Raw genomic sequence first — 56130 nt, 5'->3', positions numbered from 1 at the left:
CGCCGCCACCTGCGCAAGCTGCTGGAAGTGGATTTCTTCGACCTGCCGGTGCTGTCCTACCAGGAACTCGCGCCGGACCTGCGCATCGTCCAGGCGGGGCAGATCAATGCTTGAACACGAGAACGCGAGCGCGCCTTCCGGAGACTCGAGCCACATGAATGCTCCGCATGCGAACCCAGCCGGACCAGCCGCGCCCAAGGTGCTGCGCATCGTCGCCGGGCTGCACGCCGGCGCGAGCCGCAGCCTGGGCGAGCAGGAAATGCTGGTCGTCGGCAGCGGCGACGATTGCGACATCGTGCTCGCCGATACCGGCGTGGCCGCACACCACGCGCTGATCACCCTGGTCGGCGGCAGCTTCACCCTGCGCGCACTCGACGCGCCGGTCCGGATCGAAGGCAAACCCCTGCACCCGGGGGATCCGGCTGAAATCCGCCCAATGCAGCGCATCGATCTGGGCGAAGCCGCGATCGCCTTTGGCGGCAACGACGAAGCCGCGTGGGATGCGCTGTTCCCCGCCATCGCCGATCCCGCACGTAAGCAACGCGCACGCCCGTTCCTGCGCCGGCTGCCGATGATCGCAGCGGTCGCGGTGCTGGCGCTGGCGGCGGTGGCGGTCATCGCGTCCCTGCTTCCGCGCAGCAACGATCAGGTCGACGTGCAGGCGTATCTGCAGGCGCTGATTCCGCAGTACCAGATCTCGCAGGCCAGGGTCGGAAGCGACGTCAACGGTGTCCCGGTGCTGTCGGGCACCGTCGACAGCGACGCGGCGCGCAGCCGGGTCCAGCAGCAGCTGCGCGACGCGGGCATCAACGCCAGCCTCGCGCTGCGCACTGGCGAAGACTTGGCGCGCGACGTGCGCGAGGTGTTCCGCATGGCGGGCATCGCCGTCGGCACGCGTTACATCGGCGAGAACACCGTGCAGATCGAAGGCACGGTCGACCAGGCGCAGTTCGAGAAAGTGCTCGCATCGCGCGCGCTGGCCGACGTCGGCGTCAAGGTGGTGCCCGGCGAACAGCTGGCCGCCGCCTCGCCCGATGGCAAGGCCGACGATGAAAAGGCCGCGGTCGCAGCGCTCCCGCCGGTTGACATCGTCGCGGTCGTGCGCGGACGCGAACCATACGTGGTCGATGCCAACGGCGAGCAGTATCCCGATGGCACGGTGATCCCGGGCCACGGCAAGCTGATTGGCATCGGCAGCAAGATCTATGTGGAAGGCCCGGGCGGCGAGATCAAGCAGATCCGGCCGATCACGGCTGCCGAACTGGCCGCGCGCGCGGCGGCTTCGGATTTCAGCAATGTCGTCGGCAGTCCGGATGCGACATCGAACATGAATACGGACGCGCCGCAACAGGCGGTTAACAGATCGCAGGAGAAGATCCCTGCACCGGTCTCGAGCAAGCAGTAGTACGCCGCTTCAGCATGAGCGGTTTCATTCGCAACTTTCTTGTAGTAAGCAACGAGTAAGACTAGCGGTAAGACGGACGCGGTAAGGTGCCAACACGGCGGCGGTAGCCGCCTCACTAATCCAGGAAAGGAGTAGGGGTCATGAGCAATGTCAACAACGACGGCGTGCTGAGCTACATCGGTGCGGTGGGCGCCGGTAGCACCATGAATTCGGGTTCGTCGCGCTCGGGATCGTCCTCGGGCAGCAGCAACAGCTGGTTCGAAGCCATGTCGCGCGCCTGGGGTTCGCGTCTCGACGCACAGGCCTCGCGCATCACCGAGTTGTCCGATGCGATCGGATCGAGCGGCAACGACCAGCCTTCCAACATGGTCGCGCTCACCGCCGAAAGCCTGCGCATGCAGTTCCTGTCGCAGAACGCAGCCACCTCGCAGAACTCCGTCGCCCAGGCGCTCGAATCCCTGAGCAAGCGCCAGTAAGGACAGGAACCGGGTGCCTGCCTCGCGCCGCTGTCGTGGCGCGTCGCAGGCCAGGGTGACCCACGCCGGCGCAGCCGCGCTGGTACAAGGAGTTAGGTCATGATCGAAGCCATTACCGCCGCGGGGCTCGAACCCGCGCAGGCAGCCACCACCTCGTCCGCGGCCAGTTCGCCGCAGGCCTCGCACAACGACATCCGCGATTTCGCTGCTGCGATGGAGCGCAATGGCGCGGTGCAGGCCAATGCGCCAACCGAAGCCGGGGCGATCCAGGCTGCGCAGAAGCCGTCGGAAGGAATGCGCAATGTGCTCGCCGCGTTCGACCGCCTCAATGGCGGCGCCGACGGGATCCGCGCGCTGGCCGACAAGCTGGCCGCGAACCCGGCCGATGCATCGCCGAGTCAGATCATCCAGATGACCATGCAGTGCCATCAGTTCATGTTCCAGTGCGAACTGACCTCGAACGTGGCCAACCGCACGTCCGATGGCATCCAGCAGCTGTTCCGTCAGCAATCCTGACGGCGGCCGCGGCATTGATGGGATCAGGGGAGAAGTTCGCATGCGAGGGTTGAAGGATCGACGCGCGGCAACACCAACGTGGTGGCGCGCAGCGCTGTCCGGTGCGCTGGTGTGCTTGTTGTTGGCCGCCTGCGGCCGCACCGCGCTGTACAGCAATCTGGACGAGCAGCAGGCCAACGAACTGATGGCGGCCCTGCTCGGCGCCGGCATCGGTGCGGAGAAGAGCCAGACCTCGCTGCAGTCCGGCACCGGCTGGGAGATTCGAGTCGGCCAGGGCGACTTCCCCAGGGCCATGCAGGTGCTCGCCGCGCACCGCCTGCCGCGCGAACGCTACGTGTCGATGTGCGAAACCTTCAAGAAGGAAGGTTTCGCTTCGTCGGCGATCGAGGAACGCGCGCGCTACCAGTGCAGCCTGCAACAGGAAATCGCGCGCACCCTGTCGGGAATCCCGGGCGTCGCCGAAGCGCGCGTGCATATCGCGTTGCCGGAACGCGACCCGCTGGGTAACGAAACCAACGATTCCTCGGCGGCGGTCACCATCTACGAGCAGCCCGGCGCCAATGTGCGCGACCGCGAGACCGACATCAAGGTCACGGTCAAGGACAGCGTCGAAGGCCTGGACGACCCCAACAAGGTCACGGTGAAGTTCTACACGCTCGGCGGTCCGCAGGCCTCGCGTGCGCCGGCGGATGCGCGCATGTCCGTCGCCGGCTTCAGTCCGCTGGCGATCGGCATCGCCGCCGGGGTGGTCGCGGTGCTCACGCTGGTACTCGCCCTGTTCGGACGGATGCGTTCGCGCACGGCGGCTGCCGCCGCGCAAGCCGCCAGCGGACGGGTCTGGAACGGATAGGGTCGCCTTGCGGTGTCGTTGCCGACTGTTCTTGCCGAGATCGACCCCGGCTGGTTTGGCGCGGGCACCGATGACGCCGTCGACCCGGGACTGATTGCGCGTGCGCGTGCAAGCGCACTGGGTGAACGGATATTGGGTCGCTGGCTGGCGTCGGGTCCTGGGGCGGCCTTGCTGGCCCCCACCCCACAACGCGAGATCGGCCGGGTGTCGGTGCGTTGGCCGCGCGGGCGCCTGGGTCCGTTCCTGCGCGACCTGGGGGTGCTGGCGATGGCGCCGGTGATCCGCGCCGAAGTCGGGCGCGATGCGGTGCGCCGCCTCAAGCAGGCGCTGGGCAACAGCTATCTGCTGGCGCTGGACCGCACGGTGTGGGATGGCCGTGCTCCGCTCGACGCCGTCACGGCCATGGGCGGACGATTGAAGACCGCGCTCTCCGGCGATGCGGCGGGTCACGCGCTGTTGTACGCGCTGTTCGACCGGCAGGGCCGCAGCGAGCTGTGGGCCTGGGCGCAGGACAACGATCGCGCCCTGGGCGAGTGGGCTGCCCTGCTGCACCCGCGCGAGGACCGGCTTGCCGTGGTCCTGCCGCCTGCGCAGGTGCAGATGCTGCACGACCACCATCTCAAGCGCGAAGCCAGCGCGTGAAATCTCCCGACACAGGCAGCCGCATGCCCGAGCCCAGCGCCCCCGCTGTCCCGCCTGCATCCGCTTCCGCCCGTAACATGGGCGGAGTCGCGGTGTTCGAACGTCGTCAGTTCGAACGCGCCGCCGCCGGCAAGATCATCCGCGCGCGCGAATGGGAACGGCTCGGCCAGCTGGACGCGCTGCTCGCGCGTGCAAATGCGCTCTACACCGAAGCCGGGGCCGAGATCGCGCAGGCGCGCGAACGCGGCCACGCCGCCGGATTCGCCGAAGGCTTCGCCCGGGCGCAGCAGCAGATGGCCGAACAGCTGGCTGCACTCAACGAACGGCGCGCGCGGGTACTGGGCGAGGCCAGCGGGCGCATCAGCGAGCTGGCCTGCGCCATCGTCGCGCGGATCGCGCCTGGGTTCGACGCGCAGACGGTGGTGCCGCCGCTGGTGATGCAGGCGGTGGAGGCCGCGCAGGCCGAGCAGTTCCTGCTGATCCGCGTGCATCCTTCGGTACGCGACGAAGTGGGCGCGGGCCTGTCCGCCGTGCGCCAGGCGCACCCGGGCGTGGGCGTGATCGAGCTGGTCGACGATGAAAGCCTCGATCCGCTGAGCTGCGTGGTGATGTCCGAAGCGGGCGAAGTCCGCGCCGGCGTCGCCCAGCAGATCGAAGCGATCCGCCAGGCGTTGGCCGCCGCCAGTTCGAGCACGGCTCCGGTCGCGCGCGCATGAGCAAGCCAACGGCGCTTCCCGACGTGGACCTGTCGCTGCCCGCCGATGCAGCGCCCGATCCGCTGCTGGCCGCGCTGGGCAGGGTCCGCAGGATCGAGCGCATCGGCAAGGTGGTCGAGGCCTACGGCACCCTGATCCGCGCGACCGGGCTGAAGGCCGCGATCGGCGAGTTGTGCGAGCTGCGCAATCCCGCCGACAGCGGCGATCCGCATTTCCGGCTGGCGGCCGAAGTCGTGGGTGTGTCGCGCCAGCATGCCGTGCTCACCCCGCTGGGCGCGCTCGACGGGGTTTCGCCCGCGACCGAGGTGTACGCCACCGGCCGCCAGGCGACGGTGCGCGCCGGCGATGGCCTGCTCGGCCGCGTCCTGGATGCGCATGGCGAGCCGATCGACGGCAAGGGGCCGATCGCGGTGCCCGGCGGCCCGCCCGTGGAGGACATGCCGATCTATGCGGCCTCGCCCCACCCGCTGTCGCGCAACCTGATCGATGCGCCCTTCGCCACCGGCGTGCGCGCCATCGACACGGTGATGACCGCCGGCGTCGGCCAGCGCATCGGCATCTTCGCGGTGGCCGGCGGTGGCAAGAGCACCCTGCTGGGGATGCTCGCGCGCGGCGCCTCGGCCGACGTCAACGTGATCGCCCTGGTCGGAGAGCGCGGACGTGAGGTCAACGAATTCATCCGCGACAACCTGGGCGAAAAGGGCATGGCGAAGTCGGTGATCGTGGTCGCCACTTCCGATCGCCCTGCGCTCGAGCGCAGCCGCGCGGCCTGGGTCGCCACCGCCATCGCCGAACATTTCCGCGACCGCGGCAAGCGGGTCATGCTGCTGGTCGATTCGGTGACCCGCTTCGCGCGCGCGTTGCGCGACGTGGGCCTGGCGGTCGGCGAGCCGCCGGCGCGGCGCGGTTTCCCTCCTTCGGTCTTCACCGCGCTGCCGCGGCTGTTCGAGCGCGCCGGCAACAACGACAAGGGCTCGATCACCGCGTTCTACACCGTGCTGATGGAAGGCGAGGAGGGCGATGATCCGATCGTCGAGGAAGTACGCTCGATCCTCGACGGCCACATCGTGCTGTCGCGCAAGCTCGCCGCGGCCTACCACTACCCCGCCATCGATGTGCTCACGTCCTTGAGCCGCACCATGCCGCGCGTGGTCGAGGAGCCGCAGCTGCGCGCCGCCGGTCAGCTGCGCAAATACCTGGCCAAGCATCAGGACATCGAATTGTTGCTGCAGTTGGGCGAGTACAAGAAGGGCAGCGATCCCGAAGCGGACATCGCGATCCAGAAAATCGAGCCCATCCGCAAGCTGCTGCAGCAACCCTCTGGCGACATCGCCGACTTCGGCGAGTCCGTCGCCGCCTTACGCAAGCTCTTCGCATGAGCCTGCGCAAGCGCTTTCCGCTGGAAACCCTGGTCCGGCTGCGCGAGCACCGCACCGAGTCCGCGCGCCTGGTGCTGATGGAGAAACAGCGCCAGACCCAGGCGTGCCGCGACCAGTGCACCCGGATCGACGGCGAGATCCAGACCCTGCAGCGCGACCGCGCCCACCAGCGCGCGCAGCTGCTCGCGCCGCCGCCACCGGGCATGGCATGGCCGGCTGCGCTGGAACAGCGCGAGCGTCATGTCGACCATCTGGCCGAACTCGCCGTGGCGGCGCAGGAACGATTGAAACAGGCGCAATTCGCGCTGCGACAGGCCGAACAGGCCCAGGACGAGGCGCGCACCGCCTACTTCCGTGCCCGCGCCCGGCAAGAGGCGCTGGAGCAGCGGCGCGAGGTCTGGCGCAGGGAACAGCGCGGTTACGAAGCCCGTCGCGAGGAAGCCGCCGCCGAGGACCTGCTGATCGGTAGGCGCCCATCCCTCATCCATTCGTAATGTTTCGCAGGCCATGATCGGCCGCGGCAGGAAGCCGTCGAAGGAGCAGTCCCATGAGCATCCAGCGCACCCAGTCAACCCAGGCCGAAAACGCCATGCGCGAAGTCGACAAGCCGCGCGATCAGGTGCGCGAGCAGGTGCGCGAGCAACCCAAGACCGAGCTGGTCGACCGCTTCCAGACCCTGATGCAGAACCGCGCCGAGGGTAGGGAGCCACGCGTGCAAACAGGACTCGAGAGCGGCGAAGCGGCGCAACCCGACGCGCAGGCCGATACCAGCCAGGTCACGACCGACCAGGCCGTGCTGCGCAAGGGCGAGCATGAGGACGGGGGCCAGCAACAGGCCGGGGGAGACAGCCTGCAGCCCGCGGAACTCGCCGCGCTCTACCAGGCCCAGGTCATGGCCCGGGAAGTTACTGTTGCCCTGCCACCCGCCGCCCCGCAGGCCCATGCCAACCCGCAGGCGTTGGCCGACATGCTCGAACGCCATGTCCGCCAGCTCGCCGTCAGCCCCAACGGGGTCGATCACGAGCGCGGTCAGGTCCTGCTGCGCCTGAACGACAACACCCTGCCCGGCACAGATCTGCTGCTCAGCCGCACCGACCGCGGCTGGCTGCTGCGCGCCGACGTCCGTTCCCGCGGCAGCTTCGACGCCATCCAGCAGGCCGCGCCGCAGCTGGCAGAGCGGTTCGCCTCGCGCAACCTCGGCACCCTGGAAATCGACCCGCATTTCCATGGATGAGGCGTCCGGCGCGCGCAATGGACATCACATGCAAACCCTAGGGCGCGCCCTAGTGTTGCGCGCGCAGAGCGCCACCTACACTCGTTTGCAACGATGCGCCGGTGCCAGGCCATCGGCCCACACAGGGGAATAACGGCCACTCATGTCCACGCGCCGCACACCGCTACGCAAGCGACCTTCGGACCAGGCTGCTATCGCCGCCCAGCCACCAGCGGCTGCGGCTCCGTCCGGGGCGGATGAGGCCGAGGGCGCGATTGAGCGAGAAGTGCGGGCCAAGCTGCTCGGCATGTTCGAGGACGCGCTGCGCGAAGAATCGGACATGGATCGCGATGGCGTCGAGTTCCTGCTGGGCCATTTCCGCGAAGCGGTCGAACAGGCATCGCTGGCGCCGACGCTGGACCAACCCAAGCCCGACCGTGCCGAATGGATCCGCACGCTCGATGCCTTGATTGGCCAGAACGTGCTCAGCGAGGACGAACGCAATGCACTGGTCAGGCAGCTGGATGCGGCGATCGATCCGCTGCAGCAGCCCGACGCGCAGGTCGCGATGGAGTTCGCCCGGCGCGTGCAGCGCGATGGCGAAACCAAGGCCCTGGAGTGGCTGCGCGAACAGCGCGCGGCCTCGGCTGCGGATGCGGTTGATCCGGCCAAGTCCAAGGCGCCGTTGCTGCCAGGGCGCGAGTCGATTACCCGTTCACGCTCGCGCAGGTTGCGCGGCCCTCCACAGTAATCCTGAAGTCCCGGAAACAAGCGCTTTTCAAACGGAACGACAGAGCATTCACTACGGAGAACAGCCATGAGCGAGATCAATTGGAACCAGGTCATTTCCGACATCCAGCTGCGCGATGCGCGCGAGAACAGCGGTACCGAGGATGCACGCGCGGCCAAGCGCGGCGCGGGCTGGCTGGAAGCCTTCGCGATTGCGATGGGCAAGCTGATCGAGAAGCAGGGTAATGCGCTGATGCGCACGGCGGAGAGCATCGGCGACAAGCCGTCCGCCGCGGATTCGACCAAGCTGACGGTCGAGAGCCAGATGTATTCGATGTTCATCCAGGCAGTCAGCACTGCACTGAAGTCGATGGGCGAGGGTCAGACCGCGATGGCCCGCAAGAGCGGCTGACCGTGCAGGAAGGGCGCTCCGCCTGTGCGCGGGGCGCCATGCTGCAAGCAAGCACAGACGACCCCGGAACCGGGGTCGTCTTTTTGTGGCCCTTGAGCTCGTTATTCGATACGGCGATAGCGGTTGCGCAACTCGGCTACCCGACTCCGCAACCAGGTATCGGCCTGGATCTGACCGTCACGCACGACACGCTGGCGGTATTCGAGCTGGAGATCGGCCATCAAGCGGTCGAAGTCCTGCTGCGAGATCGTGCCGGATTCGACCGGCTTGCGGTCCTGCCGCGTGCGCTCGTCCCCCTCCCGCTGCTCGCCGCGATGGCGCATGACATTGGCCTGGTGGTAGGCGCCGACGGCATCGACCATCGGTGCTTCCTGCGAATTGGCAGCCGGCAGCCACGCCGCGAGGAGCAGGTATACGATCAGTCGCGGCAGGCGCATGGTCGGCGAAGCCATCACGACGTCACCGATCGTTTGGCCAGGTAGCGTCCCAGCCACCACGATGCGACTACCGCCACAGCACCTACGAGCAGGGCATAGGCGCCTACGGCTGGCGCGCCGGCGTCGTCGAACAGCCTCCCCCGGCTGGGGATCATCGCGATGATTGCGATGGCGAGCGCTCCGTAGGCCACAACGGTCAAGGTCCAGAACACCCATTGCAACGACATGGCGTCGGGTCGACTTTCCGCGCGGCGCTTGCGGGCGCCGGGAACCAAAGCGAGCAGCCAGCTCAACGGCTGCTCCGCGCCACGCTTGGCGCCGCGATGGTGCCGACGCAGAAAGCCGGCCAGCGTGTGACCAGCGGGCGCCAGCAGCGCATCCCCACGCACCTGCGACGCATTTTCGGCACCGGAAGCGACGGGAACGACGTTCTGGCCGGGTTGCGCACCGACCGCAGGGATCAGCGGGTTGGCGACCATGGTCAAGCCGGCGAGCTGCGGCATGACCTGGTTGGCCGCCAGTTCCGGGCGCGCCTGCGCAGGCTGCACGGCTTGCGATGGAAGCGACTGTTGCGGCGTGAACCCGCGCGGGTCCGCCGCAGCGAGCGCAGGACGCGCATCCTGCACGCGGTGGCTACCGACGGTCGCCTCCGCCGCGCGCGGGTTGAGCTGCTGCTGGGGGGCCTGTTCACCCATCTGCCGGTTTCCCGCCTGCTGCGATGCAAACTGCGCGGTCGCCTGCTGGATGGAGAAGCCCGCCGCATGTGCGGCGCCCTGGGGCGCGGCTTGTGCCATCGCATGCTGCGCGGTGAGGCCGCCATGGGCCGCAAGACTGGTGGTCTGCTGGGATGTCGGCCCATCGCTGCGCGACTGTATGGGGTTGTTGGAGGCGTACTGCGAGCCATCCTGACGCAGCGCGCCTTGAACTTCGCCGCCGCGCTGCAGGGGGCTGCCGGGCACCGGATTGGATTGCGTTCGCTCCGCGCGATGGGCGTCGCCATGGCTCTCGCGCGGCATGGCAACGCCCTGGGTCGTGTCGGCACGAAGGGTTTCCCCGCCCGTGGTCCGAGGCATGGCGTTCGTGCTGTTGGCCGGCTCCACGCGCGCGCCTTCGCCGCTGAAGACACGTTGGATCATCGGACTATGGGTGCTGTCGGCGGGCGCCAGGTTTTGCACGTTGCGCGCCGCGGGCTCCAGGCTCGGGCCAACGCCGTGGCCATAAGCATGGCCCGGTGGGATGCCGCCGTGCCCGACGGCGTTGCCCATCGATGCGTTGCCGGACTGTCCGTAGGTGCTCAGCGGCGCGGAGCTGTCGGTCGTCGCGGCTCCGGGTCCAGGCGACGCGGACATCGTGGCGCTGCTGCGATCGAGGGCCGGGGAATTGGGGGTAGCGGTCGCCCATTGTTCCACGCGGGCCTGCACATCGGACGGCTGGTTGCGGACGATGTCGTTCATTACCGACTGCGGGATGTTCGACAGGTCCACATCGACCTGTTGCAGGGCTTCGCCCAGCGTGACACGCGGGTCGTTCTTCATCAGGTCGAATGCGGATTCCAGCCGCTGCGCGTCGAGCTGGCTTTGCCAGCCTCCTTTGTGGGGTCCGTTTTCCAGCAGCTTCCCGATCGGCGAATTGTGCGGTCCGAAGCCCATCGTCAACTCCTGTTGTGTGCTTGCTTCGCGGCGCCGGACAGGCGCCTGCCTACCCACCACGATGCTGCCGCGGCGAGTGCGCCGATGATCAGGGCATAGGCACCGTAGCCGGGTCTGCCGGCGCCGTCGCTCAACCCGCCCCCGCTGGGGATCATGGCGACGATCGCCACCGCGAGCGCGCCGTACGCGATGACGGTCAGGATCCAGAACAGCCACTGGAAGGAAGTGCTGCTGTCTTCGCCTTCGGCGCGACGTCTGCGCCGGCCAGGCAGCAGGGCCAGCAATGCATCGGCAGGATGCTGGCGGGGCAGGCCTGCGCCACGCTTGCCGGTATCGCGTCGGAGACTGCCGGCCAGGGTATGGCCAGCGGGGGCAAGCTGGTTTTCCCGTGCCTGGGCGCCGTCGGCACCGCGCGCCAGCGGGGCCTGCGCATTCGGTGCGACGACGGTGCCTTGTGGCGCCGACAGGATGGTTGCTCCCGCAGCTTGCGGAAGGACCTGGGCAGGAAGCGCGTCGGCGCGGCCCTGCGGAGCCAGGATGGCCTGCTGCGGGAGGGCCTGGAGCATCGGTCCCTGCGGGCGTTCGGGATTCAGGACGGGACCGGCTGCATCCATGCGCACCGCGGCCGAAGCCTCGCCGACGCGCGCGCCCTGAAGCACCTGGCCGTCGAACTGCGCCCTGTCGCCGGCGACTGGCACCGCACCCGGTTGCGCGGCGATCGTGCCGCTGGCCCGGACGACAGCAGAGGGAACCGTCGCATCGCCCCTGGCCAAGGCCTGCGCAGCGCTTGCCTGTTCGCCGCGCAGCGCCGCATTGCCCTGCGGCATGGCGGTGCTGTCGGCCCGAAGTCCTGCCGGGTCGGCACCGGGGCCAGGACCATCGGCCTTGGTCCGGTCCACGCCGAACTGGTCCAGGACCTCGCGCAGGGCGGGCGGCAGACCTTCGGTCGTTCCGGCCAGCTGGCGCTGATGACCGGGCGACAGGTCTGCGATTTGTTCGGCCAGACGGCCCGGGTAGAGATCCGAGGCAGACAGGTCGCCGGCATCGATGGCGTCCTGCACCGCCTGTTCGAAACTCACCCCAGGAAGCATGCGATCCAGGATCGCTTCCAGAGCGGAGCCGTCGACACGTCCGAGCGCAAGCCCATGGCCCTGCGCGGTCGGCGGCAGGCTGCTGTTGCTGATGGGATCGGCCATGGCCGCGCTCCGGACGCACCTGATCGAAGCCTAGTGCCGTCCGGACTCGTTCGCATCTGGGGCGTGCCCTAGGGGGCGCGTGCCGCAGGCAAAAAAAGGAGGCCGTCAGGCCTCCTTCAAGAGTCCGGCTCGCGCCGGATGGACAGTGCACACATGGTGCGGTTGTGGCATGGCTCCGGCGAGGCCGGACGCCAACAGGCTAGCGAAGACCAGAACTTAAAGCAATACGCGAAATGAGCGCATTTAAGTGATTGATTTTTGGAGTCGCTGGAAACCTGTAAACCGAAACTTTGTGGCGGTTTAGAGGGAGTTGGCAGGTTTTGCCTGCAATTTCGCTGCTAGTTGGCGAGATTCAGCGCTTCCCGCTTGGCCTGCCGCCGGGCTGCACGCGGCTGGGTCCAGTCGTTGTTGAAGATCGCAGGCTCCCACGAGCCGTAGGTGGGGTTGGGCAGCATCCACCAGCGTTCTCCGAACCAGTCGCGATATTCGTCCAGGAGTTGCTGGCGGCCGGCCGGGGTATTGGCCAGGATCTCGGCGAAATCGCCCAGCTGATCGCCGAACTGCATCAGCACCCGGTAATGTTGGCCGGCCAGGCGTCGGCGGCAGTTCTTTTCGCTGCCGTTCTGCTCGCAACCGGGCACGACCGTTCCCAGCCCCAAGAACACGCTGTCGTCCTTCACCGGCAGGCCCGCGGTGCGCAGGTTTTCCAAGGTTGCTGCCTGCAGGTGCTCGGCGCGGTTGGAGAGATAGAGCAGGGTAATGCCCTGTGCGGTCGCAGCCTTGGCGAAGTCGACCACCCCGGGGACCGGCTTGGCCTTCTTCTCGGCGACCCAGCGGTCCCAGCTGACTTCGTTGTACTCGCGGCCTTCGCGCACCAGGCGCGCCTGGTAGGGAGAGTTGTCGAGCACGGTTTCATCCACATCCAGGATCACCGCAGGCGGCAGGCCGCTCGCGGGATTGCCGCGCTCGCCCGGCACCAGCGCGTCCCAGTGCGGCTCGGCCAGGGCCACATCGAGCTTGTCGGCGGCGGCGCGATACAGGGTCTGGGTCACGGCCCGGTATTCGGCCGAACCCTGGACCCAGAGCACGGCGTTGAGGTTGTCGTCGGGCGCGGCGGCGTCGGCGGTGGTCGCGGCGCCGGTGGGAACTGCCACGGCTGGTGCCGGCGCGGGATCGCTGCGCCTGCAACCGACCGATGCCAACGTCAATGCCGCGACCAACAGCAACGGCGTGGATGCCAACCGACGCATCATGCGCTCCCGACTTGAAGTGGCGGCGAGTGTATCGGACGCTAATCGGCCGCCGATGACAGGATCGCTTCCAATGCATACCGATGCACACAGTCCGGCGGAGCTGCCGCAGCTGAGCGCGCAGCAGGCGCGCGTGCTGGGCTGCCTGATCGAGAAGGAAGCCACCACGCCCGAGGCCTATCCGCTCACGGTCAACGCGGCGCAGGCGGCCGCGAACCAGAAAACCGCGCGCGAACCGCTGATGGCGCTCGATCCGGGCGAAGTGCAGCACGCGCTGCGCCGGCTCGAGGAGCTCGGCCTGGCGAAACAGACCTTCTCCTCGCGCGCCGATCGTTATGCACAACTGGCGATGCCGGCGCTCGGACTCACCCGGCAGCAGACCGCCCTGCTCGGACTGCTGCTGTTGCGCGGACCGCAGACGGCGCACGAACTGCTCGCGCGCAGCGAGCGCATGGCCCCGTTCGAGAGTGTCGAGGATGTGCGGCATCACCTCGGCCGCCTGGCCCAGCGCGAGCCCGCGCTGGTCGTGCAGCTCGCGCGCGCCAGTGGCCAGCGCGAGGAACGCTATATGCATCTGCTGTGCGGGCCGGTGGCGGCCGATGCCCATGGATCGCGCGCGGTCCATCCCGTCGCCACCGCGGCTGCAGAGCAGACGCAATCGCTCGCGCAACGCGTGCAGGCGCTCGAGCAGGAAGTCGCAGCGCTGCGCGACCGGCTTGCCCGGCTGGAAGAATCGTCGGGCGAGACTTAAGGTCTCCGCGCCGCTATGCGTCGAGCAGTGCCTTGATCGCCGCGAAACCGGCGCTCGCACGCTCCTGCCTGCGTTCGGCGTCGGCCGCCGGATCGGCGCCGTCGCGCTGCAATTCCGCAGCCGGAAGTTCATCCAGGAACCGGGACGGTTTCAGCCGCAGCTTGTTGCCCCAGCGGTTGGCTTCGCGCGCATAGGACAGCCACAGCTGTTCCTTGGCGCGGGTCATGCCGACGTAGAGCAGGCGGCGCTCCTCGTCGAGTCGTCCCTCGTCGACGCTGGCCTCGTGCGGCAGGGTGTTGTCGTCCATGCCGACGATGAACACGAAGCGGAATTCCAGACCCTTGGCCGCATGCAGGCTCATCAGCCGCACCTGGTTGCCGGCATCGCCCTTGTCGGCATGCGAGAGCAGGGCGAGCGAGGCGGCGAGCTCGCCCGGGCCGGCGCCACGGGCACGGTTGTCGTGCGCATGTTCGAACCAGTCGGCCAGCTCGTCGAGGTTACCGCGGCGCAGTGCGAACAGCGCATCGCTCTTGCATTCGGCGCGCAGCGCGGCCACCAGCCCGCTGCGCTCGTTGAGCTGGCGCACGAGTTCGGCCGCTGGCAGGCGCGACGCGTCGCTGCGCAGGCCGCGCACGATGTCGATGAACCCACTCAGCCCGTTCGCCGCGCGCGGCGGCAGCTGCTTGAGCACGCCCATCGATTCGGCGGCGCGCGACAGCGGCAGATGCAGACCCTGGGCGATCTCGGCGAGCCTGGCCAGGGTGGTCGCCCCCACTTCGCGGCGCGGAGATTGCACCGCGCGCAGGAAGGCGGTGTCGTCCTCCGGATTGGCGAGCAGGCGCAGCCAGGCCAGCGCATCCTTCACCTCGCCGCGGTCGAGGAAGGCGGTGCCGCCGCTGAGGTGGTAGGGCACGCGCAGCAGCTGCAGCGCCTTCTCCAGCGCGCGGCTCTGATGGTTGCCGCGGAACAGCACGCAGAAATCGCTCCACGGCGCGGCATGCTTCTGCTGCAGGAAATGGATCTCGGACGCGACTTTCTCAGCTTCGTGGGTCGCTTCGTTGCATTCCCACACCCGGATGCGCGCGCCGTCGGCGTTGGCGCTCCACAGCTGCTTGGGATGTTCGTGCGGGTTGTGCGCGATCAGGGCATTGGCCGCGCGCAGCACCCGGTTGCTGCAGCGGTAGTTCTGTTCGAGCTTGACGACCTTCAGCGCCGGATAGTCCCGCGCAAGCTGCGACAGGTTTTCCGGATTGGCGCCGCGCCAGGCGTAGATGCTCTGGTCGTCGTCGCCCACGCAGGTGAAGTTGCCCGCCGGTCCGGCGATCGCCCTGAGCATCCGGTACTGCGCGTCGTTGGTGTCCTGGCACTCGTCCACCAGCAGGTAGCCGATGCGCTCGCGCCAGGCCAGTGCGCAATCGGCGTCGCGCTCGAGCAGTTCGACGGGCAGGCGGATCAGGTCGTCGAAATCCACCGCATTGAACGCCGCCAGCCGTGCCTGGTAACGGGCGTACAGCGCCGCGGCCTCGCGCTCGCGCGCCGAACGCGCGGCTTCCTGCGCCTGCTCCAGGCCCAGGCAGGCGTTCTTCGCGCGCGAAATCAGCCCCTGCGCGGCCTGGACCGCATCGGGCTTGGCGCCGGGCATCAGATCCTTGAGCTGGGCGAGCGTGTCGTCGGCGTCGAAGATCGAGAAGCCGCGCCGCAACCCGACCTGGGCGTGTTCGATCTGCAGGAACTTCAGCCCCAGCGCGTGGAAGGTGCAGATCGTCAGGCCTTCGGCCGCGTCGCCGCGGATCCGGCGCGCGACGCGCTCGCGCATTTCCTTGGCGGCCTTGTTGGTGAAGGTGATCGCGGCGATGCGCCTGGCCGGATAGCGTCCCGACCGGATCAGATGCGCGATCTTCTCCACGATCACCCGGGTCTTGCCGCTGCCCGCGCCGGCCAGCACCAGGACGGGGCCATCGATCTGGACAAGTGCGGCGGATTGCTGGGGGTTGAGGCCGTGCATGCGGACTTCCGGAGCGAGGCGCAAGTTTACAGACGTGTCCGGAGTAGTCGGTGGTACTTGCTCGGCTTCATCGGTCGATCGCGCCGCGCACGCTTGTTGCAGCGCGTTGGGTCAGGGCCCACCCTATGGGCCATGGCCAAGCTCTACTTCTACTACTCGGCGATGAACGCGGGGAAGACCACGACCCTGCTGCAGTCCGCGCACAACTATCGCGAGCGCGGGATGCGGGTGATGATCCTGACCCCGCGGCTGGATCATCGCGACGGCGCGGGTACGGTCGCATCGCGCATCGGGCTCAGCGCCGAAGGCCTGGCGTTCGACCAAGGCGACGATCTGCTCGAGCAGGTGCGCCGCGATGTCGACGCGCACGGACCGTTGCATTGCGTCCTCGTGGACGAAGCCCAGTTCCTGACCCGGGCGCAGGTGTGGCAGCTGACCGAAGTGGTGGACGCGCTGCGCATCCCGGTGCTTTGTTACGGCCTGCGCACCGACTTCCGCGGCGAGCTGTTCGAGGGCAGCCAGTGCCTGCTGGCCTGGGCCGACGAACTGGTCGAGATCAAGACCATCTGCCATAGCGGCAGCAAGGCCACCATGACCGTGCGCGTGGACGAACGCGGCTATGCCGTGCAGGACGGACCGCAGGTCGAGATCGGAGGCAACGAGCGCTACGTGTCGGTGTCGCGCGCGGAGTTCAAGAAGATCGTGCGCGGGGACGGGCGGATCGAACCGCTGCAGGGTTCGCTTCCGCTCACCTGATGCGCGCGATGCCGGGCGGCCCGGCCGAACAGGCGGCATGGATCGCGGCGACTTCGCGGCCCAGCTCGCCTCCTTCCGGTTGCGCGCGCGCCAGTTCGGATTGCAGTGCCTGCAAACTGGCGGCTGCCTCGTTCGCCGCCTCTGGTTGCCGGCAACGCGCCTGTGCGGCGTAGGCGCGTGCGCGCCAGCGCAGCTTGGCCGTTTCGGCATCGGTGCCGGGCACACGAGTGATCGCGTCGATGGCACGCAGCGCGGCCGGGTTCACGGAGCTGCCGGCCAGCGCGCGGAACCGGGCCAGCGAGAGCGCCGCCCGATGGGTATGCGGATGGTGTTCGCCATAGCCGGCACGGGTGAGCCTGCTCGCCGAACGCAAACTGGCTTCCGCGGCAGCCGCTTGTCCAAGCGCCGCCTGCACTTCCCCGATCAGGCGGTCGGTATCGCCCACCAGCGGATGATCCGCACTCACCTGTGCGACGCGCAGGCTGCGCGCTTCAACGAGCAGGGGCAGGGCTTCGCGATCGGCACCCGACTCGTGCAGCACCATGGCCTTGTTGAACAACAGCCCAGCCAGATTGTTCGGCGCTGGCGCCTCGCGCAGGATCGCAAGGCCATGGTCGAACAGGGACAGGGCCTCGCGGGTGCGCCCTTGCTCCCAGGCGATGATCGCCAGGCTGTTGTCGTCGCGGGCGACGTCGGTGTGGTGGGCGCCCAGTCGGGCGATGAGCCAATGCCGCGACTGCCGGAATTCCATCTGCGCCGCTCCGAAGCGTCCTTGATCCACGAACAGCGCCGCGAGCTGACGGCGCGCATCCACGGTCGCGCGATGCTGACCGCCATGCAGGTCCATGGCCAGGGCGAGAGCGCCGCGGCAATGGCGCTCGGCCTGACCCAGACGGCCTTCGCTGCGCTCGAGCGCGCAGATAGTGCGTTCCAGTTCGATCGACAGCGGGTGGCGCGTGCCCACGCGTGCGCGCAGATCGCCCAGCGCTTGGCGGTACTCGGCGAGCGCCTGTCCGGCATTGCCGGCATCGGCATGCAGGCTGGCCAGGTCGGCCAGGTTCTCGACCATGCCGACATCGCTATCGGGCAGCGAGCGTCGCAGTTCGAGCGATCGCTGGAACAGCAGTCGCGCAGTCGCAGCACCTCCCGTGGCGCGCTGGCAGCGGCCCAGCTGCGAATAGAACTCCGCGGCCTGGAGCGTGGCCTGGCGCTCGTAGCGGCGGGCGAATTCGCTATGCGTCTGCATCGTGGCGATGCAGTCCTGCGGATCGCCCTGCAGGCGGCGGATACGACCGAGATCCGCGGTGGAGGACAGCACCAGCGCAGGCGGTGGATCGCGCAGGCTGGCGATCAGCGCGGCCTGGCGGCGCAGCAGTGCATCGGCCTGGCGATAGTCGCTCAGCCCTACCCGCAGCTGGGCGATGACGCCGTACAGCTCGGCCCGGGTCTCGGGCTGACGGGCGAGTTCGCGATCGACGCGCTCCAGGCCGGTGTCGAGCAGGCGCGGCAGATCGAGCTGGCCGTTGGCCGAGGCGTTGCCGGCCTGCTCGATCAGGCCGACGACGAAGGCCTGCATGGCCTGGGCGCGCGTGGCCTCGCGGACGGCGTTCTGCGCCTGCCAGGCCACGATGCCCAGCGCGGCCCCCAGCACGATTGCGATGAGGGCGCCGGTCCCCAACGCCCAGCGATGGCGGGCGACATACTTGCGGATCCGATAGCCGATGCCCTGCGGGCGCGCCTGCACCGGCTTGCCGTCGCGAAAGCGCTGCACGTCGAGTGCCAGCGCCTCGGCCGAGGCATAACGCTGCTCGGGGCGCTTGGCCAGCGCCTTGAGCGCGATGTTGTCCAGGTCGCCTGCAACCATGCGCGCCCGCCGCCGCAGGTTCTGCGCGTTCTCGCGGTCGGGTTCCGCCTCCGCGGTGCGCATCAAGGACAGCGAGGCGCGCTGCGGATCGGCGTGCAGGATCGCCTCCTCCCATTCCGCATCGCTCTGGCGCTTGAGGCGGTAGGGACGCGCATCGGCCAGCAGTTCGAACAGCACCATGCCCAGCGCGTAGACGTCGGTCATGGTGGTGACCGGTTCGCCGCGCAGCTGCTCGGGCGCGGCGTAGTGCAGGGTGAACGTGCGCACGCCGGTACGGGTGTGGTCGGGCAGGGCCTCGGGGCTGTCGAGCAGTTTGGCGATGCCGAAGTCGAGCAGGCGCACCTCGCCCAGCGGCGTCACCAGGATGTTGGAAGGCTTGAGATCGCGGTGCACGATCAGGTTGGCGTGCGCATGGCTCAGCGCACGGCAGATTTGCTGGAACAGCCGCAGCCGCGCGTCGATCGTGATCTCGTGCGCGCGGCACCAGTCGGTGATCGGCTCGCCTTCGACGTATTCCAGTGCGAGATACGGCTGCCCGTCGCCGCTGATGCCGGCATCGAGCAGGCGCGCGATGTGCGGGTGTTCCAGCCGCGCCAGGATCTGGCGCTCGCGGGTGAAGCGCAGGCGCAGGTTGGGATCGGCCAGGCCGGGGCGCAGCAGTTTCAGCGCGACCCGGCGCTGGTACAGCCCGTCGTTGCGCTGCGCCAGCCAGACCTGGCCCATGCCGCCCTCGCCGAGCATGCGCTCGAGGCGATACGGGCCGATGATGCTGCCCGTGCCCAGCCCCGGCATCGGCGCCATCACCGGCTCGCTCAGGAAGTCTTCGCTGTCTTCCTCCAGCCTGAGCAGTTCTTCCAGGTCGTCGGCGAGCTGCGGATCATTTTCGCGCAGCGAAGCCAGGCTTTCGGCGCGCACGGGCGCTTCCTGCTCGAGCAGCGCATCGAGCAGCGGAGAGAGGCGGCGCCAGCGTTCGGCTTCCATGGTTATGCCGGGCCTGGCCGGGCGTTGAATCGGACCATGGCGATGGCAACGCGGAAAGCGGCATGGCGCGGCACGGCGGCGCGCGGAGCCATGTGCGCGTGCTCAGCGTTCCTGCAGCGAGGCGAGCAGGAACATCCGTGCCTTCTGCCAGTCGCGGCGGATGCTGCGCTCGGAGCGTTTGAGCAGGGCCGCGATCTCGAGCTCGGACAGGCCGGCGAAGTAGCGCAGCTCGACCACGTGGGCCAGGCGTTCGTCGACCTCGGACAGCCGCGTGAGCGCCGTGTCCAGCCCCAGCATTTCCTCGTCCAGGCGCAGTCCGCCTTCCACTTCCTCCGGCAGTTCGGTCACCCGGTGCAGGTCGCCGCCGCGCTTTTGCGCCAGGCGCTGGCGCGCGTAGTCGACCACCACGCTGCGCATGGCCGAAGCCGCATAGGCGAAGAAGTGGGCGCGATCCTCGAACTGCGCCTCGCGCCGGCCGACCAGCTTGAGGTAGGCCTCGTGCACGAGCGCGGTCGCATCGAGCGTGTGTCCCTGCTGCCCGGCCAGCTGCCGCCGCGCCATCGCGTGCAGCTCCTGGTAGAGCGTGGACAGAACTTTGCCCATGGCGTCGGCATCGCCCTCGTGGGCAGCGTCCAACCATTGGGTGATGTCGGCGGTATCGGCCATCGCCCTTCCCCGAGACGAACGATGACTATACCGCGAACGCCCTGGACGACGCGGCGCGGCCAGCGCTCAGCGCTGGCAGTTGGGGCACCAGCTGGTGGTGCGCTGGCCAATCGAGGCCTGGCGCAGGGCGCGGCCGCAGCGCGGACATGGCTCCCCGCCGCGGCCGTAGGCGGCCAGTTCCTGTTCGAAATAGCCGGGCGCGCCGTCCGGGGCGAGGAAGTCGCGCAGGGTGGTTCCGCCGCGGGCGATTGCGTGCGCCAGGATGCGCTTCACGGCCTCGGCCAGCGCGGCATAGCGCTCACGGGAGACGCGTCCGGCGGCGCGCAGCGGCGATATGCCGGCAGCGAACAGGGCTTCGGCCGCGTAGATGTTGCCCACCCCGACCACGATCCGTTGATCCATCAGGAAGGTCTTGACCGGAGCCTTGCGTCCGCGGCTGCGTGCGAACAGGTAATCCCCATCGAAAGCTGCCCCATCGAAAGCCGCGCCATCGAAGCCCTCAGACAGCGGCTCAGGGCCCAGCCCCAGCAGCAGCGGGTGCACATCGCCCGGCGCCTGCCATAACAGGCAACCAAAGCGGCGCGGATCGTTGAAGCGCAGCACCCGCCCGGGTCGCGCCCCGCGCCCGGCGAGCGCGATATCCACGTGGTCGTGTTCGCGCACCGGAGTCGCCGCCGGAAGAACCCGCAGGCTGCCGGACATGCCCAGGTGCAGTAGGGCGCTGCCGGCGGCGGTGTCCAGCAGCAGGTACTTGGCCCGGCGACGGACCGCCTCGATCCGCTGCCCGGGCAGCAGTTCGGCGATCTCGGCCGGGATCGGCCAGCGCAGGTCCGGCCGGCGCAGGGTGACCGCAGCGATCCGGCGGCCCTCGAGGTGGGGGGCCAGGCCGCGGCGGGTCGTCTCGACTTCGGGAAGCTCGGGCATCGGCCGATCTTGGGGTGGGCGGGCACGGAAACCAACACCTGCGGTGTCCGCCGACGGACGGCGAATGGGTGCGCGCGAGCATTGCGGCAGCCCGAATGCGGCCGGCGGGGCTGGTCGGAGCGCAGCGCCTCCCCAGGCCGGGATGGCGACCTGAACACCGTACGCGGGCGACGGGTGACGTGGGGCGCCGCAGGCCCCATCATGCTCCAGGGCGCGACCGATCCTGGGCGCATCTTGTTTGCTGGCGAGTGCCAGTTGGAGTTTCATAATGCCCGTTTCCCTGCTCGACTTCCTCGCCGGCGGCCTGCTGCAGACCGGCTTCTGGGGCCTGGCGCTGTATCTGCTGGTTGCAACCCAGCTGACGATCTTCTCCGTGACTTTGTACCTGCACCGCAGCCAGGCGCACCGCGGCGTCGATTTCCATCCGGTCCTGGCGCATTTCTTCCGATTCTGGACCTGGCTGACCACGTCCATGATCACCAAGGAGTGGGCGGCGATCCATCGCAAGCACCACGCCAAGTGCGAGACCGAAGAAGATCCGCACAGCCCGATGTACAAGGGCATCAAGACCGTGTTCTGGCGCGGCGTCGAGCTGTACCGCGAAGCCCGCAGCGATCGCGCGTCAATCGAGCAGTACGGCAAGGGCTGCCCGGACGACTGGATCGAACGCAAGCTCTACACCCCGCACGCCACCCTGGGTCCGACCCTACTGCTGTTCGTCAGCTTCGCCCTGTTCGGCTTCGCCGGCGTGGCCGTGTGGGCGATCCAGATGGCGTGGATTCCGTTCTGGGCGGCGGGCGTGGTCAACGGCCTTGGCCACTGGTGGGGCTATCGCAACTTCGAGACCACCGACACCGCGACCAACCTCACGCCCTGGGGGGTGTGGATCGGCGGCGAGGAACTGCACAACAACCACCATGCATTCCCGTCGTCGGCGAAGTTCGCGCTGCGCAAGTGGGAGTTCGACATCGGCTGGGCCGCGATCAAGGGGCTGGAGACGCTGGGGCTGGCCAAGGTGCTGCGGGTCGCGCCTTCGCTGGACGTGCGGCCCAACATCAATGTGCCCGATGCCGACACCATGAAGGCGTTGCTGGCACACCGCTTCCAGGCGATGACAGATTATCAGCGCAACGTGCTCACGCCCGCCCTGCGCGAGGAAGCCGCCGCTGCGGGCGCCAAACTGCGGGCGCTGCTGCCGCGGCCGCTGCGCAAGGGCATTGTCGACGATGGCCGCTGGCTCAACCCCGAGGCGCGCGAGCAGTTGCAGACCTGGGTCGCACAGCGTCCGCGCATCCGCACGCTGGTCGAGTATCGCGCGCGCCTGAGCGAGGTGCTCGAAGCGCGCAGCAACGACGCCGCCGAGCGGCTGCGCCAGCTGCAGGCCTGGTGCCACGAAGCCGAAGCAAGCGGCATCCGCGTGCTGCAGGAGTATTCGGCGCGGCTCAAGGGCTATTCGCTGCAGTCCGCGCGCGCCTGAACCTGCATCGTTGCGAGATCGACCCCACCCGCCGGAGCGATCCGGCGGGTTTTTCGTTTTGGGCGCGTGCGCAGCGTGTGCGGTCGATCGATTCATGCCCCACGTGAGAACCCGTTTGGCCTAGAATCCGGCGCATGCGTTTCCAGCTGTTCTTCCTGGTCCTGGCGGGGCTCCCTTTGGTCCTGCATGCGCAACTACGCGGCACCGGCGAGTATCTCGCGCGAATGGATGCCAATCGCGACGCCCGCGTCTCGCCGGGTGAATACCAGGACTGGCTGAGCTATGCCTTCGATGCCATGGACCGCAACCGCGACGCGGTGCTGACGGCCGATGAACTTCCCGGTCGCAAGGGCAAGCCGATCACGCGCGCGCAACACCGCGAGCGCCTGGCGGCGACCTTCAAGAAGCAGGACAGCAATCAAGACGGCTTCCTCAGCGCGAAGGAGCTTGCCGCGCCACCGCGCTAACGGCAAAGCGCGCAAGATTGGCCTGGGGGCCACTGCGCGGGAGCGGAGCGCCCACAAATCCCTCGCCGCGTGAGTCCTTACGCGATCCTTACGCGCCGGCCTGCACAATGCCCGGATGCCGGATGCACTCGTTCCCCGTGCAGCCCCGCCCGCACTGGACCCGCGGACGATGGCGCTGTTTCTTGACGTCGATGGTGCGCTGATCGATTTCGCCGACGCGCCGGATCTTGTGGCGGTCGACGCCGCGCTCGTGGCCCGGTTGCAGTCGCTGCAACGCGGTTTTGAGGGCGCGCTGGCGCTCGTCAGCGGCCGCAGGATCGAAACCCTGGATGCGCTGTTCGCGCCGTTGCAGCTGCCCTGCGCCGGACTGCATGGCCTGCAGCGCCGCCATGGCGATGTGGTCGAACAGGCGCCCAGCGCCTCGGTCGAGGCGCTGGCGCGCGTGCGCGAGGCTGGCCTGCAGATCGCGGCGAAATACGACGGCGCGATCGTCGAGGACAAGGGTGTGGCGCTGGCCTTCCACTGGCGTGCCGATCCGCTGGCCGCGGCCGATTTCGAGGCCCTTGCCGCCACGGCGGCGATGGAATTGAGCGGATATCACCTGCAGCACGGCGACCACGTCGTCGAACTGCGGCCGCAGGGCGCGGACAAGGGCACGACCATCGAGGCGTTCCTGCGCGAGCCGCCGTTCGCCGGGCGCACACCGGTGTTCGCCGGCGACGACCTGACCGACGAGCACGGATTCGAAGTAGTGAACCTGCGCAGCGGGATCAGCGTGCTGGTCGGCTCGCGGGAGCCCAGCGTGGCGCGCTATGCGCTGCACGATGTCGCAGCCGTGCACGCATGGCTGGGTGTACACAAGGAACCGATCGCGTGAGGGAAGCGGGTCTGGAAGCCAGCCTCGATCTGGGCCTGGTCGGCAACGGCAGCTTCGCGGCACTGATCGACGCGCGCGGGCGCGTGGTCTGGGCCTGCGTGCCGGCCTTCGACGGCGAGCCGGTGTTCTGCAGCCTGCTGTCGCCGCAGGCAGAAGGCGGCGACTACGCAGTGGAACTGGAGGATTTCTCCCACGCCGAACAGCATTACGTCAGCAATACCGCGATCCTGCGCACGGTGCTGCACGATGCACGTGGCGGTGCGGTGGAGGTCACCGACTTCGCACCGCGCTGGCACCAGTACGGGCGGTTCTACCGGCCGGTGATGCTGGCGCGCAGGATCCGGCCCCTGGCCGGCACGCCGCGGGTGCGCATCGTCCTGCGTCCATTGTGCGACTACGGCGCGCGCGCGCCGCAGCGCAAGTGGGGCAGCAACCACGTGCGCTACGAGGTGCCGGGCCATCCCCTGCGCTTCACCAGCGACGTGCCGGTGCGGCTGCTGCGTGAGGCGCAACCGTTCGTGCTCGATCGGGACATGCACTGCGTGCTGGGCGCGGACGAACCGCTGCGCCGCGGCGTGGCCGATTTCGTGCGCCAGGCCGAAGAGCGTACCCACGCCTACTGGCGCGAATGGACGCGCTACCTGTCGATCCCGCTGGACTGGCAGGAAGCGGTCATCCGTAGTGCGATCACCCTCAAGTTGTGCCAGTACGAGGATACCGGCGCGATCGTCGCCGCGATGACCACCTCCATCCCCGAAGCGCCGCACAGCTCGCGCAACTGGGACTACCGCTATTGCTGGTTGCGCGACGCGACCTTCGTGGTGCGCGCGCTCAACCGGCTGGGCGCCACGCGCAGCATGGAGGATTACCTGGGCTATATCTTCAACCTGGCGGTGGGCGAGGACGGTGCCCTGCAGCCGCTGTACGGAATCGCTTACGAGACCGAACTGACCGAGGACGAGCTGGAATCGCTCGCCGGCTATCGCGGCATGGGCCCGGTCCGGCGCGGCAACCTGGCCTGGGTGCAGAAGCAGCACGACGTCTACGGCAGCGTGGTCCTGGCCTCGTCGCAGCTGTTCTTCGATCTGCGGCTCGAGCACCCGGGCGACGAGGCCACTTTCCGCCGGCTGGAACCGCTAGGCGAGCGCGCCTACGCGCTGTACGACCAGCCCGACGCCGGCCTGTGGGAATTCCGCGGCCGCGAGGAAGTGCATACCTATTCGAGCGTGATGTGCTGGGCCGCCTGCGACCGGCTGGCGAAGATCGCGACGCAGCTCGGCTTGCACGAGCGCACGCGCTTCTGGCGCGAACGCGCCGATGCCATGCATGCGCGCATCGCGGCGCACGCCTGGGACGAGGCGGCGGGGCATTTCGTCGAATCCTGGGACAGCCGCCGGCTGGATGCCAGCCTGCTGCTGCTGGCCGATGTCGGGTTCGTGCAGGCGGACGATCCCCGCTTCGTGGCCACGGTCGAGGCGATCGGACGCGAGCTCAAGCGCGGCGATGCGCTGTTCCGCTATGTCGAGGCCGACGATTTCGGCTTGCCGGAGACCAGCTTCACCATCTGCACGTTCTGGTACATCGATGCGCTGGCGGCGATCGGCAGGATCGACGAGGCGCGCGCACTGTTCGAGCGCATCCTCGCGCGGCGCAATCCACTCGGTCTGCTGTCGGAAGATCTGGCGTTCGAAACCGACGGCGAAGCCTGGGGCAACTTCCCGCAGACCTATTCGCACGTCGGGCTGATCATTGCCGCGATGCGGCTGTCGCGGCCATGGCGGGAGGCCGGATGAACGCGGCATCGCGCCTGGTCGTGGTGTCCAACCGCGTCGCCCTGCCCGACGAGGAGCGGCCCGGAGGACTGGCGGTGGCGCTGCGTGCGGCGCTGGCCGAACGCGGCGGGCTGTGGTTCGGCTGGAGCGGGCATCGTGCGCCGGCGCCGGCGGGGGAGGTGCACGCGCAGCGCGCCGGCCGCATCACCTATGCGACCACGGACCTGACTCGGGCCGAATATGACGGCTATTACGCCGGCTTTTCCAACCGGACGCTATGGCCGCTGCTGCACTTCCGGCTGGACCTGGTGGAATACAGCCGCGAGAACCTGGACGCCTACCTGCGCGTCAATGCGCGTTTCGCCGATGCGCTGATGCCCAGGCTGCGGGACGGCGACACCGTATGGGTGCACGACTACCACCTGCTGCCGCTCGGCGCGCTGCTGCGCGAACGCGGGTTCGGCGGCCGCATCGGCTTCTTCCTGCATGTGCCGATGCCCTCGTCCGATCTGCTCGCCGCACTGCCCGGGCACGAGGCGCTGTTCGGCAACCTGTCGGCCTACGATCTGGTGGGGCTGCAGACGCGCCGCGACGTCGAGCGTCTGCAGGATTACATGCGCCTGTATCGCGGCGCGGACGTGCGCAACGAGCAGGGCCAGGTCCTGATGGCCGATGGCCACCGCTTCCGCGTGGGCGCGTTTCCGATCAGCATCGACACCGCTGCGATCGAGGCGCAGGCGGCCGACGCCATGCGCCGGGCCACGGTGCGGCGTCTGCGCGCCAGCCTGAGCGTGCGCAAGCTCGCCATCGGCGTGGACCGGCTCGACTATTCCAAGGGATTGACGCGCAGGTTCCGGGCGTTCGAACGTTATCTGGAAACCCATCGCGTACACACCGGCAAGGTCACCTTCCTTCAGATCGCGCCGCCCTCGCGCACGGACGTTGCCGTTTATCAGCGGCTGCGCAGCACACTCGAGGGGCTTGCGGGCAGCATCAACGGTCGCCAGGCCGATCCGGACTGGACTCCGGTGCGTTACGTCAACCGCAACTTCAGCCACGACGTGCTGACCGGCTTCTACCGGGTGGCCGATATCGGCCTGGTCACGCCACTGCGCGACGGGATGAACCTGGTGGCGAAGGAATACGTCGCCTCCCAGGCCGCCGAGGATCCGGGCGTGCTGGTGCTGTCGCGCTTCGCAGGCGCGGCGTACGAGCTGCACGAGGCGCTGCTGGTCAATCCCTACGATATCGACGGCGTGGCCGAGGCGATCGCGCAGGCGGCGACGATGTCCCTGGCCGAGCGGCGCGAACGCCATGCCGCGATGCTGGCGACCCTGCGCCGGCACGACATCAACGCGTGGCGACGCGGGTTCCTCGAGGTACTGGGCGGGGCTTAGGGCAGCGGCCCATCGCCAGAACGAAGACGCCGGCCAGCGGCCGGCGTCTTTTCCGCTAAGCGGCCGCGGCTACTTCGTGATATCCACGTCCTTGGTCTCGCGCAGGAACAGCGTGCCGATCACGAAGGTCATCACCGCGATCACGATCGGATACCACAGGCCGTAGTAGATGTTGCCGGTCGCCGCGACCAGGGCGAACGCGATGGTCGGCAGGAAGCCGCCGAACCAGCCGTTGCCGATGTGGTAGGGCAGCGACATCGAGGTGTAGCGGATGCGGGTCGGGAACAGCTCCACCAGCCAGGCCGCGATCGGGCCGTACACCATGGTCACGTAGATCACGAGCACCCACAGGATCAGCAGCACCATCGGCTTGTTGATCCGCGCCGGGTCGGCCTTCTCCGGGTAACCGCCCGCGGTGAGCGCGGTCTTGAGCTCGGCGCCGAAGGCATCGGCCTTGGCCTTGCCCTCGTCCTTGGCCAGGCCTGCACCTTCGTAGCCCGCCACTTCGGTAGTGCCGACCGCGATCTTGGCGACGGTGCCGGCCGGTGCGGCCTGGATCGTGTACGGAATACCGGCCTTGGCCAGCGCCGCGGTCGCGATGTCGCAGGAGTTGGTGAAGACCTTCTTGCCGACCGGATCGAACTGGAACGAACAGGTGTCCGGGTCGGCATGCACCACCGCAGGTGCGCTCGCGCTGGCTTCGGCGACCGCCGGATTGGCGTAATGGGTCAGCGCCTTGAACAGCGGGAAGTAGGTCAGCGCGGCGATCAGGCAGCCGGCCATGATGATGCCCTTGCGCCCGATCTTGTCCGACAGCCAGCCGAAGAAGACGAAGAACGGCGTGCCGAGCACCAGCGCGGCGGCGATCAGCAACCAGGTCGTGGTGGCATCGACCTTCAGCGACTGGGTCAGGAAGTACATCGCATAGAACTGGCCCGCGTACCAGACCACGGCCTGGCCGGCGGTGGCGCCGAGCAGGGCGAGCAGCACGATGCGGCCGTTCTTGGTGAAGAAGCTCTCGGTGATCGGCGCCTTCGAGCCCTTGCCCTCGGCCTTCATCTGCTGGAACAGCGGCGATTCGTTGAGCTGCAGGCGGATCCACACCGAAACGCCCAGCAGCACGATCGACAGCAGGAACGGAATGCGCCAGCCCCAGGCCTCGAAGGCCTCCGTACCCAGCCAGGTACGCACGCCCAGGATCACCAGCAGCGACAGGAACAGGCCCAGCGTCGCAGTAGTCTGGATGAAGCTGGTGTACAGGCCGCGCTTGCCGTGCGGTGCGTGCTCGGCGACATAGGTCGCTGCGCCGCCGTACTCGCCGCCGAGCGCCAGGCCCTGCAGCAACCGCAACGCGATCAGGATCGCCGGCGCGGCGAAGCCGATGCTGGCATAGTTGGGCAGCACGCCGACCAGGAACGTCGACGCGCCCATGATCACGATCGTGACCAGGAAGGTGTACTTGCGCCCGATCATGTCGCCCAGGCGGCCGAAGAACACCGCGCCGAACGGACGCACCGCGAAGCCGGCGGCGAACGCCAGCAGCGCGAAGATGAAGGCGCTGGTGTCGTTGAGGCCGCTGAAGAACTGCTTGGCGATGATCGCGGCCAGCGATCCGTACAGGTAAAAGTCGTACCACTCGAACACGGTGCCCAGGCTGGAGGCGAAGATGACCTTCTTGTGTCCCTGGGTGAGCGGCGCGGGTGCGGCTTCGACGGTGGTGGTGGACATGTGGTCTCCCCTTTAGAAGCTGAACTTGACGTGGGTGTGCAGGCGGCTCAGGTCGCCTTCGCGGTCGTCCTCGAGAAAACGCTGACCGTAGATCAGCTCCGCGCCCAGGTCCAGCTTCGGGAACGGCGAGTAGATCAGGTTGGCATGCAGCGAATGCGCGCGCTCGGTGACCCCGTAACCGGTGATGTCGACGTCGTTGTCGAAATGCGCCATCGAGTAGAACAGGTTGCCGCGCAGTTTCGGATTGAAGGCATGGCGCCATCCGGCGAAGGCGCCGTAGCCGTCGAGCGCGTGCAGGTCGCCGTTCGCATCCTGGACCACGTCGCTGCCCAGCCCGAGGGCGAGATAGCGGCCGATGCCGCTGCCGGCGTTCACCGCGTAGCGGATGTCGTCGTTGGCGCCCAGATTGAACTTGCCCGAGACGCTGATCGCCGCGCCGGTTTCGGTGTCGTCGCCGAACTTGAACTGGCGCACCAGGCCGGCGACGGTGAAGTGACCCCAGTCGCCCTTGGTCAGCCAGCGTGCGGTGATGTCCGGCGCGACGTTGTCGCCGGTATTGAAGCGCGCGGCCGTGCCGAGGTACGGCGTGACCGTGGTCTGCGGATTTTCCACCGAGACCGACCACGGCCCCTTGGTGTAGCGCAGCTGGGCCTGGCGGACGAACACGGTGCCGTCGGTCGGGCCGATGAAGTCGACCGCGTCCGGCAGCGCGGCCACGTCCATGAAGTTCGACCAGGTCTGGCCGGCCAGCCACTCGTTCCAGCTCACGTAGGCCTGGCGCAGGGTGATCCCGTAGGTATTGGTCGCGGTCTCGTTGCCGGCCAGCGCGTTGTTGCCGCCGCCGAACATGTCGGCTTCGATGTAGGCCTTGAACTTGTCGCCAGCATCGGTGACGTGGTCGGCGCTGAACCAGAAGCGCGAGAACTGGGCGTGGAAATCGGTGTAGGCATCGCCGCCTTCGGCGGTGTCGTCGCCCACCGGGATCTGGCTGGGCAGGTAGAACATGCGTCCGGCGGAACCATCCGCGATGCGTCCGTCGCTGGTGTCGGTGGCCATCGCATCCATCTTGATGAAGCCGCCGTAGGAGAACGTGGTCCCCGGGTTGGCGGTGGCCATGATCGTGGTGCCCTGAATTGGCTGCTTGCCTTCTGGCGCCGGCTTGGGCATCTGCGCCTGCGCGGTCTTCACCTCGGTGACCTGCGCCTGGGTGTCGGCCACCTGGGTCTGGGTCTGCTGCTGCTGCGCCACCAACTGCTCGACCATCTTCTCCAGCTGTGCCACCCGTGCTTCGAGCTCGCGTTCCTTGGCGGTCTGCGCCAGGACCATGCCGGGTGCGGCCAGGGCCAGCGCAACGGCCAGCGACAGCCGCGCCATCCCCGGCGCCCGGCGCCCGACGGTGTGCCGCGCAATGCGGTCCGAATCCGACATGTTCCCCTCCCGCGCAGTCCGGCGGCCCAGTGCCGCGCCGCCGACCATGCCCGCCCGGGCCGGGCGCGTCGATTCGCCAATGGTCGATACGACCAAGGTCTAAGCCCCAGCCATGCCCGCGGCACCGCGGCTGGGGCACACTGGTGGCAAACCACCCGTTATGGGGAGCTCGCCATGACCGCTCAGGACCTCTACCCGATTCCAGAAACGTTTGCCGCAACGGCGCGGATCCGCCGCGACGCGTACGAGCGCCAGTACGCGGCGTCGCTCGCCGAACCGGACGCGTTCTGGGGCCAGGTCGCGACCCGCCTGGACTGGATGCGCGCGCCGACCCGGGTGAAGGACACCAGCTATGCGCTGGACGATTTCCACATCCGCTGGTTCGCCGACGGCGAGCTCAACGCCAGCGTGAACTGCCTGGACCGCCATCTCGAAGCCCGTGGCGACAAGACCGCGCTGATCTTCGAACCTGACGATCCGTCGCAACCGGCCCAGCACATCAGCTATCGCGACCTGCATGCGCGCGTGTGCCGGCTGGGCAACGCGCTGCGCAACCTTGGTGTCGCGAAGGGCGACCGGGTCACGATCTACCTGCCGATGATCCCCGAGGCGGTGGTGGCGATGCTGGCCTGCGCGCGGATCGGCGCGGTGCATTCGGTCGTGTTCGGCGGCTTCGCGCCGCAGTCGATCGCCGACCGCGTGCACGACTGCGCCAGCAAGCTGATCATCACCGCCGACGAAGGCCGGCGCGGCGGCAAGACGGTGCCACTCAAGGCCAACGTGGACACCGCGTTGAAGCTGCACGGCACCAACAGCGTTGAGACCGTCCTGGTGGTCCGCCACACCGGCGGCGCGGTCGACATGCAGATGCCGCGCGACCGCTGGTACGAGGCCGTGGTCGAAGGCCAGCCGGAAACCTGCGAACCCGAGCGCATGAACGCGGAAGATCCGCTGTTCATCCTCTACACCTCCGGTTCCACCGGCAAGCCCAAGGGCGTGCTGCACACGACCGCCGGCTACCTGGTGTATGCGAGCTACACCCACGAAGCGGTGTTCGACCTGCGCGAGGACGATGTCTACTGGTGCACGGCCGATGTCGGCTGGGTCACCGGTCACAGCTACATCGTCTACGGGCCGCTCGCCAATGGGGCCACCGCCCTGGTCTTCGAAGGCGTGCCCAACTATCCGACGGTCTCGCGCTTCTGGGAGGTGGTCGACCGCCACCAGGTCACGATCTTCTACACCGCCCCCACCGCGATCCGCGCGCTGATGCGCGAAGGCGAGGCCCCGGTGAAGCGCACCTCGCGCGCGTCGTTGCGGCTGCTCGGCACCGTCGGCGAGCCGATCAATCCCGAGGCCTGGCGCTGGTATCACGACGTGGTCGGCGATGCGCGCTGCCCGGTGGTGGACACCTGGTGGCAGACCGAGACCGGCGGCATCCTGATTTCGCCGCTGCCGGGGGCGATCGAAGCCAAGCCCGGCTCGGCGACCAGGCCGTTCTTCGGCGTGCAGCCTGCCATCGTCGACGCCAACGGCAACCTGCTCGAGGGCGCGGCGGAAGGCAACCTGGTCCTGCTCGATTCCTGGCCCGGGCAGATGCGCACGGTCTACGGCGACCACCAGCGCTTCATCGACACCTACTTCAAGACGTACCCGGGCATGTATTTCACCGGCGACGGCTGCCGACGCGATGCCGACGGCTACTACTGGATCACCGGACGGGTGGACGACGTGATCAACGTCAGCGGCCACCGCATCGGCACCGCCGAAGTGGAGAGCGCGCTGGTCTCGCACCACGACGTCGCCGAAGCCGCGGTGGTCGGCTTTCCGCACGACATCAAGGGGCAGGGTATCTACGCCTACGTCACCCTGAAGCAGGGGATCGAGGCCACGGACGAACTGCGCAAGGCCCTGGTCGGTCAGGTGCGTCAGGAGATCGGACCCACGGCCACGCCCGACCACATCCAGTGGGCGCCCGGCCTGCCCAAGACCCGCAGCGGCAAGATCATGCGCCGGATCCTGCGCAAGATCGCCGAGAACGCACCGGACCAGCTCGGCGACACGAGCACGCTCGCCGATCCGTCGGTGGTCGAGTCGCTGGTGCAGCATCGACGTGTGCCCTGAGGGCCGGGAATGGGGATTCGGGATTGGGGATTAGCCAGCCCGGAAAGCAAACCGAATCTCCAATCCCGAATCCCCATTCCCCGCTGTTATGCCAACCCTGCTGATCGCCGACGACCACCCGCTGTTTCGCGAAGCCCTGCGCGGAGCGGTCGCGCGGGTGCTGCCCGAGGCGCAGCTGCGCGAAGCGCAGAACGTCGAGGCGCTGTACACGCTGGTCGAATCCGAGCCGGACGCCGACCTGCTCCTGCTCGATCTCAACATGCCCGGCGCGCACGGCTTCAGCGCGCTGGTGCATCTGCGCGCGCTGCATCCGCAGCTGCCCATCGTGGTGGTGTCGGCGCGAGAGGAGCCTGCAGTGATGCGACGCGCGCTCGATCACGGCGCCATCGGCTTCATTCCCAAGTCGGCTGATGCCAAGACCCTCGGTGAGGCGATTTCCGCGGTGCTCGAGGGCGACCGCTGGGCGCCTGCGTCGGCGCTGGCAGCGCCGGCGACCGGGCCGGACGAATACGATGCGGCGCAGCGCCTACGCGATCTCACCCCGCAGCAGTTCCGCGTGTTGCAGATGCTCGGCAGCGGCCTGCTCAACAAGCAGATCGGGTTCGAGCTTGGCGTGTCCGAGGCCACGATCAAGGCGCATGTCACCGCGATCCTGCGCAAGCTCGGCGCCGGCAACCGCACCCAGGCGGTGCTGATCGCCGCGCGCCTGGCCCTCGACCCCGGCGCGATCGTGCCGCCGCCGGAAGAAGCGGACTGACCGGCCAGACCGGTTCCAACCGCACCGCGCGATCTGCTCCAATCGGCGCATGACCCGCGCCCTGCACCTGCCGATCACCCTGGCCTACGCCAAGGGCGCCTACACCGTCGCCCTGTCGATCGGCAGCGGGCGGCGCCCGGCCAACCTGGCGCTCGATACCGGCAGCAGCACGCTGGTGGTTTTGCCGCATGCCTACGATCCCGACCGCGACGCCAGCCACGCGCCGACATCGTGGGCGCAGGAAGTGCGCTACGGCGGCGGCGTCTGGGCCGGGCCGGTGCTGTCGACGGAAATCCATCTGCAAGGCCTGTATGAAGACGTGCACCTGGACGGCGCACCGATCGCGCTGATCGAAGCGCAGGCGCAGGACCTGCATGATGCCGATGGCCTGTTCGGCCTCGCCTATTCAGGCCTGGACACCGCGCACGACATGCGCGACTACCTCGGCGCGCACGGCGTCGACCCGCCACAGACCTGGCCGTGGCCGTTCGACCGGGAAGATTCCGACCTTGCCGCCTTCGCCACGCTGCTGCGCGCGCAACCAGCTGTCGCGCTGCAGCCGCTGTTCACCGCGCTGGCCGACGCCGGCCGCATCGAGAACCGCTTCGGCCTGCTGCTGCGTCGTGCGCTGGTGCACGTCGCGGACGACGGCGCCGACGACGCGCAACTGGCCGCCGACCCGCTCAACCAGGGCGTGATAGTGCTCGGCGGTTCGCTGCATGCCGACCAGGACGACCCGCATCGCCTGCACGAAGGCCGGCTCTACGAAGGTGAGTTCCACGATATCCAGATCGTCCACGATCTTTACTACAACGCGTGCCTGGTCGCGGTGCAGGTCGGCGACGGTCCGCGCATCGTCGCGCCGCCACTGGATGCCAGCTACGCACACCAGGCCGCGAGCAACGCGATCCTCGACACCGGCTGCAGCTTCGTCATCCTCGAGGCAACGCTGTACCAGGCCGTGATCGACGCCTTCGCCCAGCGCGATGCGCGCATCCCCGCACTGGTCGAGCGATTCCAGCAAACCTTCCGCCAGCAACAGCAGGGCGTTGCGAATGCCGACGTGGACGCGCTCGACTGGCCCGAGCTGCATTTCTTCCTGCAGGCACCCGATGGCAGCGAAACGGTGCTCAGTTGCGCGCCCGAGCATTACTGGCCGCGCAATGCGATGCGCGCCGGGCAGGCCTATTTTTTGCTGGCGAGCCAGCTCCAGGGCTGGCCCAACCAGTCGATCCTCGGCCTGCCGCTGCTGGCGGGCCACTACTGCGTGTTCGACCGCAGCGCAGCCAACGGCGGCTGCGTACGGGTGGCATGGGCGCGCGGGACGCCCTGAAAGATGGCGACGATGGAAACCGATCGCCTGCGCCTGCGCCCGATGGAGGCACGCGACGAAGCGATGTTCTGCCACCTCTACACCGATCCCGACGTCATGCGCCGCATCGTGGCGCCGCTGTCGGCCGATGCCGCCGCGCAGAGCTTCCAGAGCGCGCGCAGACACAACGCGAAAGACCAGCCCGGGCACCGCTTCTGGGCGATCGACGACAAAGGCTCAGAAGAGGCGATCGGCATGGCCGCCCTGCTGCGCACGGGAGACAGCGCCGAACTCGGCGTGATGCTGCGCAATGGCTGGTGGAACCGCGGCATCTCCAGCGAGGCATTCGTGCCGCTGATCGACCACGCCTTCCTCGGCATGGGCCTGGCGCTGGTCTACGCGCAGCGCCCGGACGACGACCATGCCCTGATCATCGACAGGCTACTGGGCCGGTTCGGCTTCGCGCGTACGCCCGACCGGGTCGAGGACAAGACCCTGTGCCGCTGGGAGCTGCCCCGGGCCCGCTGGCTGATCCGGCGCGCCCCGGCCTGATCCCATCTTGCAAAATCAGATGGGCCGAGTATCGTCGCTGGGTCTTCAGGGGGATGACGAACCGTGTCCACGACCGGAGAGCCGGGCAGCCTGGTCTGCGTCGGCCTGGGGATGATGCTGGGTGCCCATATCGGCCCGCGTACGCGCAGCCATATCGAGCAGGCCGATGTGGTGTTCGGTGCCGCGTCCGATCCGGTGGTCGAGCTGTGGCTGCAGCAGATGCACCCCGACGTGCGCAGCCTGCAGCCGCACTATGCCGAGGGCAAGCCGCGCCACCAGACCTACCGCGACATGGTCGAAGCCATGCTGGTCGAGGTCCGCGCCGGCCGCACCGTGGTCGGCGCTTTCTACGGCCATCCCGGCGTCTTCGCCAAGGTCCCGCACGACGCCATCGCCCAGGCCCGGCGCGAAGGCTTCCCGGCCCACATGGAGCCGGGCGTCTCCGCCGAGGACTGCCTCTATGCCGACCTGGGCATCGACCCCGGCCGGCTGGGCTGCCAGCACTACGAGGCCAGCCAGCTGATGTTCTACCGGCGCCGGCTCGACCCATCCGCCTACCTGGTCCTGTGGCAGGTCGGCATCGCCGGCGACCGCACCTACCGCCGCTTCGCCACCGGTCCGGAGTATCGCCGCCTGCTGGTCGAGCGCCTGCGCGAGGACTACCCGGCCGACCACGAAGTCATCGTGTACGAGGCCGCCACCCTGCCGATCACCCAGCCGCGCATGGAAACCGTGCGCCTGCGCGACCTGCCGGACACACCGCTGCACATGCACTCGACGCTGGTGGTGCCGCCGTGCGCACCGCTGCAACGCGACGAGGCGATGCTGGCGAAGATCGAGGCGCTGGAGCGCGCCGAAGCTGCCGCGGTTGAACCAGCCGCGGTCGAACCCGCCTGAAACCCAAGCCCGTCCACCACCCACGCAAGGAGTCGAAGATGTCCAACGTCGTGCAGTTCCTGGAAACCCTGGCCCGCAATCCGAAGCCGATGTCGCCGGAAGAGTTCGCTGCGGCAATCGCTGACGCGAGTCTGGAAGCAGCAGAACGGCAGGCGCTGATCGCGCGCGATGCCGATGCCCTGAACCAATTGCTCGGCGGCCGTCTCTCCATGATGTGCTTGATTGCGCCGGCAGAAAACGATGAGCCGCAGGAAGAGGAACAGGAAGGTGAGGAAGAAGCACCTGATCGTGAAGCAACTTCCCGCGCGGCCTAATGGCCTGTGACCGTGATGCCTGGCTACAGGTTCGCAGCCAGGCATCACGGCTCGGTTCCGCAGATCGCTGGAGATGCGAAATGAAGTCGGAAATACTTCGGGTTGGCTTCGTTATATTGCTCCTTGGCTTGCTGCTGCCACTCTCGGTGGCCGCCACGTCAAGTATCGATCCGTTGCTGCGCGAGGCCGAAACACTGCGCACTAGTGACCCAAAGGCATTTGCGACGGCTCTAGTTGAGCTTGGGAAAATGGAGGACTCCGCTACCCCAAACCAAAAGCGACAAATCAGATTGTTGCATGTGTATCAGCAAATGGCCGGAGGGCAATACGACGCTGCGATAAAGGATGCCCTTTCCGTTTACGAAGAGTCGTCGGAAGCTCCTTTGAAGTTTCGGGCCGCTTTACTCGTTGCCAATGGAGCCGCCATCACTCGAGAGTTCTCGCTTGGGCTTCGCTATCTGGAAAGCGCGCTGGCGATCCAAGACCAGGTGAATGACGCGGGGGCGAGAGAGCTGGGTTCACTAACCGCGGCAATTCTTTATAACCAGTATGGGCAGTTTGCACTTGGCCAGCACTTTGCCGAACGCCTTCTTGCACAGGACTCATCGCCACGAAGCAAATGTTTTGCACAGCAATTACGTGTAGAGGCGCTGTTCGGACTAGGTGTGCCACCGGGCGACGAGAAAGAGATCAATGCCGCCATTTCCCAGTGTGTTACGGCTCGAGAGCCGATCGCCAGCAATCTGTTGCGCGGATACTTGGCACGATACTGGGTGTCCAAAGGAAAGACCGCGCAAGCAATCGAGCTCCTGGAGGCACACCTGTCAGAAGTCGAAGCCACGGGTTATCCGCGCCTCATTGGCGAGATCAATGGCCTTCTCGCCGAATATCGGCTAAGCGTAGGTGATCTTTCCGGCGCAGAAGATCACGCCCATCGTGCCTTGGCCAAAGGCGGCAAGGACGCGTACTCGCTACCACTGGTAACCGCGCACAAGGTGCTGTACGAAGCCGCGCTGCGTCGGGGCAATCTGGCCACCGCGCTCGACGAATACCGTCAATACGCCGAAGCCGACAAGGCCCGTCTGGACGAGGTTAAGGCGCGCGAATTCGCCTTTCAGCTCAGCCGCCACGAGCTGCAGCAGAAGAACCAGTCGATCGAATTGCTGCAACGCCAGAACGATGTGCTGAAGCTGCAGCAGGAAATCGCCAAGAAGTCGGCGCTGAACACGCGTCTGGGCATGGCCATGCTGCTGCTGATGCTTGGCGTTGGTGGTTACTGGGCCTACAAGGTCAAGCGCGTGCAGATGATGTTCCGCCGCCTGGCGCAGGTGGACAGCCTCACCGAGATCAGCAACCGCGGCCACTTCCGCGAGCAGGCCGAGGCGCAGCTGGCACGCTGTGCCGGCAGCGGCCGCGAAGCGGCGCTGGTGCTGCTGGATCTGGACAACTTCAAGCGCATCAACGATCGCCACGGCCATGCGACCGGCGACTGGGTGCTGAAGCAGGTGGCGGCCGCGTGCCGCAACGCATGCCGCGAAGGCGACCTGTTCGGCCGCCTGGGTGGCGAGGAATTCGCCATCCTGTCCGGCGGCGCCGACCTGGCGGCCGCGCAACGCATCGCCCAGGAATGCCGCGAGCAGCTCGCACGGATCGACACGTCCTCGATCGAGCATGCGCCGGCGATCACGGCCAGCTTCGGTTGCGCGACGACCAAGCTGTGCGGCCACGCATTCGAGAACCTGTTCATGCATGCCGACCGCGCCATGTACCGGGCCAAGGCGGAAGGCCGCGATCGCGTGTGCACGTACGAGGACAACCCCGCCGTGCCGCTACGCGCGCCTGCGATCGCATGAGAACGTAGGGCGGGTCTTGGCCCGCCGAACGAACGTGCGATGCACGTCGTATTCGAGTCACAAAAGTAGAACGAGTCCCGACCGACCGCCCGGATTCGCGATACATGTGGTGGCGGGTCAAGACCCGCCCTGCGTTTGCTCAAGGACCCGAGCCGCATCGCACGTCGTCTGACGGGCCAGGGCCCGCCCTACGCGACTGCAGCCGTCTGCCGCACCGACGCGAGCAGCGCCCGCAGCGACGCCGGTTTCACCGGCTTGGTCAGCACCACGCAGCCGCGATCGCGCGCGCCCAGCTTCACCGCGTCGCTGCCATCGCCGGTGACCAGCGCCGCGGGCAGTTCGCGCCCGGCGCGTCGGCGCAGCGCGTCGATCAATCCCAGGCCGTCGAGGCGGTCGTGCAGGTGGTAGTCGATCAGCAGGACATCGGGTGGCATCGCGTCCAGCTGCGCCAGCGCCTCATCGACATCGGCGGCGAGCAGCGCGTGCACACCCCAACGCGTGAGCAGTGCGCGCATGCCGTCGAGGATTTCGCGGTCGTTGTCGACGCATAGCACGCACAGGCCGGCGAGCGAGTGCTCCGGCGCTTCGCTGCGCGCTTCTTCCGCCGGCACGGCAGGCGTCGTGACGCCGAACGGCACGGTGATCGAGAACATGCTGCCGTGGCCGACGCGCGAGCGGACCGTGAGCGGATGGTCGAGGGTGCGCGCGATGCTTTGGCAGATCGACAGGCCCAGGCCGAGCCCACGTTCGCCGCTGATGCCGAAGTGCTCGAAGCGGCGGAACTCCTCGAAGATCTGGGCCAGATGATGTTCCGAAATACCAGGGCCGGTATCCCAGACCTGCAATACGACGGCGCCGCCGCGCACGCGCGCGGTCATCAGCACGCCACCGTTTCGCGTGTAACGCAGCGCGTTGGCCAGGAAGTTCTGCAGCGCGCGCCGGAGCAGGCGACGGTCGCTGTATATGGGCATGGGCTCGTCGTGCAGCCGCACGCGCAGTTGCAGGCAGCGCTCGGCGGCCATTGGCGCGTACTGCGTGGCCAGTTCGCGCAGGAGCTCGCCGGCATCGAAGTTGCTGGGTTCGGGCTGCAGCGCGCCGGCTTCCAGGCGCGAGATGTCGAGCAGGCCGTCGAGCAGTTCCTCCGCCGCGCGCAGCGAGGCGTCCACCCGTTCGGCCAGATGCGACTGCTCGCCGCTGCGGCTGCTCTCGCGCAGCGCCGAGGCGAACAGGCGCGCGGCGTTGAGCGGCTGCAGCACGTCGTGGCTGACCGCGGCGAGAAAGCGGGTCTTGGATTGTTGCGCGGCTTCGGCCTCGCGCGTGCGCAGCTCAACCCGCTGCTCCAGGGTCTCGTTGATCTCGCGCAGCTGGCTTTCCGCGCGCTTGTAGTCGGTGACGTCGCTGTAGCTGGTGACGTAGCCGCCGCCCGGCAGCGGCTGGCCGCGCATTTCGATCACCTGGCCGCTGGCGCGCACGCGTTCGAACAGATGCGGCGTACCCGCGCGCAGATGTTCGAGCCGGCGCACCACCTGGGTGTCGATGTCGGCCTCGGCGCCCATCTCGCCGCGTTCGGCGTTCCAGCGGATCAGGTCGCTGACCGGGCGACCGACGTAGAGCATCCCGTCGGGATAGTCGAACAGCTGCTGGTAGCGGCGGTTCCACGCGACCAGGCGCATCTGCGCATCGACCACGCTCACGCCCTGGCTGATGTTCTCCAGCGTGGTCGCCAGGACCTGGCGGTTGAAGCGCAGTTCCTGGCTGGCTTCGTCCAGCAGCGACACCACCTCGCCCAGCTCCATGCCCGAGCCGCGCAGGGCCGAGGTCAGGGTCAGGCGCGCGGAGGCCGCGCCGATCGCCGAGGCGAGCAGGCGTTCGGTGAACTGCATCAACGCGCGGTCGGCCGGCGCCTCGTCGTTCCAGGTGCGGGCCTGCTGTTGCGCATATTCCTCGAAGGCGCGCTGCGCCGGGCGTTCGCCGAGGATGCGCGCGGCCAGTGCGAGCAGATCGCCCGCGCGCACCCCGGCGGCCCATCCGCCCGGCCCCAGCGGCTGGCGCTGGACATAGGGGTCGAGGAAGGGCGCGGCCAGCAGCTGGTCCTGCATGCGCGGGCGATAGCGCACCGACACGAACACGAACGTGCCCAGGTTGAGCAGCAGCGACCAGAACACGCCGTGGGTCAGCGGATCCCAGCCCTGCAAGCCGAGCAATTGCTGTGGGCGCAGGGCAGCGACGTCGAACGGGCCGCGCGCGATCCAGGCATGGTCGAACCAGCCGGCTCCGGCCAGTTCCGGCAGCAGCAGGGTGTAGGCCCAGATGGTGGCGCCGACCAGCAGCCCGGCGAATGCGCCGACGCGGCTGGCCCCGCGCCAGTACAGCCCGCCGATCAGCGCCGGCGCGAACTGCGCCACCGCCGCGAACGCGAGCAGGCCGAACTGCGCCAGGCTGTCGCTGCCCAGCGCGCCGCGGTGGTAGGCGTAGGCGAACAGCGCGATCGCCAGGATCGTGGCGCGCCGTACCCACAGCACCTGGCGGTCGATCGAATCGGTGCCGCGCAGCGCCCGCCGGCGCAGCAGCAGGGGCATGACCAGGTCGTTGCTCACCATCGTCGCCAGGGCCACGCTGGCCACGATCACCATGCCGGTGGCGGCGGAAAACCCGCCGATATAGGCCAGCAGGGCCAGGTCCTCTCGCTCCAGCGCCAGCGGCAACGCCAGCACATACGAGTCCGGCGAGATCCCGCTTCCACCCAGCACATCGGTGCCGGCCAGGGTGATGGGCACCACCATCAGCGAGACCAGCACCAGATAGGCGCCGAACATCCAGCGCGCCGGGCGCAGATCGGCCACGTCCTGGCATTCGACCACCGCAACGTGGAACTGGCGCGGCAGGCACACGATCGCAGCGAAGGCGAGCAGGGTCTGCGCCAGGAAACCGCCCGGCAGTCCCGGAGCGGTCACCACCTGCGCGGCCTGCAACGCGCGCGCGCCGACGCCGCCGCTTCCCGGCAGGTGCAGCAGCGCGAACACGCCGATCGCCAGGAAGGCGAGCAGCTTGACCAGCGATTCCAGCGCCACCGCCAGCACCATGCCGCGATGGTGTTCGGTCGCGTCGATCTGACGGGTGCCGAACAGGATCGCGAACACCGCCAGCAGCAGGGCCACGTACAGGGCCGGGTCGCCAAAGGTGCCGGCGCTGCTGCCGGGCGCGAGCACTTCCACGCTCATCGCCACCGCCTTGAACTGCAGGGCCATGTACGGCACCGCCGCGATCACCGCGACCGCCGCCACCAGTGCGGCCAGGCCCGGCGCGCGGCCGTAGCGCGAGGACAGGAAATCGGCGATCGAGACGATGCGCTGCTCGCCGCAGATCAACACCAGACGCTCCAGGATCCGCCATGCGAACGCGAGCAGCAGCAGTGGGCCCAGGTAGATCGGCAGGAAGCCCAGTCCGGTGCGCGCGGCGGTGCCGACCGCGCCGTAGAAGGTCCAGGACGAGCAGTACACCGCCAGCGCCAGCGCGTACACCGCCGGGCGCAGCCAGCGCCAGCGCGTGGTGAGCGCGCGCTGGTCGCCGGCATAGGCGACCGCGAACAGCACGCCGACATAGCCGGCCGATACCAGCAGCAGCACCCAGCCCGGGATCACGGCATCGCGCCCTCCGCAGTCGCCCTGCGAGTGTAGGCCGGTTCCACGCCGGCGCACGAATCGGCCTGGTCCGGGTTCGGGATGGCGATCGGTGCGCGAGGGTGACGCGGACCGGTGCGCCTGGCGAGGTGCGGCGCATTGCGGACGGCTCGCCGTTTGGCGCTAAGCCGTGTCTTACGGTCGTCGCCGGCCGGAGACAAACAAAAAGCCCGCCTTGCGGCGGGCTTCGAAGACGCTGGACCCCCGCCTACGCGGGGATGACGATTTGCTGGCGCCGCGCTGCGCGCGGCTGGCAGATCGTCACTTGATCTTGCCTTCCTTGTAGATCACGTGCTTCCGGACGACGGGGTCGTACTTCATGACCTCCATCTTGTTCGGCGTGTTCTTCTTGTTCTTGTCGGTGGTGTAGAAGTGGCCGGTGTTGGCCGAGGAGATCAGACGGATCTTGTCGCGCTTGCTGGGCATGGTGTTCTCCTCAAACCTTCTCGCCGCGGGCACGCAGTTCGGCGAGCACGGCGTCGATACCGTTCTTGTCGATGGTGCGCAGGGCCTTGGTGGAAACGCGCAGTTTCACCCAGCGGTTCTCCGAAGCGACCCAGAAACGGCGCTCGTGGAGGTTGGGCAGGAAACGACGGCGGGTCTTATTGTTGGCGTGCGAGACGTTGTTGCCGCTCATCACACGCTTGCCGGTCACTTGGCATTCGCGGGACATCTGTGCACCTCGATTGATTTGGCGCCGTGCTTAGCCAGCACGACTTCGGCTTCCCGCGGGCGATGGAACGGCCGCGACGCGAACGAAAGGATTTCAGGCTGCCGGCGGCGGGCGGGAATCGCGCTTCCCGGGCCCACCCGGTCTGGCCAAAGGCCGACCGGACGCAGCGAGCCGCGCATTATGCAGCGCCGCTCGGCCGCGGGCAAGGACTTATCCACAGGGAACTTGGGGGTCCGATCGTGGGAGCGGCCTTGGCCGCGATTGCCTTCGGCTTTGCCCGGAACACGGCGGAAAGCAGTCGCGGCCAAGGCCGCTCCCACAGGCTCAATGGCTGGCCTTGTCCCGCCGCCAGCCCCGGTGCCGGATGTCCAGGTACAGGCTGTAGGCCGCGGTGAAGCTGGGAAACAGGTTCTGGATGACCCCCACCGAGTCCTGTTTGTGCGAGAACACGAAGTAGCTCAGGGTCATGACGCTGCCCACCAGGCTCATGTACCAGAACGCGCGTGGCATGACCGGCTTGCCGTAACGCTTGGAGGCCGCGAACTGGACCACCCAGCGGCCGCCGAACATGAGCGCGCCGGTCAGTCCGATGAGCTTCCACGGGCTCATGTGCAGGCCCGTCCACTCCAGCCAGGAGATCGGCAGGTTCATGAATTCGGCGGTCATCGGAGCGGCTCCGGCAGTGGAGCGCCAATTGTAGGAGCGCCGCTTCGGCGCGACTGCGCCGCTGCTGTAGTTCCGCCGCGATGACGTTCAAGCCGCCGCAGCGGCCTGGGAGACCCGCTCGCATTTGGCCAGACCCACGCGTTTGCGTGGCGCCGTCGCGCCGAAGCGGCGCTCCTACAGGTGGTCGGAGGAGTGTGGGGACGAACGTACTTCCTCCACTTCGGTGCGCCGGGTGCGCCGGATCAGCCAGGCGACGCCGCGCAGGTCGCGCAGGCCCACCCAGGCGCGCTGCAGGTTGTTGTACTTCGACACCCCGCTGGCGCGGTGGCGGTGGTGGACCGGGACGCTGAGCGTCTTCCAGCCGGCGCGCTGCATCAGCGCCGGCAGGTAGCGATGCATATGGTCGAAGTAGGGCAGGTCCAGGAAGGCGGCGCGCTGGAACAACTTGATCCCGCAGCCGGTGTCGGGGGTGGCATCGCGCAGCGCGCGGGCGCGGATCGCGTTGGCCCACTTCGAGGCCCAGCGCTTGCTGCCAGAATCCTGCCGATCCACCCGCCATCCGGCGAACATCTTCACTTCCGGCGCCGCGCGTTCGCGCTCGGCCAGCAGCTTGGGGATGTCGGCCGGATCGTTCTGGCCGTCGCCGTCGAGCGTGGCGATCCAGTCCGCGCGCGCAGCCTTCACGCCATTGCGGATCGCGGTGCTCTGGCCGCTGTTGCGCAGATGCCGCACCACGCGCAGCTCCGGCGTGTGGGACTGCAGCTGCTTCAGGCGCTCGAGCGTGGCATCGCGCGAGCAGTCGTCGACATAGACGATCTCGAAGGCCGTGCGCCCGCGCAGCGCGGCGACAATCTCGGCCACCAGCGGCGCGACGTTGCCTTCCTCGTTGTAGACCGGAACGACGACCGAAAGCTCAGGCGTGGGCGAGGTGGTCACGTGGGGGGTTTCCGCTTTCGTCAGGCCGGCATGGGAATGGCCGGCACCATTATCGCGGATGCACAACCGCGCCTAGGCATTCGCGCCGAAGTAGGTCCGGCACCATTCCACCACCATCGGCATGCCGGCCTCGATCGACGTGGCCGGGTCGAAGCCGAACGCCGCCTGGGCCCGCGACGTATCGGCCATGGTTTCGATCATGTCGCCCGGCTGCATCGGCTTGTAGACCTTCTGGACGGGCTTGCCGGCGGCTTGTTCGATGACGGCGATGAACCGCTCGAGTTCCACCGGGGTGTGGTTGCCCAGGTTGAAGCAGCGATGCGGCGGGTCGTCCTGGGGTGGGGCATCGAGCGCGCCGAGCACGCCGGCGACGATGTCATCGATGAAGGTGAAGTCGCGACGCATACGCCCGTGGTTGAACACGTCGATCGGCCGCCCCGCCAGCACCGCGCGGGAGAAGATCAGCGGGGCCATGTCCGGCCGGCCCCAGGGACCGTACACGGTGAAGAAGCGCAGCCCGGTCGCACGCAATCCGTACAGGTGCGCATAGGTATGCGCCATCAGTTCGTTCGCGGCCTTGGTCGCGGCGTACAGCGAGCGCGGCTCGTCGATGCGTTGGTCCTCGGAAAACGGCGGCGTGGCCGAATCGCCGTAGACCGAGGACGAGCTGGCATAGACCAGATGCTGCACGCCACGGTGCCGGCACAGCTCCAGCAGGTTGACGAAGCCGACCAGGTTGCTGTCGACGTAGGCGTACGGATTCTCGAGCGAATAGCGCACGCCGGCCTGCGCGGCGAGGTGGATCACGCGGGTCGGCGCCGCCTGCTCGAACAACGCCGTCAGGCCTGCACGGTCGACCAGGTCGAGTGCGCGGACGCCCGTGTCCGGGCACAGTGCCGCGACCCGGTCGCGCTTGAGCTGCGGATCGTAATAGTCGTTGAAGCTGTCCAGGCCGACGACGGTTTCGCCACGTGCCTGCAGGGCGCGACAGACGTAGGCGCCGATGAAGCCGGCCGCGCCGGTAACCAGGATCGTCATGCGCGCATTATCGCGCGAGCGCTGCCGTTGTCGGTGCGGGTGCGCCCGCACCTGTTCTGTTTCTGGATGGTTTCGCGGGAGCGGCCTCAGCCGCGACCGCTTTTGATTTTCCACTCGTGCGATCGACGGCGATCGCGGCCGAGGCCGCTCCTGCAGATTGCAGCAGCGTTCGCTTCAATGGCCGCCGCGAATGGATCAGGGCTTGCCGCGCAGCCGCTCGAGCACCCCGTCGAGCGTATCCAGGTCGCTGTAATGGATCACCAGCCGGCCCTTGTTGCCGCGGCCATGCTGGACCACGACCCGCGTGCCGAGGCTTTCGCCGAGTTCGCGTTCCAGGCTGGCGATATCCGCATGCGGCGCCGCCTTGCCGGCCGACTTGCGCGCCGCGGCTCCCGGGACCTTGCCTGAGGCCAGCTGCTGCACGCGGTGTTCGACCTCGCGCACCGACCAGCCCTGTTCTGCCGCGTCCGAGGCGAGCTTGCTGGCCATCTCCGGCGACAGCGTGAGCAGGGCGCGCGCATGGCCCATTTCCAGGCGTCCGGCCTCCAGCAGCGCGCGGATCGCAGGCGGCAGTTCGAGCAGGCGCAGCAGGTTGGAAACCGCGGCTCGCGATCGGCCCACGGCGTCGGCGGCTTCGGCATGGGTCAGGTCGAACTCATCGATCAGGCGCTGCAGCGCCTGCGCTTCCTCCAGCGGATTGAGGTCCTCGCGCTGGATGTTCTCGATCAGCGCCATCGCCACCACGGTGCGATCGTCGACCTCGCGCACCACCACCGGGATCTCGTCCAGCCCGGCCAGCTGCGATGCGCGCCAGCGGCGCTCTCCCGCGATGATCTCGAAGCCAGCGGCGGTTTCGCGCACCACGATCGGCTGGATGACGCCTTGTGCCTTGATCGATTCGGCCAGCTCGCCGAGCTTGGCTTCGTCCATGCGCTTGCGCGGCTGGTACTTGCCAGGGCTCAGCGCGTCCACGCGCAGCTTGCGCAGGGTGTCCTGGGGCGTGGCTTCCAGCTTGGGCGCCTCGGCGGCGGCCCTGGGGCCGAGCAGGGCTTCGAGCCCGCGGCCGAGCCCACGCTTTTTCGCGGGGGCCGGCTTCGAAGCGGGATGTTTTGCAGCGGTCATGCCGCCTTCTCCGGAATGTTCGATTTGTCCTGCGGGGTGCTCTCGCGCTCGCGTTGGCGGCGCAGCACTTCGCCGGCCAGGCCGAGGTAGGCGATCGCTCCGCGCGAGCCCTTGTCGTAGCCGACGATGCTCTGTCCGTGGCTTGGCGCCTCGGCCAGGCGCACGTTGCGCGGCACGATGGTGCGGAACACCTTGTCGCCGAAATGCTGGGTCAGTTCGGCCGAGACGGCGTTGGCCAGGTTGTTGCGCACGTCGAACATGGTGCGCAACACGCCTTCGATCTCGAGCGCGGGGTTGAGCTTGGCCTTCAGCGCATCGATCGTCTGCAGCAGGGCGGTGAGGCCTTCGAGCGCGTAGTACTCGCACTGCATCGGTACCAGCACGCTGTCGGCGGCGGTGAGCGCATTGAGCGTGAGCAGCGACAGCGCCGGCGGGCAGTCGACGATGATGAAGTCGTAGCGCTCGCGCAGCGGATCGAGCGCGCGCTTGAGGCGCTGTTCGCGCCCAGCTTCGTCCATCAGCTCGATTTCGGCCGCGGTCAGGTCGGTGTTGCCGGGCATCAGGTCGAAACCCTCGGCCGATTTCACGATCGCCGCGTCGGCATGCTGCTCTTCGAGCAGGACATCGCAGGTCGATGCCTGCAGCGCGTGCTTGTCGACGCCGCTGCCCATCGTGGCGTTGCCCTGCGCGTCCAGGTCGACCAGCAGTACGCGCTTGGGCGTGGCGGCCAGCGCCGCGGCCAGGTTCACGGCGGTGGTGGTCTTGCCGACCCCGCCCTTCTGGTTTGCGACAGCAATGATCCGGGCCATGCGCTGGAGGCGCCTCGTTGGAATTTCGCGGGGTCCCGGTGCAGCGGAGGCGCCCGGGTCAGGGATTATGCCGCGCCACGGCCGCGGTGCGGCCGCGGCGGCGATTAAATGCGCCTGCTGGCGCCTCACAACGCGTCCCGGCGCGTCCTGAGGCCGTGCCGGCGGTCGCGCGAGGCCTGGGTCGCCGCCGGACTGGCCTTCGAAAGCTCCAAAGCGCGCAGCAGCGGCGAATGCTTCAACCGACCGGGTCGGCCCGCCGCACCACCACCAGATGCCGTTCCGCCTCCAGCCCAGGTACCCGCAGTGGATGGATCGCCTCCACCTGCCAGCCCGCCGGCAATCCGGCGATCTCGTCTTCCGGCACCACGCCCTTCATGGCCAGCAGCTTCCCGTGCGGCGCCAGCAGGTGCCCGCCGAGCTGCAGGATCAGCGGCAGGGTGGCCAGTGCGCGCGCGGTGATGGCGTCGAAGCGGCCGGAGGCATCGACCGACTCGATCCGGGCTTCGTGCACCTGCACGTTGGCCAGGCCCAGGGCCCGCACGACCTCGCGCAGGAACCGTGCCTTCTTGCCGCTGCTTTCCACCAGCGCGACCTGCAGCTGCGGATGGACGATGGCAAGCGGAATGCCCGGCAGGCCTGCCCCCGTGCCCAGGTCGGCCAGCGATCCGATCCCGTCCAGGTGGTTGTGCATCGCCAGCGAATCGAGCAGGTGCTTGGCCACCATCGCGTGCGGATCGCGGATCGCGGTCAGGTTGTAGGTACGGTTCCAGCGGTCGAGCAGGGCGAGATAGGCGAGCAGTGCATCGGCATGCGCGATATCGACGCCTAGCGCCTGCATTCCGGCTTCCAGTTCGCGGCGCAGAGGCTCGGTCATTGCCACATTGTAGAAGCGACGCTGCGAGGCGACCGGATCGGCGCGCACTGCGGCCCGGCACACCCGTCATGCGCGAGCGGCGCTGTCAGACAGGCGCGCGCCAGGCCAGCGCGGCGTGGTAGCCCGGCAGCGGCATGAACTCATGCAGCGACCAGGCGTGCTCCGGTCCCAGCGCCGGATCGGCCTGCAGCAGACGCATCGCTCCGTCGTGCTCGCCGACCCGGAACCGGTGCAGGCCGAAGGCGATGCCGCGACCATGCGCTTTGAGCACCGCTTCCTTTGCACACCACAGGCGCACGAAGGCGGTTTCGCGCGCAGGCGCCGGCAGCGATTCGAGCCAGGCGGTTTCCCCCGGTTCGAAGAAGCGCCGCGCCAGCTCCAGCGCGCGCGGGCGTGGGCGCAGGCGTTCCAGGTCGGCGCCGACATCCACGCCCTCGCTCAACGCCACCAGCAGCCGGTCGCCGCTGTGGCTCCAGCTCACGTCGTGCCCGGTCGGGGCCGCCGGCAGGCGCGGGCGCCCGTGCGGATCGCGCGACATCGCCAGCGCGGCTTCTTCCACACCCAGTTCCTGCGCCAACCAGGTCTGGGCCAGCGACTGCGCGGCGATTCCGGCCGGGTGCGGCAGTTGCACCCAGCGGACGGGGCCGATCCGGTTGGCGGTGGGCGGGCTGGGCATGCGGACCGTTCGCGCCTGTCAGGCTGGTCAGCGTAAGCTACAAAGCGGGGAGGAACGGCGCTCGACGCGCCGGGAGCAGAATGATGTCCGCGGTTCTGGGACGCGACAACGAGGGCTTCGGCCGGCCAGGATCCGGTCAGGCGGGGCCGAAGCCGATTGCCGACGGCGACGCGCAGCGGGCCGTGGCCTTCGACGCCGAAGGCCCGGTCGCGCTCGGCCGTTTCCTGGGCCATGTCCGCGCAGTGGCGGCGATGCTTCCCGAAGGACGGCACGCGATCAACCTGTGCGAGGACCGGTACCGTTTCGTGGTGACCCTGTGCGCGGCCGCAGTCCGTCAGCAGGTCAACCTGCTGCCGCCCTCGCGCACCCCGGCCGTAGTCGCCGGTGTGCACGCCAGTCACCCCGACAGCTACTGCGTGAGCGATGGCGAGATTTCCGGGATCCAGTCGTGGACGCTGCCGGCCGTGCTGCCGCTACAGGACGGACCGGTGCCGTGCGTGGACGACGATGCGCTGGCGGTCATCGGCTTCACCTCCGGCAGCACCGGTGTCCCGGTGCCCAACCCCAAGACCTGGCGCAGCTTCCGCACCAGTACCGAGCAGAACCTGGCGGCGCTGCGCGATCTGTGGCCGCAGCACGAGATCGCCCATGTGGTCGCGACGGTACCGCCGCAGCACATGTACGGGATGGAGCTGTCCGTGCTGCTGCCGCTGTTCGCGCCCGCGGCGGTGCACGCGGCGCGGCCGTTTTTCCCGCACGACATCGCCGATGCCCTGACGCACGCCCCCGGACATCGGCTGCTGGTGACCACGCCGGTACACCTGCGCGCGCTGGTGGAATCGGGCGTGGCGCTGCCCGCGCTGGCCGGCATCGTCTCGGCCACCGCGCCGCTTCCGGCGGAACTGGCGGCGGCGGCGGAAGCCAGCTTCGGCTGCGAAGTGCGCGAGATGTTCGGCTCCACCGAGACCTGCGTGATCGCCACGCGCCGCACCGCACGCGATGCCGCGTGGTCGCCCTTGCCGGGGGTTTCGGTAACGCCGCAGCCCGACGGCGCGCTGGTGCGCGCGAAGCATCTCGCTGCGCCGGTGAAACTTGCCGACCTGGTTGAAGTGCTCGGCGACGGCCGCTTCGAACTGCGCGGTCGCAATGCCGATCTGCTCGAGATCGCGGGCAAGCGCGCATCGCTCGGCGACCTGACGCGCAAGTTGCAGGCGATTCCTGGGGTCGTCGATGGGGTGGTGTTCCAGCTCGACGAACAGATCGGCGGCGTACGCAGGATCGCTGCGTTGGCGGTGGCACCAACGCTGGACGAAACCCGGATCCTCGCGGCTCTGCGCGAAGCCGTCGACCCCGCCTTTCTTCCGCGTCCGCTCAGGCGCGTCGATGCATTGCCACGCAACGATACAGGCAAGTTGCCGCGCGACGCGCTGCTCGCGCTGCTGCGCGGCAGCATGCGCTGATCGCATAATTCGGCTACAACGCAGGGGACCGGCATCCACCCCGTTCCGGTCCGGGTCTCGCTGACGCGACCGTCACGTAGGGCCGCCCAGACTTGCCCCGCCCCCACGCAGGGGAGCACTTCCATCGTTCACCTGTCTAAGGAGTCGAGAATGGGCATCATCATCTGGTTGATCGTGGGTGGCGTCGTTGGCTGGCTTGCCAGCATGATCATGAAAACCGATGCGCAGCAGGGCATCCTGCTCAATGTGGTCGTCGGTATCGTCGGCGCGTTCATCGGTGGCTGGTTGATCGGCCCGCTGGTCGGCGCCGGATCCATCAACGACGGTTTTTCCGTCATGAGCCTGGTCGTGTCGCTGGTCGGCGCGGTCATCCTGCTCGCAATCGTCAACCTGTTCCGTCGTGGTCGCGTACGCTGATCGCGTAACACACAGACAAGACGTTTCTCAGGGATTCGAGTGGAAGGCCCGGCGCAAGCCGGGCCTTTTTCTTTGCAACGCGTCCGCACCAGTCACGCGTCGGCGATTTCAACCCAGACCGGGGTGTGGTCGCTGGGGCGTTCCCAGCGCCGCGGTTCCAGGTCGATGCCCGCGGACGTACAGCGGCCGCGCAGCGCGTCGCTGACCAGCACCAGGTCGATGCGCAGGCCCCAGCCGCGCTGGAACGCCGCCAGCCGGTAGTCCCACCAGCTGTGGTGGCCGGCATCTTCGTTGAACAGGCGGAAGCTGTCGTGCAGCCCGAGCGACAGCAGCGAGCCCAGCGCCTCGCGCTCGGGCGTGGAGCACAGGATCTTCTCGCGCCAGCGCTTGGGATCGTGCACGTCGCGATCGTCGGGTGCGATGTTGAAGTCGCCGAGCACCACCAGGTTCGGATGCTGCTCCAGCTCCTGGCGCAGCCACTCGCGCACCGCGGCCAGCCAGCGCAGCTTGTATTCGAACTTCTCGCTGCCGACGGCCTCGCCGTTGACCACGTAGAGGTCGACGATGCGCAACGCCTGGGGCGAACCCGGCTCGCCGCCGATCGTGGCCGCCAGCACGCGCTTTTGGGGGTCGTCGAAGGCCGGGATGGCGGTGATGCATTCGCCGACAAACGGGAGGCGGCTGACCAACGACACACCGTTGTAGGTCTTCTGCCCGCAGAAGACGCTGCGATAGCCGAGTTCGGCCAGCGCCGCATCGGGGAAACGGGCGTCCTCGAGTTTGGTTTCCTGCAGCGCGACCACGTCGGGCCTGGCTTCGTCGAGCCAGCGTTGCAGATGCGGCAAGCGCACGTTGAGCGAATTAACGTTCCAGCTTGCGATCTTCATGCGCGGGCCTATGCTGCGGGGACGCGCCGGCGAGGCTACCATGCCCGCACCCCGCACGAGGACTGCAGATGGAGTCGCGCGAACGCTATTCGCCCGGCCGCCGGCGTTTACACTGGCTGATGGCGCTGCTGGTGCTGCTGGTCTACCTGGCGATGGAGCAGCGCGGGTTGTTCGCGCGCGGCACACCGCAGCGCACCGCGATGATGCAGAGCCATTTCTGGCTGGGGCTGACGATATTCGCGCTGTTATGGTGGCGATTGCGTCTGCGCGTGCGCGACCCGGAACCGGCGATCGTGCCGCCGCTGCCGCGCTGGCAGCATGCCGTTGCCAGGGCTACCCACATCGCGCTCTATCTGTTTCTGGCCGGCATGCCGCTGATGGGCCTGACCACGCTGTGGCTCGAGCACCGGCCGCTGTACCTGCCGTTCACCGACATCGCGCTGCCCTCGCCGCTGACGAAGAACGAGGATCTCGCCGCGACCTTCGAGCATTGGCACACGACGGTCGGCGAAGCGTTCTACTGGGTGATCGGCTTGCACGTGCTGGCGGCGCTGTACCACCACTTCTGGCGTCGCGACGACACCCTGCGGCGCATGCTCTGAACCGGCTCAACGCACCAGCATGCGGATGAAACGTTCGATCTTCGCGTACGGTGGCTTGAGCAGATCGCTGCCGGCGCGCCGGGCCTGCCACATCACCGACAGTTGCTTGCTCATTGCGTCAAACCCGGCGCGGCCGTGATAGGCGCCCATGCCACTGGCGCCGACGCCGCCGAAGGGCAGGGCGTTGACGCCGAAATGGATCAGCGTGTCGTTGACGGTGACGCCGCCCGCGAGCGTGTTGCTCAGGATGCGCTCCACCCGCGCCCTGTCGTTGCTGAAGGGATACAGCGCCAGTGGGCGATCATGTGCGTTGACGTAGGCGATCGCCTCGTCGAGCGATGCGTAGGTCCTGATCGGCAGGATCGGACCGAAGATTTCCTCCTGCATCAGCTGGGCATCATCTGGCGCGTCGAGGACCAGCGCAGGCGCGAAGCGTCGCGAGGCGGCATCCGATTCGCCGATGCGCAGCACGTGCGCGCCGCGTGCCTGGGCATCGTCCAGGTAACCCTGCAGGCGCGCGAACTGCGCAGCGTTGACGATGCGGGTGTAGTCGCCCTCGTTGCCGCTGCCGTAGCGCGTGGCGAGCTCGCGCTGCAGGGCCTGCACCAGCGCATCGCGGCGACCGGCGTCCACCAGCACATAGTCGGGTGCGATGCAGGTCTGGCCGCCGTTGAACCACTTGCCGGTGGCCAGGCGCGCGGCAGCCAGCTCCAGCGGGAAATCCTCGCAGACGATCGCCGGCGACTTGCCGCCCAGTTCCAGCGTCACCGGCGTGAGATTGCGCGCCGCAGCGGCCATCACCTTGCGACCGACGGCGGTGGATCCGGTGAACACCAGATGGTCGAAGGGCAGGGCGGCGAACGCCGCTGCGACCTCCGCATCCCCCAGCGCCACCGCAACGCGATCGGGCGGAAAGACTTCGGCCAGCAGTTCGCGCAGGAACTGCGCGCTGCGCGGCGTGTGCTCGGACGGCTTGAGATAGACGTGATTGCCCGCGGCGATCGCGGTCGCGAGCGGAATCAGCGCCAGGTTGACCGGATAGTTCCACGGTGCGATCACGCCGACCACGCCGACCGGCTCGGGCCGCACCTCCGCGCGCGCCGGCCAGAACCTCCAGCCCACCGCCACGCGCCGCGGCTTCATCCAGCCGCGCAGATGGCGCAGCAGGTGATCGATTTCGCCCAGCACGGTCATGCCGTCGGCGATCAGGCTCTCGTGCCGCGAACGACCGCCGAAGTCCTGCGAGATCCGCTCGGCCATGGTCTCGAGCTGCGCCTTGAGCGCACGCCGCAACCCCTGCAGGTCGGCCCGCCGCTGCGCGTAGTCGGGCTTGGTCGCCTGCCAGGCCGAACGCAGGCGCGCGCGCGTGGGTTCGAGTTCGCTGACGTGCGTGGCGTCGATCGGGTCCATGCGTGGCAGTGTAGTCGCCGTCCCACTCCGTGGCACTGGCTCTAGAATGACGCCATGAACAACCTGCGCCCCTATCGCGGCACCGTGCCCACGCTCGGCGAGCGCGTCTACGTCGATCCGTTCGCCAGCGTGATCGGCGATGTGGTCCTGGGCGAAGACGTGTCGGTCTGGCCGTTCACCGTGGTACGCGGCGACGTCAACTTCATCCGCATCGGGGCGCGCAGCAACATCCAGGATGGCACGGTGATCCACGTCAGCCACGACGGCCCGCACGCCAAGCTGGGCGGCTTCGCCACCGTCATCGGCGAGGACGTCACCATCGGCCACAAGGCGATCATCCACGCCTGCCGGATCGAGGACGCCTGCCTCATCGGCATGGGCGCCACCGTGCTCGACGGCGCGGTGGTCCGCAGGCACGGTTTCGTCGGCGCCGGCGCGCTGATTACGCCAGGCAGGGAGGTCGGGGAAGGCGAGATGTGGCTTGGCAGCCCGGCCCGTTTCGCGCGCCGGCTCACCGACGCCGAGATCGAGGCGCTGTACTACAGCGCTCAGCACTACGTACGGCTGAAGGATGAGTACCTCGCCGGCCGGGTCTAGGCCGGGATTCGATCAGTCCGCGGTCACCAGCCGCGCATGTTCGGCGCGCAGTTCGCCATACACCGGGTCGGTATCCGGCTCCACGCCGTGCCAGCGGGCGAAGCTGATCGCGGCCTGTTCGACCAGCATGCCGAGGCCGTCGATCATGTCGTGGCAGCCATTGGCGCGCGCCCACGCGAGGAACGGAATCGCCGCCTCGCCATAGTTCAGATCGACCGCCGCGGTGCGCCGCCCGACCAGCGACGGCGGTAGGTGCAGCAACTGCCCGGCGCGCCCGGCCGAGGTGGCGTTGACGATCAGGTCGAACTCGCCGAGCGCGGCCAGGTCGTCGATATAGCGCGGGTGCACGCGTCCGGGCTGGCCGAGCAGGTCGACCAGGGCGTCGGTGCGATGCGAGGTCCGGTTGACGATGAACAGGTCGCCGATGCCCGCGTCGAGCAGTTCCGGAGCGACACCACGCGCCGCGCCACCCGCCCCGATCAGCAGGGTGCGGCGCGCGCGCAGGTCAAGCGCGTGGCGACCGGTGAGATCGCGCACCAGCCCGGCGCCGTCGGTGTTGTCGCCGTGCCAGGTGTCGCCGTTGCGCACCAGGGTGTTCGCGGCGCCGGCGCGGCGCGCCCGCTCGGTGGCGTCGCTGCACAGCGTGAACGCGACTTCCTTCAGCGGCGAGGTGATGTTGGCGCCTGCGCCGCCGCGCTCGGCGAACGCCGACAGCGCTTCCTCGAACGTCGACGGCTCGGCGTCGATGGCGACGTAATCGACCGGGATGCCGACCTGCCGGCCGAATGCGGCATGGATGCGCGGCGAGAGCGAATGCGCGACAGGATGGCCGAAGACGGCGTAGTGCTTGCTCATCACCGATGACCTCTGTTTGCGTGGCCCCGGCAGTCTACTCCGGCGTGCCAGCGCTCAGCGTAGCGGCTTGACATAGGCATGCTGGGTCTTGGTCCGCAGGAAACCGAGCTGCTCGTAGAACGGATGCGCCTCGGTGCGCAGGACGTTCGAACGCAGGAACAGTTCCGGCATGCCGCGGGCGCGCGCCCAATCTTCGGCGGCGGCGACCAGGCGGCGGCCGGTGCCGGTCCGGCGTGCCTGCTCGTCCACCACCAGGCCGACGATCTCCACACGCTCCCCGCTTTCGATCATCAACCGCTGTTCCAGTCCGACGAATCCGGCCAGTCGATTCCCTTCTCCCTCATGGACGAGCACGGCATGCGTGTCGCGGGACTGCAGCTGGCGCAGGCGCTCGGCGAAGGTGGCGATCGCGGCTGGATACCCCAGCTGGGCCGATAGCCTGGCGATCTCGGGAGCGTCGTCGGCGGTAGCCCTGCGGATCATGCGATGCGTGTGCCGTTGAGATGGGAATTCAGCTTTGGCCCGATTTCCGCTCCCCAAGCGAGCCGTCGCGCCGAAGCGGCGCTGCTACAGGCGATCGCGCAGCCAGCGCGCCGCGTCCAGCGCGAAGTAGGTCAGCACGCCGTCGGCACCGGCGCGCTTGATCGACACCAGCGCCTCGAGCGCACAGGCGCGCTCGTCGAGCCAGCCGTTCTGCGCCGCAGCCTTCAACATCGCGTACTCGCCGCTGACCTGGTAGACGAACGTCGGCGCGCCGAATTCGTCCTTCACCCGGCGCACGATGTCGAGGTAGGGCAGGCCGGGCTTGATCATCACCATGTCGGCGCCTTCGTCGAGGTCCAGTGCCACCTCACGCAGTGCCTCGTCGGAATTGGCCGGGTCCATCTGGTAAGTGTTCTTGTTGCCCTTGCCCAGCGCGCCGGCGCTGCCCACGGCATCGCGGAACGGCCCGTAGAAACCGGACGCGTACTTGGCGGCATAGGCCAGGATCCGGGTATGGATGAAACCTTCCTGTTCCAGCGCGCCGCGGATCGCGCCGATGCGCCCGTCCATCATGTCGCTGGGAGCCACGACGTCGGCGCCCGCCGCGGCGTGCGAGAGCGCCTGCTTCACCAGTGCCTCGACCGTCTCGTCGTTGACCACGTATCCGGTGGCATCGACCAGGCCGTCCTGGCCGTGCGAGGTATATGGATCCAGCGCCACGTCGGTGATCACGCCCAGTTCGGGGAACCGCGACTTCAGGGCGCGCACTGCGCGCTGGCACAGCCCATCCTCGGCCCATGCGGCCTCGGCGGCAGCCGACTTCGCCTCGGGCGCCGTCACCGGGAACAGCGCCAGCGCCGGAACGCGCAGTTCGCTGGCCTGCTCAGCGATGCGCAGCAGTTCGTCGATCGAAACCCGGTCCACGCCCGGCATGGACGGTACCGCCGCACGGCCCTGGAGTTCGTGCACGAACACCGGATAGATCAGGTCGTCGACCGTCAGGACGTGCTCGCGCATCAACCGGCGTGAGAACTCGTCGCGGCGCATCCGCCGCGGGCGCTCGAAGGGGTAGCTCATGCGCGCATTCTAGAGTGGGAGCGGCCTTGGCCGCGATTGCCTTGGACTTTCGATGCAGGCCCGGGAAAAAGCAATCGCGGCCAAGGCCGCTCCCAC

The 56130-nt window shown here is 68.3% G+C and carries 55 protein-coding genes (1 of these 55 only partly in view); 30 read left to right on the top strand and 25 right to left on the bottom strand.

Features of this window, described 5'->3' with window-relative positions:
• From sctV to MC380_RS07140, 12 genes are all read left to right on the top strand, one after another.
• Positions 1-114, top strand: partial view of a type III secretion system export apparatus subunit SctV gene (gene sctV / locus MC380_RS07195; protein WP_242163908.1) — the final stretch only. It extends 1935 nt beyond the left edge of the window; the window shows 114 of its 2049 coding nt (coding positions 1936-2049); its start codon lies beyond the left edge, outside the window; it ends in the stop codon at positions 112-114.
• 40 nt (positions 115-154) lie between these two features.
• The gene (gene sctD, locus MC380_RS07190; protein ID WP_242102271.1) at positions 155-1405 is read left to right on the top strand and encodes a type III secretion system inner membrane ring subunit SctD; all 1251 of its coding nucleotides are present in this window, start codon (positions 155-157) and stop codon (positions 1403-1405) included.
• 140 nt (positions 1406-1545) lie between these two features.
• Positions 1546-1881: a hypothetical protein gene (locus tag MC380_RS07185; protein WP_242102272.1), complete on the top strand. Its 336-nt coding sequence runs from the start codon at positions 1546-1548 to the stop codon at positions 1879-1881.
• 99 nt (positions 1882-1980) lie between these two features.
• Positions 1981-2397: a hypothetical protein gene (locus tag MC380_RS07180; RefSeq protein WP_242102273.1), complete on the top strand. Its 417-nt coding sequence runs from the start codon at positions 1981-1983 to the stop codon at positions 2395-2397.
• Between the two features lie 40 nt (positions 2398-2437).
• Positions 2438-3247: a type III secretion inner membrane ring lipoprotein SctJ gene (gene sctJ / locus MC380_RS07175; protein WP_242102274.1), complete on the top strand. Its 810-nt coding sequence runs from the start codon at positions 2438-2440 to the stop codon at positions 3245-3247.
• Between the two features lie 12 nt (positions 3248-3259).
• Positions 3260-3889 carry a hypothetical protein gene (locus MC380_RS07170; RefSeq protein ID WP_242102275.1) on the top strand — a complete coding sequence of 210 codons (630 nt, stop codon included), beginning with the start codon at positions 3260-3262 and terminating at the stop codon, positions 3887-3889.
• Between the two features lie 92 nt (positions 3890-3981).
• The gene (locus MC380_RS07165) at positions 3982-4605 is read left to right on the top strand and encodes a FliH/SctL family protein (protein ID WP_242102276.1); all 624 of its coding nucleotides are present in this window, start codon (positions 3982-3984) and stop codon (positions 4603-4605) included.
• On the top strand, positions 4602-5984 hold the full coding sequence (locus MC380_RS07160) for a FliI/YscN family ATPase (RefSeq protein ID WP_242163906.1): 1383 nt from the start codon (positions 4602-4604) through the stop codon (positions 5982-5984). Before MC380_RS07165 ends, MC380_RS07160 begins: the two co-directional genes overlap by 4 nt.
• Positions 5981-6478: a hypothetical protein gene (locus MC380_RS07155; protein WP_242102278.1), complete on the top strand. Its 498-nt coding sequence runs from the start codon at positions 5981-5983 to the stop codon at positions 6476-6478. The genes MC380_RS07160 and MC380_RS07155 overlap by 4 nt, the downstream gene beginning before the upstream one ends.
• A 53-nt stretch (positions 6479-6531) precedes the next feature.
• The gene (locus MC380_RS07150; protein WP_242163904.1) at positions 6532-7218 is read left to right on the top strand and encodes a hypothetical protein; all 687 of its coding nucleotides are present in this window, start codon (positions 6532-6534) and stop codon (positions 7216-7218) included.
• 265 nt (positions 7219-7483) lie between these two features.
• Positions 7484-7948 carry a hypothetical protein gene (locus MC380_RS07145; RefSeq protein ID WP_242102280.1) on the top strand — a complete coding sequence of 155 codons (465 nt, stop codon included), beginning with the start codon at positions 7484-7486 and terminating at the stop codon, positions 7946-7948.
• 66 nt (positions 7949-8014) lie between these two features.
• Complete coding sequence (locus MC380_RS07140) at positions 8015-8338, top strand: hypothetical protein (protein ID WP_242102281.1); 324 nt, start codon at positions 8015-8017, stop codon at positions 8336-8338.
• A gap of 101 nt (positions 8339-8439) precedes the next feature.
• Here the strand turns inward: MC380_RS07140 and MC380_RS07135 are convergent, their stop codons facing one another.
• From MC380_RS07135 to MC380_RS07120, 4 genes are all read right to left on the bottom strand, one after another.
• Positions 8440-8790, bottom strand: coding sequence for a hypothetical protein (locus MC380_RS07135; protein WP_242163902.1), 351 nt, complete (start codon positions 8788-8790; stop codon positions 8440-8442).
• Positions 8790-10424, bottom strand: a complete 1635-nt coding sequence (locus tag MC380_RS07130) for a hypothetical protein (RefSeq protein ID WP_242163900.1) — start codon at positions 10422-10424, stop codon at positions 8790-8792. The genes MC380_RS07135 and MC380_RS07130 overlap by 1 nt, the downstream gene beginning before the upstream one ends.
• 2 nt (positions 10425-10426) lie before the next feature.
• Positions 10427-11620, bottom strand: coding sequence for a hypothetical protein (locus MC380_RS07125; RefSeq protein ID WP_242163898.1), 1194 nt, complete (start codon positions 11618-11620; stop codon positions 10427-10429).
• A 338-nt stretch (positions 11621-11958) separates the two neighbouring features.
• The gene (locus MC380_RS07120; RefSeq protein WP_242102285.1) at positions 11959-12870 is read right to left on the bottom strand and encodes a 5'-nucleotidase, lipoprotein e(P4) family; all 912 of its coding nucleotides are present in this window, start codon (positions 12868-12870) and stop codon (positions 11959-11961) included.
• A gap of 73 nt (positions 12871-12943) precedes the next feature.
• Between MC380_RS07120 and MC380_RS07115 the strand changes: the two genes are divergently transcribed.
• On the top strand, positions 12944-13621 hold the full coding sequence (locus MC380_RS07115) for a DUF480 domain-containing protein (RefSeq protein ID WP_242102286.1): 678 nt from the start codon (positions 12944-12946) through the stop codon (positions 13619-13621).
• A 13-nt stretch (positions 13622-13634) separates the two neighbouring features.
• On the opposite strand, the gene MC380_RS07110 is transcribed toward MC380_RS07115, so the two are convergent.
• Positions 13635-15626 (bottom strand): UvrD-helicase domain-containing protein, encoded by a 1992-nt coding sequence (locus MC380_RS07110; RefSeq protein WP_242163896.1) that lies wholly within the window; start codon positions 15624-15626, stop codon positions 13635-13637.
• A gap of 132 nt (positions 15627-15758) precedes the next feature.
• Between MC380_RS07110 and MC380_RS07105 the strand changes: the two genes are divergently transcribed.
• Positions 15759-16382, top strand: coding sequence for a thymidine kinase (locus MC380_RS07105; RefSeq protein WP_242102288.1), 624 nt, complete (start codon positions 15759-15761; stop codon positions 16380-16382).
• Here the strand turns inward: MC380_RS07105 and MC380_RS07100 are convergent.
• The 3 genes from MC380_RS07100 to mutM form a co-directional block, all read right to left on the bottom strand.
• The gene (locus tag MC380_RS07100; protein ID WP_242163895.1) at positions 16375-19227 is read right to left on the bottom strand and encodes a serine/threonine-protein kinase; all 2853 of its coding nucleotides are present in this window, start codon (positions 19225-19227) and stop codon (positions 16375-16377) included. The genes MC380_RS07105 and MC380_RS07100 overlap by 8 nt on opposite strands.
• A gap of 102 nt (positions 19228-19329) precedes the next feature.
• Positions 19330-19893: an ECF-type sigma factor gene (locus tag MC380_RS07095; protein WP_242102290.1), complete on the bottom strand. Its 564-nt coding sequence runs from the start codon at positions 19891-19893 to the stop codon at positions 19330-19332.
• Between the two features lie 66 nt (positions 19894-19959).
• Entirely contained in the window at positions 19960-20817 is an 858-nt protein-coding gene (gene mutM / locus MC380_RS07090; RefSeq protein ID WP_242102291.1) for a bifunctional DNA-formamidopyrimidine glycosylase/DNA-(apurinic or apyrimidinic site) lyase, read from the bottom strand.
• 268 nt (positions 20818-21085) lie between these two features.
• Between mutM and MC380_RS07085 the strand changes: the two genes are divergently transcribed.
• The 5 genes from MC380_RS07085 (at position 21086) to otsA (ending at position 26807) form a co-directional block, all read left to right on the top strand.
• Positions 21086-22294, top strand: a complete 1209-nt coding sequence (locus MC380_RS07085; protein WP_242102292.1) for a fatty acid desaturase — start codon at positions 21086-21088, stop codon at positions 22292-22294.
• A 125-nt stretch (positions 22295-22419) separates the two neighbouring features.
• Entirely contained in the window at positions 22420-22761 is a 342-nt protein-coding gene (locus MC380_RS07080) for a hypothetical protein (RefSeq protein ID WP_343223550.1), read from the top strand.
• Between the two features lie 169 nt (positions 22762-22930).
• Positions 22931-23638: a trehalose-phosphatase gene (otsB, locus tag MC380_RS07075; RefSeq protein WP_242163893.1), complete on the top strand. Its 708-nt coding sequence runs from the start codon at positions 22931-22933 to the stop codon at positions 23636-23638.
• 11 nt (positions 23639-23649) lie between these two features.
• Positions 23650-25431, top strand: coding sequence for a glycoside hydrolase family 15 protein (locus MC380_RS07070; RefSeq protein ID WP_277929366.1), 1782 nt, complete (start codon positions 23650-23652; stop codon positions 25429-25431).
• Positions 25428-26807 (top strand): alpha,alpha-trehalose-phosphate synthase (UDP-forming), encoded by a 1380-nt coding sequence (gene otsA / locus MC380_RS07065; protein WP_242102296.1) that lies wholly within the window; start codon positions 25428-25430, stop codon positions 26805-26807. Before MC380_RS07070 ends, otsA begins: the two co-directional genes overlap by 4 nt.
• A 69-nt stretch (positions 26808-26876) precedes the next feature.
• On the opposite strand, the gene MC380_RS07060 is transcribed toward otsA, so the two are convergent.
• A complete protein-coding gene (locus MC380_RS07060; RefSeq protein WP_242102297.1) occupies positions 26877-28535 on the bottom strand; it encodes an MFS transporter in 1659 nt (552 codons plus the stop codon).
• 12 nt (positions 28536-28547) lie between these two features.
• Positions 28548-29909 carry a DcaP family trimeric outer membrane transporter gene (locus MC380_RS07055; RefSeq protein ID WP_242102960.1) on the bottom strand — a complete coding sequence of 454 codons (1362 nt, stop codon included), beginning with the start codon at positions 29907-29909 and terminating at the stop codon, positions 28548-28550.
• Positions 29910-30137: 228 nt separating this feature from the next.
• On the opposite strand from MC380_RS07055, the gene acs reads away from it, so the two are divergent.
• The 7 genes from acs (at position 30138) to MC380_RS07020 (ending at position 37772) form a co-directional block, all read left to right on the top strand.
• The gene (gene acs / locus MC380_RS07050; protein ID WP_242102298.1) at positions 30138-32087 is read left to right on the top strand and encodes an acetate--CoA ligase; all 1950 of its coding nucleotides are present in this window, start codon (positions 30138-30140) and stop codon (positions 32085-32087) included.
• Between the two features lie 88 nt (positions 32088-32175).
• Positions 32176-32844, top strand: a complete 669-nt coding sequence (locus MC380_RS07045; RefSeq protein WP_242102299.1) for a response regulator transcription factor — start codon at positions 32176-32178, stop codon at positions 32842-32844.
• Between the two features lie 49 nt (positions 32845-32893).
• Positions 32894-34177: a pepsin-like aspartic protease gene (locus MC380_RS07040; RefSeq protein ID WP_242102300.1), complete on the top strand. Its 1284-nt coding sequence runs from the start codon at positions 32894-32896 to the stop codon at positions 34175-34177.
• Positions 34178-34189: 12 nt separating this feature from the next.
• Positions 34190-34708: a GNAT family N-acetyltransferase gene (locus MC380_RS07035; protein ID WP_242163891.1), complete on the top strand. Its 519-nt coding sequence runs from the start codon at positions 34190-34192 to the stop codon at positions 34706-34708.
• A 63-nt stretch (positions 34709-34771) separates the two neighbouring features.
• Positions 34772-35605: an SAM-dependent methyltransferase gene (locus MC380_RS07030; RefSeq protein WP_343223548.1), complete on the top strand. Its 834-nt coding sequence runs from the start codon at positions 34772-34774 to the stop codon at positions 35603-35605.
• Between the two features lie 38 nt (positions 35606-35643).
• On the top strand, positions 35644-35919 hold the full coding sequence (locus MC380_RS07025; protein WP_242102302.1) for a hypothetical protein: 276 nt from the start codon (positions 35644-35646) through the stop codon (positions 35917-35919).
• An 80-nt stretch (positions 35920-35999) separates the two neighbouring features.
• Positions 36000-37772, top strand: a complete 1773-nt coding sequence (locus MC380_RS07020) for a GGDEF domain-containing protein (protein WP_242102303.1) — start codon at positions 36000-36002, stop codon at positions 37770-37772.
• A 188-nt stretch (positions 37773-37960) separates the two neighbouring features.
• Here MC380_RS07020 and MC380_RS07015 read toward each other — a convergent pair whose 3' ends face one another.
• The 10 genes from MC380_RS07015 to MC380_RS06970 form a co-directional block, all read right to left on the bottom strand.
• Entirely contained in the window at positions 37961-41413 is a 3453-nt protein-coding gene (locus MC380_RS07015; RefSeq protein ID WP_242102304.1) for a PAS domain-containing hybrid sensor histidine kinase/response regulator, read from the bottom strand.
• A gap of 300 nt (positions 41414-41713) precedes the next feature.
• Positions 41714-41878, bottom strand: coding sequence for a 50S ribosomal protein L33 (gene rpmG / locus MC380_RS07010; RefSeq protein ID WP_242102305.1), 165 nt, complete (start codon positions 41876-41878; stop codon positions 41714-41716).
• Between the two features lie 10 nt (positions 41879-41888).
• Positions 41889-42125 carry a 50S ribosomal protein L28 gene (rpmB, locus tag MC380_RS07005; RefSeq protein WP_242102306.1) on the bottom strand — a complete coding sequence of 79 codons (237 nt, stop codon included), beginning with the start codon at positions 42123-42125 and terminating at the stop codon, positions 41889-41891.
• Positions 42126-42449: 324 nt separating this feature from the next.
• The gene (locus tag MC380_RS07000) at positions 42450-42791 is read right to left on the bottom strand and encodes a lipid-A-disaccharide synthase N-terminal domain-containing protein (protein ID WP_242102307.1); all 342 of its coding nucleotides are present in this window, start codon (positions 42789-42791) and stop codon (positions 42450-42452) included.
• Positions 42792-42965: 174 nt separating this feature from the next.
• Complete coding sequence (locus tag MC380_RS06995; RefSeq protein WP_242102308.1) at positions 42966-43727, bottom strand: glycosyltransferase family 2 protein; 762 nt, start codon at positions 43725-43727, stop codon at positions 42966-42968.
• 72 nt (positions 43728-43799) lie between these two features.
• Entirely contained in the window at positions 43800-44765 is a 966-nt protein-coding gene (locus MC380_RS06990; protein ID WP_242102309.1) for an NAD-dependent epimerase/dehydratase family protein, read from the bottom strand.
• A 195-nt stretch (positions 44766-44960) separates the two neighbouring features.
• Complete coding sequence (locus MC380_RS06985) at positions 44961-45887, bottom strand: ParB/RepB/Spo0J family partition protein (RefSeq protein ID WP_242102310.1); 927 nt, start codon at positions 45885-45887, stop codon at positions 44961-44963.
• On the bottom strand, positions 45884-46696 hold the full coding sequence (locus MC380_RS06980) for a ParA family protein (RefSeq protein ID WP_242102311.1): 813 nt from the start codon (positions 46694-46696) through the stop codon (positions 45884-45886). Before MC380_RS06980 ends, MC380_RS06985 begins: the two co-directional genes overlap by 4 nt.
• Before the next feature lie 235 nt (positions 46697-46931).
• Positions 46932-47570 (bottom strand): 16S rRNA (guanine(527)-N(7))-methyltransferase RsmG, encoded by a 639-nt coding sequence (rsmG, locus tag MC380_RS06975; RefSeq protein WP_242102312.1) that lies wholly within the window; start codon positions 47568-47570, stop codon positions 46932-46934.
• 85 nt (positions 47571-47655) lie between these two features.
• A complete protein-coding gene (locus tag MC380_RS06970) occupies positions 47656-48246 on the bottom strand; it encodes a 4'-phosphopantetheinyl transferase superfamily protein (RefSeq protein ID WP_242102313.1) in 591 nt (196 codons plus the stop codon).
• Between the two features lie 83 nt (positions 48247-48329).
• On the opposite strand from MC380_RS06970, the gene MC380_RS06965 reads away from it, so the two are divergent.
• Both MC380_RS06965 and MC380_RS06960 read left to right on the top strand, forming a co-directional pair.
• Positions 48330-49706, top strand: a complete 1377-nt coding sequence (locus MC380_RS06965; protein WP_242163889.1) for an AMP-binding protein — start codon at positions 48330-48332, stop codon at positions 49704-49706.
• 150 nt (positions 49707-49856) lie between these two features.
• Entirely contained in the window at positions 49857-50123 is a 267-nt protein-coding gene (locus MC380_RS06960) for a GlsB/YeaQ/YmgE family stress response membrane protein (RefSeq protein ID WP_242102315.1), read from the top strand.
• Between the two features lie 92 nt (positions 50124-50215).
• Here MC380_RS06960 and xth read toward each other — a convergent pair whose 3' ends face one another.
• Positions 50216-51010 (bottom strand): exodeoxyribonuclease III, encoded by a 795-nt coding sequence (xth, locus tag MC380_RS06955; protein ID WP_242102316.1) that lies wholly within the window; start codon positions 51008-51010, stop codon positions 50216-50218.
• A 68-nt stretch (positions 51011-51078) separates the two neighbouring features.
• Between xth and MC380_RS06950 the strand changes: the two genes are divergently transcribed.
• The gene (locus tag MC380_RS06950; RefSeq protein ID WP_242163887.1) at positions 51079-51612 is read left to right on the top strand and encodes a cytochrome b; all 534 of its coding nucleotides are present in this window, start codon (positions 51079-51081) and stop codon (positions 51610-51612) included.
• 6 nt (positions 51613-51618) lie between these two features.
• Here the strand turns inward: MC380_RS06950 and MC380_RS06945 are convergent, their stop codons facing one another.
• A complete protein-coding gene (locus tag MC380_RS06945; RefSeq protein ID WP_242163885.1) occupies positions 51619-53022 on the bottom strand; it encodes a coniferyl aldehyde dehydrogenase in 1404 nt (467 codons plus the stop codon).
• A gap of 54 nt (positions 53023-53076) precedes the next feature.
• Here MC380_RS06945 and MC380_RS06940 point away from each other — a divergent pair, with 54 nt between their 5' ends.
• On the top strand, positions 53077-53619 hold the full coding sequence (locus MC380_RS06940) for a gamma carbonic anhydrase family protein (protein ID WP_242102319.1): 543 nt from the start codon (positions 53077-53079) through the stop codon (positions 53617-53619).
• A gap of 12 nt (positions 53620-53631) precedes the next feature.
• On the opposite strand, the gene aroE is transcribed toward MC380_RS06940, so the two are convergent.
• The 3 genes from aroE to hemB all read right to left on the bottom strand — a co-directional run bounded on the left by aroE (position 53632) and on the right by hemB (position 56034).
• Positions 53632-54474, bottom strand: coding sequence for a shikimate dehydrogenase (gene aroE, locus MC380_RS06935; RefSeq protein ID WP_242163882.1), 843 nt, complete (start codon positions 54472-54474; stop codon positions 53632-53634).
• A gap of 54 nt (positions 54475-54528) precedes the next feature.
• Positions 54529-54957, bottom strand: a complete 429-nt coding sequence (locus tag MC380_RS06930) for a GNAT family N-acetyltransferase (RefSeq protein WP_242102321.1) — start codon at positions 54955-54957, stop codon at positions 54529-54531.
• 84 nt (positions 54958-55041) lie between these two features.
• Entirely contained in the window at positions 55042-56034 is a 993-nt protein-coding gene (gene hemB, locus MC380_RS06925; protein WP_242163880.1) for a porphobilinogen synthase, read from the bottom strand.
• Positions 56035-56130: the final 96 nt, after the last annotated feature.

Source organism: Lysobacter sp. M15 (genome assembly GCF_022662515.1).
GTDB lineage: Bacteria > Pseudomonadota > Gammaproteobacteria > Xanthomonadales > Xanthomonadaceae > JAKPBU01.
This window is presented reverse-complemented; position numbering and strand designations above follow the sequence as displayed.

Excerpts from the sequence above, each read along its gene's own strand:
- MC380_RS07100 (WP_242163895.1), bottom strand. The coding sequence starts at position 19,227 with ATGGAAGCCGAACGCTGGCGCCGCCTCTCTCCGCTGCTCGATGCGCTG.
- MC380_RS07095 (WP_242102290.1), bottom strand. The coding sequence starts at position 19,893 with ATGGCCGATACCGCCGACATCACCCAATGGTTGGACGCTGCCCACGAG.
- MC380_RS06945 (WP_242163885.1), bottom strand. The coding sequence starts at position 53,022 with ATGGACCCGATCGACGCCACGCACGTCAGCGAACTCGAACCCACGCGC.
- aroE (WP_242163882.1), bottom strand. The coding sequence starts at position 54,474 with ATGAGCAAGCACTACGCCGTCTTCGGCCATCCTGTCGCGCATTCGCTC.
- MC380_RS07085 (WP_242102292.1), top strand. The coding sequence starts at position 21,086 with ATGCCCGTTTCCCTGCTCGACTTCCTCGCCGGCGGCCTGCTGCAGACC.
- MC380_RS07035 (WP_242163891.1), top strand. The coding sequence starts at position 34,190 with ATGGAAACCGATCGCCTGCGCCTGCGCCCGATGGAGGCACGCGACGAA.
- otsB (WP_242163893.1), top strand. The coding sequence starts at position 22,931 with ATGGCGCTGTTTCTTGACGTCGATGGTGCGCTGATCGATTTCGCCGAC.
- MC380_RS06965 (WP_242163889.1), top strand. The coding sequence starts at position 48,330 with ATGTCCGCGGTTCTGGGACGCGACAACGAGGGCTTCGGCCGGCCAGGA.
- MC380_RS07020 (WP_242102303.1), top strand. The coding sequence starts at position 36,000 with ATGAAGTCGGAAATACTTCGGGTTGGCTTCGTTATATTGCTCCTTGGC.
- MC380_RS07055 (WP_242102960.1), bottom strand. The coding sequence starts at position 29,909 with ATGGCGCGGCTGTCGCTGGCCGTTGCGCTGGCCCTGGCCGCACCCGGC.
- mutM (WP_242102291.1), bottom strand. The coding sequence starts at position 20,817 with ATGCCCGAGCTTCCCGAAGTCGAGACGACCCGCCGCGGCCTGGCCCCC.
- MC380_RS07130 (WP_242163900.1), bottom strand. The coding sequence starts at position 10,424 with ATGGGCTTCGGACCGCACAATTCGCCGATCGGGAAGCTGCTGGAAAAC.
- MC380_RS07185 (WP_242102272.1), top strand. The coding sequence starts at position 1,546 with ATGAGCAATGTCAACAACGACGGCGTGCTGAGCTACATCGGTGCGGTG.
- MC380_RS07120 (WP_242102285.1), bottom strand. The coding sequence starts at position 12,870 with ATGCGTCGGTTGGCATCCACGCCGTTGCTGTTGGTCGCGGCATTGACG.
- MC380_RS07155 (WP_242102278.1), top strand. The coding sequence starts at position 5,981 with ATGAGCCTGCGCAAGCGCTTTCCGCTGGAAACCCTGGTCCGGCTGCGC.
- sctD (WP_242102271.1), top strand. The coding sequence starts at position 155 with ATGAATGCTCCGCATGCGAACCCAGCCGGACCAGCCGCGCCCAAGGTG.
- hemB (WP_242163880.1), bottom strand. The coding sequence starts at position 56,034 with ATGAGCTACCCCTTCGAGCGCCCGCGGCGGATGCGCCGCGACGAGTTC.
- MC380_RS06930 (WP_242102321.1), bottom strand. The coding sequence starts at position 54,957 with ATGATCCGCAGGGCTACCGCCGACGACGCTCCCGAGATCGCCAGGCTA.
- MC380_RS07040 (WP_242102300.1), top strand. The coding sequence starts at position 32,894 with ATGACCCGCGCCCTGCACCTGCCGATCACCCTGGCCTACGCCAAGGGC.
- MC380_RS07180 (WP_242102273.1), top strand. The coding sequence starts at position 1,981 with ATGATCGAAGCCATTACCGCCGCGGGGCTCGAACCCGCGCAGGCAGCC.
- MC380_RS07000 (WP_242102307.1), bottom strand. The coding sequence starts at position 42,791 with ATGACCGCCGAATTCATGAACCTGCCGATCTCCTGGCTGGAGTGGACG.
- otsA (WP_242102296.1), top strand. The coding sequence starts at position 25,428 with ATGAACGCGGCATCGCGCCTGGTCGTGGTGTCCAACCGCGTCGCCCTG.
- MC380_RS07045 (WP_242102299.1), top strand. The coding sequence starts at position 32,176 with ATGCCAACCCTGCTGATCGCCGACGACCACCCGCTGTTTCGCGAAGCC.
- MC380_RS06970 (WP_242102313.1), bottom strand. The coding sequence starts at position 48,246 with ATGCCCAGCCCGCCCACCGCCAACCGGATCGGCCCCGTCCGCTGGGTG.
- MC380_RS07060 (WP_242102297.1), bottom strand. The coding sequence starts at position 28,535 with ATGTCCACCACCACCGTCGAAGCCGCACCCGCGCCGCTCACCCAGGGA.
- MC380_RS07140 (WP_242102281.1), top strand. The coding sequence starts at position 8,015 with ATGAGCGAGATCAATTGGAACCAGGTCATTTCCGACATCCAGCTGCGC.
- MC380_RS07110 (WP_242163896.1), bottom strand. The coding sequence starts at position 15,626 with ATGCACGGCCTCAACCCCCAGCAATCCGCCGCACTTGTCCAGATCGAT.
- MC380_RS07125 (WP_242163898.1), bottom strand. The coding sequence starts at position 11,620 with ATGGCCGATCCCATCAGCAACAGCAGCCTGCCGCCGACCGCGCAGGGC.
- MC380_RS06960 (WP_242102315.1), top strand. The coding sequence starts at position 49,857 with ATGGGCATCATCATCTGGTTGATCGTGGGTGGCGTCGTTGGCTGGCTT.
- MC380_RS06990 (WP_242102309.1), bottom strand. The coding sequence starts at position 44,765 with ATGACGATCCTGGTTACCGGCGCGGCCGGCTTCATCGGCGCCTACGTC.
- MC380_RS07105 (WP_242102288.1), top strand. The coding sequence starts at position 15,759 with ATGGCCAAGCTCTACTTCTACTACTCGGCGATGAACGCGGGGAAGACC.
- rpmB (WP_242102306.1), bottom strand. The coding sequence starts at position 42,125 with ATGTCCCGCGAATGCCAAGTGACCGGCAAGCGTGTGATGAGCGGCAAC.
- rsmG (WP_242102312.1), bottom strand. The coding sequence starts at position 47,570 with ATGACCGAGCCTCTGCGCCGCGAACTGGAAGCCGGAATGCAGGCGCTA.
- xth (WP_242102316.1), bottom strand. The coding sequence starts at position 51,010 with ATGAAGATCGCAAGCTGGAACGTTAATTCGCTCAACGTGCGCTTGCCG.
- MC380_RS07115 (WP_242102286.1), top strand. The coding sequence starts at position 12,944 with ATGCATACCGATGCACACAGTCCGGCGGAGCTGCCGCAGCTGAGCGCG.
- MC380_RS07025 (WP_242102302.1), top strand. The coding sequence starts at position 35,644 with ATGTCCAACGTCGTGCAGTTCCTGGAAACCCTGGCCCGCAATCCGAAG.
- sctJ (WP_242102274.1), top strand. The coding sequence starts at position 2,438 with ATGCGAGGGTTGAAGGATCGACGCGCGGCAACACCAACGTGGTGGCGC.
- MC380_RS06950 (WP_242163887.1), top strand. The coding sequence starts at position 51,079 with ATGGAGTCGCGCGAACGCTATTCGCCCGGCCGCCGGCGTTTACACTGG.
- MC380_RS06980 (WP_242102311.1), bottom strand. The coding sequence starts at position 46,696 with ATGGCCCGGATCATTGCTGTCGCAAACCAGAAGGGCGGGGTCGGCAAG.
- MC380_RS07150 (WP_242163904.1), top strand. The coding sequence starts at position 6,532 with ATGAGCATCCAGCGCACCCAGTCAACCCAGGCCGAAAACGCCATGCGC.
- acs (WP_242102298.1), top strand. The coding sequence starts at position 30,138 with ATGACCGCTCAGGACCTCTACCCGATTCCAGAAACGTTTGCCGCAACG.
- MC380_RS06940 (WP_242102319.1), top strand. The coding sequence starts at position 53,077 with ATGAACAACCTGCGCCCCTATCGCGGCACCGTGCCCACGCTCGGCGAG.
- rpmG (WP_242102305.1), bottom strand. The coding sequence starts at position 41,878 with ATGCCCAGCAAGCGCGACAAGATCCGTCTGATCTCCTCGGCCAACACC.
- MC380_RS06985 (WP_242102310.1), bottom strand. The coding sequence starts at position 45,887 with ATGACCGCTGCAAAACATCCCGCTTCGAAGCCGGCCCCCGCGAAAAAG.
- MC380_RS07135 (WP_242163902.1), bottom strand. The coding sequence starts at position 8,790 with ATGGCTTCGCCGACCATGCGCCTGCCGCGACTGATCGTATACCTGCTC.
- MC380_RS07160 (WP_242163906.1), top strand. The coding sequence starts at position 4,602 with ATGAGCAAGCCAACGGCGCTTCCCGACGTGGACCTGTCGCTGCCCGCC.